General features: G+C 69.4%; 45 protein-coding genes and 1 pseudogene (2 of these 46 running past the window's edge). 12 read left to right on the forward strand and 34 right to left on the reverse strand.

Annotation, left to right across the window (positions count from 1 at the left end; translation table 11 throughout):
• From dinG to OCJ37_RS01835, 5 genes are all read left to right on the forward strand, one after another.
• A protein-coding gene (dinG, locus tag OCJ37_RS01815; RefSeq protein WP_263111991.1) for an ATP-dependent DNA helicase DinG crosses the window boundary here: on the forward strand, window positions 1–1,007 show its 3' portion. The gene continues 1,123 nt to the left of window position 1, outside the view; the window shows 1,007 of its 2,130 coding nt (coding positions 1,124–2,130); its start codon lies off the left edge, out of view; the stop codon is at window positions 1,005–1,007.
• A gap of 476 nt (window positions 1,008–1,483) precedes the next feature.
• Window positions 1,484–3,007, forward strand: coding sequence for a catalase KatB (gene katB, locus OCJ37_RS01820; RefSeq protein ID WP_263111993.1), 1,524 nt, complete (start codon window positions 1,484–1,486; stop codon window positions 3,005–3,007).
• Window positions 3,008–3,073: 66 nt separating this feature from the next.
• Complete coding sequence (locus tag OCJ37_RS01825) at window positions 3,074–3,628, forward strand: ankyrin repeat domain-containing protein (RefSeq protein WP_263111994.1); 555 nt, start codon at window positions 3,074–3,076, stop codon at window positions 3,626–3,628.
• Window positions 3,629–3,690: 62 nt separating this feature from the next.
• Window positions 3,691–3,918 (forward strand): hypothetical protein, encoded by a 228-nt coding sequence (locus tag OCJ37_RS01830; protein ID WP_263111995.1) that lies wholly within the window; start codon window positions 3,691–3,693, stop codon window positions 3,916–3,918.
• Window positions 3,919–4,063: 145 nt separating this feature from the next.
• Window positions 4,064–4,441, forward strand: a complete 378-nt coding sequence (locus OCJ37_RS01835) for a hypothetical protein (protein WP_263111996.1) — start codon at window positions 4,064–4,066, stop codon at window positions 4,439–4,441.
• Between the two features lie 172 nt (window positions 4,442–4,613).
• On the opposite strand, the gene OCJ37_RS01840 is transcribed toward OCJ37_RS01835, so the two are convergent.
• The gene (locus tag OCJ37_RS01840; RefSeq protein WP_263111997.1) at window positions 4,614–5,828 is read right to left on the reverse strand and encodes an MFS transporter; all 1,215 of its coding nucleotides are present in this window, start codon (window positions 5,826–5,828) and stop codon (window positions 4,614–4,616) included.
• A gap of 104 nt (window positions 5,829–5,932) precedes the next feature.
• Between OCJ37_RS01840 and OCJ37_RS01845 the strand changes: the two genes are divergently transcribed.
• Window positions 5,933–6,397, forward strand: coding sequence for a winged helix-turn-helix transcriptional regulator (locus OCJ37_RS01845; RefSeq protein ID WP_263111998.1), 465 nt, complete (start codon window positions 5,933–5,935; stop codon window positions 6,395–6,397).
• 270 nt (window positions 6,398–6,667) lie between these two features.
• On the forward strand, window positions 6,668–8,248 hold the full coding sequence (locus OCJ37_RS01850; protein ID WP_263111999.1) for an SDR family NAD(P)-dependent oxidoreductase: 1,581 nt from the start codon (window positions 6,668–6,670) through the stop codon (window positions 8,246–8,248).
• Window positions 8,249–8,296: 48 nt separating this feature from the next.
• On the opposite strand, the gene OCJ37_RS01855 is transcribed toward OCJ37_RS01850, so the two are convergent.
• The 13 genes from OCJ37_RS01855 to OCJ37_RS01915 form a co-directional block, all read right to left on the reverse strand.
• A complete protein-coding gene (locus OCJ37_RS01855) occupies window positions 8,297–8,593 on the reverse strand; it encodes a hypothetical protein (protein ID WP_263112000.1) in 297 nt (98 codons plus the stop codon).
• A gap of 8 nt (window positions 8,594–8,601) precedes the next feature.
• Window positions 8,602–9,027 (reverse strand): hypothetical protein, encoded by a 426-nt coding sequence (locus tag OCJ37_RS01860; RefSeq protein WP_263112002.1) that lies wholly within the window; start codon window positions 9,025–9,027, stop codon window positions 8,602–8,604.
• 466 nt (window positions 9,028–9,493) lie between these two features.
• Window positions 9,494–9,961: a metallophosphoesterase family protein gene (locus tag OCJ37_RS01865; RefSeq protein ID WP_263112003.1), complete on the reverse strand. Its 468-nt coding sequence runs from the start codon at window positions 9,959–9,961 to the stop codon at window positions 9,494–9,496.
• A 171-nt stretch (window positions 9,962–10,132) separates the two neighbouring features.
• Window positions 10,133–10,573 carry a DUF3592 domain-containing protein gene (locus OCJ37_RS01870; RefSeq protein ID WP_263112004.1) on the reverse strand — a complete coding sequence of 147 codons (441 nt, stop codon included), beginning with the start codon at window positions 10,571–10,573 and terminating at the stop codon, window positions 10,133–10,135.
• 243 nt (window positions 10,574–10,816) lie between these two features.
• The gene (locus tag OCJ37_RS01875; RefSeq protein ID WP_263112005.1) at window positions 10,817–11,215 is read right to left on the reverse strand and encodes a VOC family protein; all 399 of its coding nucleotides are present in this window, start codon (window positions 11,213–11,215) and stop codon (window positions 10,817–10,819) included.
• 99 nt (window positions 11,216–11,314) lie between these two features.
• Entirely contained in the window at window positions 11,315–11,956 is a 642-nt protein-coding gene (locus tag OCJ37_RS01880) for a DUF2625 domain-containing protein (protein ID WP_263112006.1), read from the reverse strand.
• 207 nt (window positions 11,957–12,163) lie between these two features.
• Window positions 12,164–12,511: a nuclear transport factor 2 family protein gene (locus tag OCJ37_RS01885; protein ID WP_263112008.1), complete on the reverse strand. Its 348-nt coding sequence runs from the start codon at window positions 12,509–12,511 to the stop codon at window positions 12,164–12,166.
• A gap of 212 nt (window positions 12,512–12,723) precedes the next feature.
• Window positions 12,724–12,945, reverse strand: coding sequence for a hypothetical protein (locus OCJ37_RS01890; RefSeq protein WP_263112009.1), 222 nt, complete (start codon window positions 12,943–12,945; stop codon window positions 12,724–12,726).
• A gap of 351 nt (window positions 12,946–13,296) precedes the next feature.
• Window positions 13,297–13,788 carry a hypothetical protein gene (locus OCJ37_RS01895; RefSeq protein ID WP_263112010.1) on the reverse strand — a complete coding sequence of 164 codons (492 nt, stop codon included), beginning with the start codon at window positions 13,786–13,788 and terminating at the stop codon, window positions 13,297–13,299.
• 17 nt (window positions 13,789–13,805) lie between these two features.
• Window positions 13,806–14,300 (reverse strand): hypothetical protein, encoded by a 495-nt coding sequence (locus tag OCJ37_RS01900; protein WP_263112011.1) that lies wholly within the window; start codon window positions 14,298–14,300, stop codon window positions 13,806–13,808.
• 70 nt (window positions 14,301–14,370) lie between these two features.
• A complete protein-coding gene (locus OCJ37_RS01905; RefSeq protein ID WP_263112012.1) occupies window positions 14,371–14,826 on the reverse strand; it encodes a hypothetical protein in 456 nt (151 codons plus the stop codon).
• Between the two features lie 905 nt (window positions 14,827–15,731).
• Entirely contained in the window at window positions 15,732–16,043 is a 312-nt protein-coding gene (locus tag OCJ37_RS01910) for a DUF5076 domain-containing protein (RefSeq protein ID WP_263112013.1), read from the reverse strand.
• Window positions 16,044–16,905: 862 nt separating this feature from the next.
• Window positions 16,906–17,139 carry a hypothetical protein gene (locus OCJ37_RS01915; RefSeq protein WP_184578063.1) on the reverse strand — a complete coding sequence of 78 codons (234 nt, stop codon included), beginning with the start codon at window positions 17,137–17,139 and terminating at the stop codon, window positions 16,906–16,908.
• A gap of 969 nt (window positions 17,140–18,108) precedes the next feature.
• Here OCJ37_RS01915 and OCJ37_RS01920 point away from each other — a divergent pair.
• Window positions 18,109–18,621, forward strand: a pseudogene (locus OCJ37_RS01920) (phage integrase N-terminal SAM-like domain-containing protein); the annotation flags it as partial.
• Window positions 18,622–18,678: 57 nt separating this feature from the next.
• Here OCJ37_RS01920 and ilvD read toward each other — a convergent pair.
• Window positions 18,679–20,517: a dihydroxy-acid dehydratase gene (gene ilvD / locus OCJ37_RS01925; protein ID WP_263112016.1), complete on the reverse strand. Its 1,839-nt coding sequence runs from the start codon at window positions 20,515–20,517 to the stop codon at window positions 18,679–18,681.
• Between the two features lie 292 nt (window positions 20,518–20,809).
• Here ilvD and OCJ37_RS01930 point away from each other — a divergent pair, with 292 nt between their 5' ends.
• The gene (locus tag OCJ37_RS01930) at window positions 20,810–21,355 is read left to right on the forward strand and encodes a DUF1190 domain-containing protein (RefSeq protein ID WP_263112017.1); all 546 of its coding nucleotides are present in this window, start codon (window positions 20,810–20,812) and stop codon (window positions 21,353–21,355) included.
• 34 nt (window positions 21,356–21,389) lie between these two features.
• Window positions 21,390–22,571, forward strand: coding sequence for a glutathionylspermidine synthase family protein (locus OCJ37_RS01935; protein WP_263112018.1), 1,182 nt, complete (start codon window positions 21,390–21,392; stop codon window positions 22,569–22,571).
• Window positions 22,572–23,132: 561 nt separating this feature from the next.
• Here the strand turns inward: OCJ37_RS01935 and OCJ37_RS01940 are convergent.
• The 17 genes from OCJ37_RS01940 to OCJ37_RS02020 all read right to left on the reverse strand — a co-directional run bounded on the left by OCJ37_RS01940 (window position 23,133) and on the right by OCJ37_RS02020 (window position 53,191).
• The gene (locus OCJ37_RS01940) at window positions 23,133–24,440 is read right to left on the reverse strand and encodes a PstS family phosphate ABC transporter substrate-binding protein (protein WP_263112020.1); all 1,308 of its coding nucleotides are present in this window, start codon (window positions 24,438–24,440) and stop codon (window positions 23,133–23,135) included.
• 321 nt (window positions 24,441–24,761) lie between these two features.
• The gene (locus tag OCJ37_RS01945; protein WP_263112021.1) at window positions 24,762–36,821 is read right to left on the reverse strand and encodes a filamentous hemagglutinin family protein; all 12,060 of its coding nucleotides are present in this window, start codon (window positions 36,819–36,821) and stop codon (window positions 24,762–24,764) included.
• Between the two features lie 24 nt (window positions 36,822–36,845).
• Complete coding sequence (locus tag OCJ37_RS01950) at window positions 36,846–37,205, reverse strand: hypothetical protein (RefSeq protein WP_263112023.1); 360 nt, start codon at window positions 37,203–37,205, stop codon at window positions 36,846–36,848.
• A complete protein-coding gene (locus OCJ37_RS01955) occupies window positions 37,202–37,864 on the reverse strand; it encodes a hypothetical protein (protein WP_263112024.1) in 663 nt (220 codons plus the stop codon). The genes OCJ37_RS01950 and OCJ37_RS01955 overlap by 4 nt, the downstream gene beginning before the upstream one ends.
• A 2-nt stretch (window positions 37,865–37,866) precedes the next feature.
• Window positions 37,867–39,588 (reverse strand): putative porin, encoded by a 1,722-nt coding sequence (locus OCJ37_RS01960; RefSeq protein WP_263112026.1) that lies wholly within the window; start codon window positions 39,586–39,588, stop codon window positions 37,867–37,869.
• Window positions 39,589–39,616: 28 nt separating this feature from the next.
• Window positions 39,617–40,294: a TonB family protein gene (locus OCJ37_RS01965; protein ID WP_263112027.1), complete on the reverse strand. Its 678-nt coding sequence runs from the start codon at window positions 40,292–40,294 to the stop codon at window positions 39,617–39,619.
• Between the two features lie 9 nt (window positions 40,295–40,303).
• Entirely contained in the window at window positions 40,304–40,708 is a 405-nt protein-coding gene (locus OCJ37_RS01970; protein ID WP_263112029.1) for an ExbD/TolR family protein, read from the reverse strand.
• A gap of 4 nt (window positions 40,709–40,712) precedes the next feature.
• The gene (locus tag OCJ37_RS01975) at window positions 40,713–42,467 is read right to left on the reverse strand and encodes a DUF2341 domain-containing protein (RefSeq protein ID WP_263112030.1); all 1,755 of its coding nucleotides are present in this window, start codon (window positions 42,465–42,467) and stop codon (window positions 40,713–40,715) included.
• A 56-nt stretch (window positions 42,468–42,523) separates the two neighbouring features.
• Window positions 42,524–43,993, reverse strand: coding sequence for a ShlB/FhaC/HecB family hemolysin secretion/activation protein (locus OCJ37_RS01980; protein ID WP_263112032.1), 1,470 nt, complete (start codon window positions 43,991–43,993; stop codon window positions 42,524–42,526).
• Between the two features lie 417 nt (window positions 43,994–44,410).
• Window positions 44,411–45,709: a DUF58 domain-containing protein gene (locus OCJ37_RS01985; protein ID WP_263112033.1), complete on the reverse strand. Its 1,299-nt coding sequence runs from the start codon at window positions 45,707–45,709 to the stop codon at window positions 44,411–44,413.
• Window positions 45,710–45,881: 172 nt separating this feature from the next.
• A complete protein-coding gene (locus OCJ37_RS01990; protein ID WP_263112035.1) occupies window positions 45,882–46,874 on the reverse strand; it encodes an AAA family ATPase in 993 nt (330 codons plus the stop codon).
• Entirely contained in the window at window positions 46,871–48,052 is a 1,182-nt protein-coding gene (locus OCJ37_RS01995) for a DUF4350 domain-containing protein (protein WP_263112037.1), read from the reverse strand. Before OCJ37_RS01995 ends, OCJ37_RS01990 begins: the two co-directional genes overlap by 4 nt.
• Entirely contained in the window at window positions 48,049–49,746 is a 1,698-nt protein-coding gene (locus OCJ37_RS02000; protein WP_263112038.1) for a DUF4129 domain-containing protein, read from the reverse strand. The genes OCJ37_RS01995 and OCJ37_RS02000 overlap by 4 nt, the downstream gene beginning before the upstream one ends.
• Complete coding sequence (locus OCJ37_RS02005; protein ID WP_263112040.1) at window positions 49,736–50,749, reverse strand: stage II sporulation protein M; 1,014 nt, start codon at window positions 50,747–50,749, stop codon at window positions 49,736–49,738. The genes OCJ37_RS02000 and OCJ37_RS02005 overlap by 11 nt, the downstream gene beginning before the upstream one ends.
• On the reverse strand, window positions 50,746–51,423 hold the full coding sequence (locus tag OCJ37_RS02010; RefSeq protein WP_263113548.1) for an RDD family protein: 678 nt from the start codon (window positions 51,421–51,423) through the stop codon (window positions 50,746–50,748). The genes OCJ37_RS02005 and OCJ37_RS02010 overlap by 4 nt, the downstream gene beginning before the upstream one ends.
• A gap of 208 nt (window positions 51,424–51,631) precedes the next feature.
• Complete coding sequence (locus OCJ37_RS02015; protein ID WP_263112042.1) at window positions 51,632–52,546, reverse strand: DUF2167 domain-containing protein; 915 nt, start codon at window positions 52,544–52,546, stop codon at window positions 51,632–51,634.
• Between the two features lie 84 nt (window positions 52,547–52,630).
• A complete protein-coding gene (locus OCJ37_RS02020; RefSeq protein ID WP_263112043.1) occupies window positions 52,631–53,191 on the reverse strand; it encodes an RBBP9/YdeN family alpha/beta hydrolase in 561 nt (186 codons plus the stop codon).
• A gap of 125 nt (window positions 53,192–53,316) precedes the next feature.
• Here OCJ37_RS02020 and OCJ37_RS02025 point away from each other — a divergent pair, with 125 nt between their 5' ends.
• Window positions 53,317–53,790, forward strand: a complete 474-nt coding sequence (locus OCJ37_RS02025) for an Lrp/AsnC family transcriptional regulator (RefSeq protein WP_179570962.1) — start codon at window positions 53,317–53,319, stop codon at window positions 53,788–53,790.
• A gap of 27 nt (window positions 53,791–53,817) precedes the next feature.
• Here OCJ37_RS02025 and OCJ37_RS02030 read toward each other — a convergent pair whose 3' ends face one another.
• Window positions 53,818–54,369, reverse strand: coding sequence for a gamma carbonic anhydrase family protein (locus tag OCJ37_RS02030; RefSeq protein WP_263112046.1), 552 nt, complete (start codon window positions 54,367–54,369; stop codon window positions 53,818–53,820).
• Between the two features lie 370 nt (window positions 54,370–54,739).
• Between OCJ37_RS02030 and OCJ37_RS02035 the strand changes: the two genes are divergently transcribed.
• On the forward strand, window positions 54,740–55,597 hold the full coding sequence (locus OCJ37_RS02035) for a PA4780 family RIO1-like protein kinase (RefSeq protein WP_263112047.1): 858 nt from the start codon (window positions 54,740–54,742) through the stop codon (window positions 55,595–55,597).
• 389 nt (window positions 55,598–55,986) lie between these two features.
• Here OCJ37_RS02035 and mnmG read toward each other — a convergent pair whose 3' ends face one another.
• Window positions 55,987–57,671, reverse strand: the 3' portion of a protein-coding gene (gene mnmG / locus OCJ37_RS02040; RefSeq protein ID WP_263112049.1) for a tRNA uridine-5-carboxymethylaminomethyl(34) synthesis enzyme MnmG. 205 nt of this gene lie beyond the right edge of the window; only the last 1,685 of its 1,890 coding nucleotides appear in the window; the start codon falls outside the window, past its right edge — the gene reads right to left on this strand; its stop codon occupies window positions 55,987–55,989.

Raw genomic sequence — 57,671 nt, forward strand, 5'->3', positions numbered from 1 at the left:
AGGCGCAGGACACCGCCGCGCTGCTCAACTGGGTGCAGGCCGCGCACCAGTTGGTGGCCAAGTCCAAGCAGGAGGACGCGGCCAAGGAGCGCCTGCAGCGCAGCCTGGGCATGGCCCTGGAGATGGTCGAGCAGCAGTACGCGCTGTGGCTGGGCTGGCGCCGCGAGGACCAGGACGGGCAGGCGCCGATGGCGCGCTGGATCACCGCCTCGCGCGATGCCGACCTGGTCTGCCACTGTTCGCCGGTGTCGGCCGCGCAGGTGCTGCGCGCGCTGCTGTGGAGCGAGGTGGACTCGGCGGTGCTGACCTCGGCCACGCTGACCGGCGGCGGCGATTTCCAGGCGCTGGCGATCGACAACGGGCTGCCCGCGCATGCGGAGATGGTGTCGCTGTCCTCGCCGTTCGACCTGCCCAACCAGGCCGAGCTGATCGTGCCGAAGTTCCCGGTGGCGCCGGACGACCGCGAAGGCCACCCGCGCGAGGTCGCGCGCTACTTGGTCAGGGAACTGGACTGGGGCAAGGGCTCGATCGTGCTGTTCACCTCGCGCTGGAAGATGCTCAAGGTCGCCGACCTGCTGCCGGTCGCGCAGCGCAACCGCGTGCTGGTGCAGGGCGAAGGCTCCAAGTCGCAGATGATCGGCGAACACATGCGCCGCATCGCCGCCGGCGAAGGCTCGGTGCTGTTCGGCTTGAATTCGTTCGGCGAGGGCCTGGATCTGCCCGGCGAGGCCTGCACCACCGTGGTCATCACCCAGGTGCCGTTCGCGGTGCCGACCGACCCGCAGACCGCCACGCTCGGCGAGTGGCTCGAAAGCCGCGGCCTCAACGCCTTCAACCTGATCGCGGTGCCGCACGCGCTGCGCACGCTGACCCAGTTCGCCGGGCGCCTGATCCGCAGTTCCAGCGACCACGGCCGGGTCATCATCCTCGACTCGCGCCTGCTGACCAAGCGCTACGGCAAGCGCATCATCGACGCGCTGCCGCCGTTCAAGCGGGTGATCGGCTAGCCGGCGAAGGTGCGCTGGCCATGGCGTCTGCCGCAGGCTGTACGGCAAGGTGCCGTAGCCCGGTTGATCGTAGCCGCCGCTGTTGGGGCCATAGTCGCCGCCGCCTTCGGCGCGGACCCTGGCGGCGAATCTGCTCAGGTACGGCGCATTTCTGCAGGCACGGCCGTCGGGTCGTGCATCGGAATCTCTCCCGAGCTGGGGGTGGTGCGCGATGCGCGCAGTGCAGCTGCGCTCGGCGCGAACCGCACGGCAGCTTCGCCGGCATCGTCTACATTTTGATGTCGGTTTTTTTCAGTCGCCGGATTGCGCCTGCGGCCTGCGCTGTCGAACCTGCAATGCATCGCCCACGGCGTCGGAGACCGCAGTCACATCGTGGAGGCTGCATCTGCGGCGCCTATCGGAGTCATAGCAACTAACGAATTTCCAACGCATGGCGGCGCGGCGATGATTCAGCTCCCTCAACACGAGCTGACGCCATGCGCCCTGCAATACTGTTGGTGCTCGCCCTGCTGTCGCAGACCCTGATCGTCCCCGCCGGGTTCGCCCAGTCCACGCTCACCCGCGACAACGGCGCGCCGGTCGGCGACAACCAGAACTCGCAGACCGCCGGTGCCGCCGGCCCGACCCTGCTGCAGGACGTGCAGCTGATCCAGAAGCTGCAGCGATTCGACCGCGAACGCATTCCCGAGCGCGTGGTGCATGCGCGCGGCACCGGCGTGCATGGCGAATTCATCGCCAGCGCCGACATCTCCGACCTGACCAAGGCCAAGGTGTTCATCGTCGGCGAGAAGACCCCGGTGTTCGTGCGCTTTTCCTCGGTCGTGCACGGCAACCACTCGCCGGAGACGCTGCGCGACCCGCATGGCTTCGCCACAAAGTTCTATACCAGCGAAGGCAACTGGGACCTGGTCGGCAACAACTTCCCCACCTTCTTCATCCGCGATGCGATCAAGTTCCCGGACATGGTGCATGCGTTCAAGCCGGATCCGCGCACCAACCTGGACGACGACTCGCGCCGCTTCGACTTCTTCTCGCACGTGCCCGAAGCCACCCGCACGCTGACCTTGCTGTACTCCAACGAGGGCACGCCGGCCGGCTACCGCTTCATGGACGGCAACGGCGTGCACGCCTACAAGCTGGTCAACGCGCAGGGCGGGGTGCACTACGTCAAGTTCCACTGGAAGTCGCTGCAAGGCCTGAAGAACCTGGATCCGCAGCAGGTGGCGCAGGTGCAGGGCAAGGACTACAGCCACCTGACCAACGACCTGGTCGGTGCGATCAAGCGGGGCGACTATCCGAAGTGGGACCTGTACATCCAGGTGCTCAAGCCGGAAGACCTGGCCAAGTTCGACTTCGATCCGCTGGACGCGACCAAGATCTGGCCGGACGTGCCCGAGCGCAAGATCGGGCAGATGGTGTTGAACAAGAACGTGGACAACTTCTTCCAGGAGACCGAGCAGGTGGCGATGGCGCCGGCCAACCTGGTGCCGGGCATCGAGCCCTCGGAAGACCGCCTGCTGCAGGGGCGCATCTTCTCCTATGCCGATACCCAGCTGTACCGCGTCGGCACCAACGGCCTGAGCCTGCCGGTGAACCGGCCGCGGGTGACGGTGAACAACGGCAACCAGGACGGGGCGATGAACGACGGCGCCACCACCAGCGGCGTCAACTACGAGCCGAGCCGGCTCAGCCCGCGTCCGCAGGATCCGAACGCGCGCTACAGCCGGCTGCCGCTGTCGGGCGCCACCCAGCAGGCCAAGATCGTGCGTGAACAGAACTTCAAGCAGGCCGGCGAACTGTTCCGCAGCTACAGCAAGAAGGAGCAGCAGGACCTGATCCAGAGCTTCGGCGAATCGTTGGCCGGCACCGACGACGCCAGCAAGCACATCATGCTGTCGTTCCTGTACAAGGCCGATCCGGCCTACGGCAGCGGCGTCGCCCGCATCGCCAAGGGCGACCTGGCGCGGGTCAAGCAACTGGCCGCGCAGTTGCAGGACTGAGCGCCACTGCGCAGCGTGACGGCGCCTCCCCACGCCGCGCTGCGCATTCCTTCCCGGAGACCGAACATGCGTCGCTTCCTCTTCCTCGCGTTGAGCCTGGTGGCCGCATCGGCCGCCACCGCTGCGCCCGCGTCTGCGCCGGCCGATCCGGCCAAGGTCCAGGCGCAACTGCGCGACTACTTCTTCGATGCCGCGCGCGAAGGCCGCCAGGACATGCTGGCCGAGTTCATCCGCGCGCGCTACGACCTCAATACCCGCGACGACAAAGGCTATACCGCGTTGATCCTGGCCGCCTACCACGGCCAGCAGCCGGCGGTGGAGCAATTGCTGCGTGCCGGCGCCGATCCGTGCGCGCAGGACAAGCGCGGCAACACCGCGCTGATGGGCGCGATCTTCAAGGGCGAGCTGGCCATCGCCAAGCGGCTGATGCAGGCCGATTGCGCGCCCGACCAGCGCAACAACGCCGGGCAGACCGCGGCGATGTACGCGGCGCTGTTCCAGCGCACCGAGGTGCTCAAGGAGCTTGCCGCCAAGGGCGCCGATCTGCAGGCGAGGGACGCGCAGGGCAACGACGTGGCCAAGCTGCAGCGCGGCGAGTTCGCGCAGGCGCCGTTGCGCTGAGCGCGCAGCGCGCCACTGCTGCGATAGGCGTTGCTCAGTCCACCGGCCACAGCGCCGCGAAGATGCACGCGTTCATCGCCAGGTTGAAGCTGGCATGCGCGGCCATTGCCGGGAACAACGAACCGCTGCGATGGCGCAGCCACGCGAACAGCCGCGCCGGACATCAATGCGACCCAGAGCGCGCCGGACAGCGGCAGCAGGCGGATGCCGGCCGCGGTCGCCAGCAGTCCGTGATGGCAAAGATGCACCAGGCCGAACAGCAGCGCTTCGGTACAGGTGCTTGCGCGTAGCGAGAACCGCTCCTCCAGCGCGCGTTGCAGCAGGCCGCGGAAGAAGATCTCCTCGCCGATCGGGCTGAACAGCAGCACGGGCACGGTGGCGACCAGAAACAGCTGCAGCGTGGTGAAACCCTGGTGGAGAATCGTGTCGCGGTAGTTGCGTGAAATGCTGGCGAACCGGTTGTCCTCGCCGCTGCCGAAGGCGATCGCGCCGAGCGCGAAGCAGGCGAGGGCCGCCAGCGCCCCCAACGCGATCGACGGTGCGAACCAGGCGAGCCGTATCGGCCGCACCAATCCGATCTGCTGGCGCCCCGCACGCGACAGCAGCAGCCACGGACTGGCTGCCATGCACACGAAGCCGAGCGGCAGCAGCCAACGCCAGTGCGCCGGCGCCAGCGTGCCTGCCGCACGCATGGCGGCGAAGGCGAGCGCCAGGGCCACGGCAACAGGCAACTCACGCGCGCTGCTGGACTTCCACGAAACACGCGAGGTCAGGGACATGGGCCGATCTCGCGCGCTCGATGGGATGCGCTGACGCGCGCAGCGCAGGCCACTGTGCGGGCGCTCGGCCACGCAAGCGTGCGATCGGAGCGTCTGCAACAGACGCGCGAAAACGCTATCGGTGCCGCTCATGGCAACGGATGGCCGAGGCCACCCGGTGTCGTTCCCCACTCGTCGCCAACGGCGGATACACGCGACGACGATGGCTAGCGAGCGGATTCCGCCGGCATCCAGCGCAACGTCGCCGCCCAGAACAGCAGCGCCGCCGCGCTGGTCGCCGCGCCCAGCATGCACACGCCCGTCCACCCCGCATGCGCATAGGTAGCGGTAGCGGCGATCGCGCCGAGGCCGCTGCCGAGCGCGTAGAACAGCATGTAGCCGGCCACGCGCCGGCTGTGCGCCTGCGCGTCGCCGCGGAAGACCAGGCTCTGGTTGATCACGTGGATCGCCTGGCCGGCCATGTCCAGCGCGACGATGCCGGCGATCAGCGCTGCCAGCGAGCGCATGCCCAGCGCCAGCGGCAGCCACGACGCCAGCAGCAAGGCCAGCATCAGGCCGCTGCAACGCTGCGCCCAGCCGCGGTCCGCCCAGTGCCCGGCGCGCGCCGCGGCCAACGCGCCGATCGCCCCGACCAGGCCGAACGCGCCGATCGCGGCATGCGAGTACGCATGCGGCGGCGCGCTCAGCGGCAGCACCAGCGCGGTCCAGAAGATCGAGAAGCTGGCGAACATCAGCAGCGCGATGCCGCCGCGGATCTGCAGCACGCGCTCGTGCGCCAGCATGCGCAGCATCGAGCGCAGCAGGGCCGCGTAGCCGGGCGGCCGCTGCGGCGCGGGCAGGGCGGGCAACCCGCGGCGCAGCCACAGCAGCAGTGCCAGGGTCAGCGCCGCGGACGCCGCATAGACGCCGCGCCAGCCGGCCAGGTCGGCGACGACGCCGGCCAGCACGCGCGCCAGCAACAGGCCGATCACCACGCCGGCCTGGGCGGCGCCGACCACCCGGCCGCGTTCGGACGCTGCGGCGCTGGCCGCGGCATAGGCGATCAGGCCCTGGGTCATCGCCGTGCCCAGCAGGCCCACGGCGAGCATGCCGGCCAGCAGCGCCGGCAGCGTCGGCGCCGCAGCCACCGCCAGCAGCGCGGCCAGCAGTGCGCCGGCTTGCCACAGCATCAGCGGGCGCCGCGCATGGCGATCGCCCAGCGGCACCACCAGCAGCAGCGCCAGTGCGCAGCCGGCCTGGGTCGCACCGATCACGCCGCCGGCAGCGCCCTGGCCGATGCCGAATTCCGCCGCCAGCGCGTCGAGCAGCGGCTGCGCGAAGTACACGTTGGCCACGCTGGCGCCGCTGGCGCAGGCGAACAACGCCACCTGCGCGCGGCGCAGCCTGGGCGGCTCGGGATCGGGGCTGGAGATGGTCGGCATGGGCGTACGCGTCGCAAAGTGGTTGCAATTAAAAACCAGTAACAGCCTGTCGCCTTTGGTTTTAAAATGCAACCAGGTGCCGCACTCGGCGAAGAGGAGCCAGCATGGCCAGACGCAGCAAGGACCACGCCCAGCCGTGTCCGGTGGCGCGTTCGGTGGACCTGATCGGCGAGCGCTGGGCGTTGCTGATCCTGCGCGACGCCTTCGACGGGGTCCGCCGGTTCGGCGATTTCCAGCGCAGCCTGGGCATGGCGCGCAACATCCTGGCCGATCGCCTGCGCCTGCTGGTCGAGGCGCAGATCCTGGCGCTGCGGCCGGCCGCCGATGGCAGCGCCTACCAGGAGTACGCGCTCACCGAAAAAGGCGAGCAGCTGTTCCCGCTGCTGCTGGCGTTGCGGCAATGGGGCGAGCGGCACCTGTTCGCGCCGGGCGAGGCGCATTCGCGCCTGCTCGATCGGCGCACCGGCAAGCCGGTGCCGGCGATGCTGCCGCGCGACGCCGCCGGGCGCGCGCTCAAGCCGCGGCAGACGGTGGTACGCAAGGTCGACACGCCTGCCGACGGCGCATGAGCGATGGCGTCATCGCCAGCGCACGCAGCCTGAAGCGGGCCGTATCGGGGCGGATCGGGACGCGCTCCGCGGCCGGCATGGCGCCGGCACCCCCGGATCGGCGAAAATGTCGCCTGGCCGGCCCGTCCCGGCCCATCGCAACGTTCCTGGCGCTGCCGCTGTCCGCTCGCTGCAAGCGCCGGGCGCGCCGCGTCGCTGCCTCTACCGCTGTCTTCGTCGGCGTTCTGCCGCGCCTTTCCACGGCTCGCCGCCGCTCATCCCGGATCCGTCTTGAACACCACCGCCTCGCCCTCCGCCACCGACGACCTGCCCCTGACCGAGCGCCTGCGCGTCGCCCTGGACCTGCTCGAAGCCATCGACGCCGACCGCAGCGTGCTCGATGCGCTGCCCGAGGCCGACCGCGTGCGCCTGCACCAGGTGGTGGCCAAGGTCTACCACCCCGAGCCCAAGGCGCGCCGGCAGCTGCTCAAGCAGCAGGCGCGCGAACGCCACCAGGAGAAGGTGCGCAAGGCCGAGGCGCTGCTCGAGCAGACCGGCATCCGCGCGCTGCGGCGCAAGCCGGTGTTCAGCACGCCGAACTATTTCCCGCCGCACGCTGCAGGCCTGCACGACGCCCGCAATGCCGCGACCGAAGAACCCGCGCCGGCGCATTCGCCCGAACTGCGCCACTGCTACGTGTGCAAGCAGAAGTTCACCCGGCTGCACCATTTCTACGACCAGATGTGCCCGGCCTGCGCCGAGCTGAACTACTTCAAGCGCACCGAGACCGCCGACCTGCGCGGCCGCGTGGCGCTGCTGACCGGCGGCCGGGTCAAGATCGGCTACCAGGCCGGGTTGAAGCTGCTGCGCGCCGGCGCCGAGCTGATCGTGACCACGCGCTTCCCGCGCGATTCGGCCGCGCGCTACGCGCAGGAGCCGGACTTCGCCGAATGGGGCCACCGCCTGCAGGTGTTCGGCCTGGACCTCCGCCACACGCCCAGCGTCGAAGCGTTCTGCAGCCAGTTGCTGGCCACGCGCGAGCGGCTGGACTTCATCGTCAACAACGCCTGCCAGACCGTGCGCCGGCCGCCGCAGTTCTACGCGCACATGATGGCCGGCGAGACCGCCGCGCTGCACGAACTGCCCGAGCACGTGCGCCGCCTGGTCGGCCACTACGAAGGCCTGCGCAGCCCGGAACTGCTGCCGGCCGCGTCGGCGACCACACTGCCGGCGGGCCAGGGCCACGGCCTCAGCGGCGCCGACGGCCTGACCCGCGCCGCCGAGCTGTCGCAGGTGCCGCTGCTGGCCGACGAGCTGCTCGGCCAGCAGCACCTGTTCCCGGAAGGGCGTCTGGACCAGGATCTGCAACAGGTGGACCTGCGCGGGCGAAATTCGTGGCGCCTGCTGATGGCCGAAGTGCCGTCGGTGGAGCTGCTGGAGACCCAGCTGGTCAACGCGATCGCACCGTTCATCATCAACGCGCGGCTCAAGCCGCTGATGCTGCGCACGCCCGAGCGCGACAAGCACATCGTCAACGTGTCGGCGATGGAAGGGCAGTTCTACCGCAACTTCAAGACCACCCGGCATCCGCACACCAACATGGCCAAGGCCGCGTTGAACATGATGACCCGCACCTCGGCCGCCGATTACCAGAACGACGGCATCCACATGAACAGCGTGGACACCGGCTGGGTGACCGACGAGGATCCGGCCGAGATCGCCGCGCGCAAGGTGCAGGAAGAGCGCTTCCATCCGCCACTGGACATCGTCGACGGCGCCGCGCGCATCGTCGATCCGATCATCCACGGCTTCAACACCGGCGAGCACGTGTGGGGACAGTTCCTGAAGGACTACGCGCCGACGGACTGGTGAGCATGCGCGGAGGCCATGTGCCGCCGGCCCCTGGAACCACTGCGCGAATCAGCCCGGCCGGCGCAGCCGGTTCGCCTTGAACAGGGTTCCAAGCCAGATGCCCAGCCGGCCGGCCATCCAGCGCAGGCCGAGAAACCAGAGGCAGGCGGGCCACACCAGCGCGGCGATGGCGAACATCAACAGCTCGAGGTCGAATGCCGTCATCGTGCCGGCCACGTAGCAATCCCCGCGAGGTGGGCAGCCCAGTTCCGCGTACAAGCGCTCGATCCGGTCGGAGAGCGCCAGCGGCACGTAGGCCAGTGCAAGCCACCACAAGGACTGGACGATGCGTTTGAGGATGGCCATCGTCGCCCTCAGCCGGACTGGTCGGCGCCGGCCGCGGAAGCGGACTGGTCGCTTTCGCGGCCCCAGAACTCCACCATGATGGTCATGGCGGTCCACACGATCAGCGTGGGCTGGACCTTGCCGGGGATGACATCGCGCCCCTTGAGGATGAGGTCGACCATGCCCGGGAACGTCAGCACCAGCACCACCGTATAGATCGCATAGACGACCCTGTGCCGGCTGCTGGAAATGAAGAGGATGGAAACGACGATGCCGGCGAGCATGGCCAGCACGACGCCGAACTGCCAGTCCTGAAGCCTCTCGGTACCGGCGAGGACCAGCCCCAGCACGGCCCCGAAGAACATGTTCATGCCGTTGAGGTTCGCCTGGTATTCGTCCTTGGACATTTTTCCGAGGCCGAGCTTGCCGAAGGTGCCGCCGAGCTTTTTCCACATAAGACATCCCCCTTTCCGTTGCGCAACGCAGATCGTCCATTCGCGGCTGCACCGGGTACCCGGCATGCGTGCGCCCCCGCGCGACATCTGCCTCTCCCGTCCCCGTGCCGATCAGCCTCCCGGCTCGCGGCCAACTCTAGCGGAGATTGGCGATGGCGGCAGCAGCGATCGCCGCGGTGCACTCGGGCGGCATGCCGCCATGCATCGGCGGGCGGGCGCCAGTGTGCCGGTGGAGCGAGGCGTCGGGCGTGGCTGGAGCCGCGGTCGCCAACGCCGCGAACGACTGCCGCGCGTGCGGATCGCGCAATTGCCGGTGAGCGCTCGATCCGGACGCCTGGCATCCGCACGGGCGATTGCGCTACCCACCGTTACGGTCGCGCCTGTGCCGTGTCCGCAGCGAGCGTGGCGCAGACCCGCGCTCCCGGGTCATGCATGGTTCCATGCTTGCGTACGGCCTGCCGCCGTCTCACACCAGATCGAACAGCTCGCCGCGGACGCCTTCGGCATCCAGATGCAGATAGCCGACGCTGATCGGCAGGCTGAAACGCCGCGGACCGGCGCTGCCGGGATTGACGTACAGCACGCCACCGCGGGTCCGCAGCAACGGCTTGTGCGAATGCCCGCTGACCACCACGTCCACCGACGCCGGTTCCCGTGCCAAGGTCTTCGGGTCGTGCAGCACGTGCAGGCGCACGCCCGCGATCTCGATGTCCATGATCTCGGGCAGCGGCTGCGCCCATGGCGCGGTATCGATGTTGCCGCGGATCGCATGCAGTGGCGCGATCGCGCGCAAGGCGTCGAGGATTTCCGGCTTGCCGACGTCGCCGGCATGCACGATCGCGTCGCAGCCCTGCATCGCCGCCAGCGCCTTCGGCCGTAGCAGGCCGTGGGTGTCGGAGATCAGGCCGATCCGCAAGGGCCGGGTTGGACGCATCGGTGCCATTCGCAACGGTGAGGTGCGTTAGCCTAACCGCGCAGGGCATAAAGGCATGTCGTCAGATGATCGCCTTCGGCTGCCGCCGCTCACGCGTGCGCGAACGGTCGAACCGTGCACAACCACCGCCATGGAGTTACCTCGATCGGCATCGGATGGCGTGGCGTGCGTTCAACGCCGTTGCTGCGGCTGGCCCGCGCCGCGGCTGCGGCGGACAACTCTTGCCACGCCGCCGATGCCGAATATCAGGCCCATCCCTCCCATGACCACGGGCACGCCCCATAGCGCGCCCGGATCATCGACGACGGCGCTGCCCGACGGCCACTCGGGCAGGTAACGCACCCGCACCGTCTGTCCCGGCCGATAGCCGGAGATGAAGCCGCCCTGGGGATAGGAGATTTTTTCGCCAGCCACCGTGGTGAAGGCGATCTCAGGATGCGCGCCGCCGGCGTTCAAGCGGCTGACGATGCCATCGGCGGTCTGTGCGCGAGCGAGGAATTCGCGCCGGTCAAGCGCGAGACCGACCGCAATACCCAGCAGGACGAGCCCGATCAGCGCGAACAGCAGGCCCAGCAATATGTTCCCGATACGGGACGCGGCGTCGTCGGACATGGTGGCTCGGTTCGTCCATGAAAGAAGGGGAGCAGGATAACAAGAAGCCTCGCTGGCGCATTTACGACGCCAACTCGAGCCGTTCCTTCGACCAGGCAGGCCGGAAGCGCCATCGCGTCGACCGTCGTTGCGCAACGAATGGCGCCCGATTGGTGGAGCGAACGAATCCGGGAAGCTGCCCGACCACTCGGTCGATGCACCGATTCTCGCGCTCGCTACAGGCCCCTGAGCGGCATCCCAGCATCAGGGTGTCGGGTTGAGGACAGCCTCGAGACGATGGCCGTCGGGATCGACGACGAACGCGGCGTAGTAGCTGTCCCCGTAGTCCGGACGCGGCCCGGGAGCGCCATTGTCCTGGCCGCCGTTGCGCAGCGCCGCCGCATGGAACGCGTCGACGGCAGCACGGCTAGCGGCAGCGAAGGCGAGATGGAATCCGGGGCCGGGCGCGCATGCATTCGCGCCGCGGAGCTTGATGGCCAAGCGGTCGCCATCGCCGGGCGGGCCATAGCCCACAGCCTGATCGTCGTCGCCCGGGGTCAGGTCTTCCCACACACGCACGTAGCCGAGCGGCAGAAGCGCGGCGTCGTAGAAGCGCGCCGAACGCTCGATGTCGGAAACGCCAAGGGAGATGTGGTGGAGCATAGGGTTGTGATGTCTCAAGGAGTAGGCGATCGGGAGAGCCGGCCGGACTGCCCGACCTTTCGCCGACGCTATCGCCTGCGAAGCTGCTACGGATCCAGCTCATTGCGCATGGCCGACCAGCTCCGTATTGAATGCGAATTGCTCCGCGACGTCCACCAGCTTGCGGGAACTGGAGGCAACGGAGCCCTCCTCGGTCGAAAGAAACGGAAAGAAGCTGAAGCATCGGTCGCCACCGGCCTGTTTCACGTCGGTTTCCCAGCCGTGCCAGCGCAAGCCTTCGTAGAACACGTCCAGTCGGTCGCTGAGCGTCCAGCACAGGAAATCTGAGTAGCCGATATCCAGGGCTTCCCACCGCAGCGTATCGGGCGCGAGGTAGTACATCGCGCCCAGATCGCTTCCCAGGCTGCCGCCGTTCAACGAGAAGAAGCCGCCCACCACGTCGTCCGCGACCAGCAGGTGGCCCGAAGACCGGCCGGCATTCCACCCGACGATGTCGCGCGGCAGTGCCGGATGTCCCGAGCCGAGGATGCGCAGCCAACCGTGATCGATCAACAGCCCGCCGGTCTCGTACGCGATGGCGCCCATCGGCGACCGTGTGGTGACCTGCAGGCCGACCAGGACGTCGCCGCGCCGCGGCGAAGGCGGGAGGAGCTCGAACGGACGGCTGGCCTCCGAAAGCCATTGCCTGACCAGCGGCATCGCCGGGTCGTCGCCGTCGAGCAGTTCTTGAAGCGTTCGCATGAATGTCCGACCTGTACGGAGCCGGCCCGCGAAGCGGGGACCGGCCTGGATGAGCTGTTGATCGCGAGCAAGGCGGCGATGGTCAACGCGTTGCGGCCGGCTAAGGATCCATCCGATCGTAACGTTCCCAGGACCGAAGAGTCCCCGTCGCCTGGTCGGCGGCTGGCTGCAATCTCGCGCTGCGCGGCGAACCTGATCCAGGATCGATCAGGGCTCGACCACGTAGGCATTCAACTCGGCCATCAGCCCGCCCTCGAAGCGCCACACGTCGCAATACGCATGCTCGGCTTCCTGCCCGTCCGATCCCTTCAGGGTGATGACGCCGATCGCGGCAAGGAATTGGCCTTCCGCGATCATCTGATGCACCCGGAACACAGGCGGTTCCTGGTATGCCTCCGCCATCCACTGGCGCACGGCATCCTTGCCCCTGAGCGTCCGGTCGCCTATGAAATTCCATACGGTGTCTTCCGTGCAGTGGCGCAGGAAGCCTTCGAAATCGCCGTTGGAGATGGCTTCATTGGCCTTTTCCAGGGTCTGCTTGTGCAAGTCCGACATCGCAATTCTCCGTCTGCCAAGTTACTTGCACAGTAGCTGTCCGGGCGTTGCGAGTTCGTCACGAGGCCCGCCATGTGAAGCATGTCGTGAACGGCGTCGGCCTGGCGAAGCCGAATGGCAGGTACAGGTCTTGGGCAGCCAAACCTGCTCGGCACGTTCTCGGTCGCGGGCTCAGGTTGAACGACGTGTCAGGGAGGATGCCGAGCACGCCGCTAATCCGGTAGAAGCGCGCCATTGCGCGCGATCTTTGCACCACAAGACGGACAAGACCAGCCCCCGAGCATCGCTTCCCGGCCGCTTGAAGGCTTGCGGAAGCGAGGCAACGCCGTGTTGCATCTAGGGCAGAACTTGCGGGGTAGCAGCAAGCCAAGCAGCAATACGGCCAGCCCACCAGCCAGGCCGGCAACAATCACTACCGCGATCAAGACTTCCATGAATCCTCCTGGCGCCAAGGCCGAATTGGCTGCACCGCGAAGCGGCGCCAGCTGAAACGAGCTCCTGGCCGCGCCACCAATATACGAAGCAGCAGATAACCACGACAACACACAAAGCAATTGCCCCCAACCAGCGTGGGGGAAAGGACAAGGTCGTGGTAGCGGATGCAGGAAGGAAGCCTGACTCAAGCTCCTAGCAACGATCTCATCCGCACCCTCGGCTATGTGGAGCATGGGTGGCGAGAAAGTTGACTCGTATTCCTCTTGGCTGAGCAACCTTGATGGTTGCGCCATGACGCCTAATACCTGAGTTAAGCCGCGCCGCGAAGCGGCGTCGGCTTGGACGAATTGTTAGCTGGCACCAGCGACCTCCCGCAGGGCCAGCGTGAGCGCTCGCAACTCTTCAGGATGGTAGCGGAAGTCCGCCTCCGCGTTGCTGGCGCCACGAGCAATCCAGTCTTCTCCAACCCGCTGGTACTGCTCCTTGGGAAGAGAGCTGTACTTTTCGTAGGGGTAGCGCAACTTCACGAAATTTCCACCGAGATCGGTAAAGACGCCTTCGTGGCGATCGGCGAGAGTGGACGAACCCACCCATTCTCCGGCGAGCCGCAGCACGGTGGCTTGGATTTCCTGCGGGAGTTGATTGAACAGCGGCAAGTAATGATGGCCGTGAGCCTTTTCGGCCGTGGCGCGCTCTACGACAACCTTGAGTAGCAACTCGAAGCCGACAAGCTGTAGTAGGTACGCTGAATCTGATTCGTCGCCTGCCGCCCGCAGCAGTTCAGCCGACGCGAAGCGCTTCTCGCTTTCCCGAAGCATCAACGAGTGCCGAACTGTCTCCATGCCAGCTAACGCCTGAATTATGCCGAGCCGCGAAGGGGCTTCGGCTTGAATGAATTGTTAGTGCCCGTCCCGGATAGGTAGACCGGCGCTCCTAGGGCGGAAGCGTACTGTCCCTGTGATTTGAAAGGCCAGTACGACATGTCTCCGGAAGAGCAGAGGTGGTGGAAGTAGATGCGGCCGGCTACGCCGAGCGTCAGGAGATTGGCAACGGCGAGAAGCGCGGATTGTGCGCGAGAAAGGACGGGCCATGAATATGGGAGTCCTGACTTGAGAAAGAGAACGCAGCGTGCGGCCACGTCTCTTTGAGCTTGCGGCAGTTCGTCCTTGCCGGTCAGGCGATGCTCCCGGAGGTCGCAGTAAAGCAGCCAGAGGAACTGGTTGTAGATCTCTCGGATCGCCGGATCTTTTGATCGCGGCACCGAATCGGCGAACTGGAAATTGGTGATGCGACCGCCAACAAGCCAGCGGGTTGACTCAGCCAAAGTTGCTCGAGCTTGCAGATCAACTGTCATAGGGTGCTGGCGCCCGAATTAAGCCGATCCGCGATGCGGGTTCGGCTTGAATGAATTGTTGGGAACTCACTCAGATGGCCCCACTGCTCAAGACAAATACTTGAGACGGTTGAAAATCCAGACAGGCGAGGAGAGCCGAGCGATGCTCGCCGGACGACGCGCCTAGTGAAGCGTGACCAACCCATAACGACGAATCAACTTGCTGGAGATGATAGCCACCAGTGCCACCATTGCTATAGACCGCGCGAACGAGATACGGGCTTGTTGCTCTGGGGCAAGAGAAATGCCAACGGCTAAATGAATCTACGTCATAGCTCTGCAGAGGCACGATGGGCTTAGCACGCAATTCTTCCATGGCCATGTCAAAAAGGGAAACCGGTACCTCAAATATATAATCGCGCGGTACCGGCTTAACGATTTTGGCGGTGTTTATGTTGGTCGCTGGAGCTCGCAGCCAAGACTCCGGCTGCTCGGCAGAAACCTGACTAACGACCAATGCGAGTGTCGCCGCTGCGAGAAGCTTCATGTGAGCCCTAACGCCTGAATTAAGCCGAGCCTCGAGGTGGCTTCGGTTTGAATGAATTGTTGGGCATGCTGCCAGCCGTAAGCAATCCTTCAAATGACCTGATTGCTGGAAGCACGTCCGGATGCAGGCGCACCCAACTCCTGCCCAGATAACCCATTACGGACCTACCGTCCAGTTCGTGGGCGAGATCATCAACAGTCTTTGCTGCCTGGAGAAGAGCGTGACAGTTGTGCATTACCTCCTCACTAACCTCGGCACCCGGCTCGCCCACTACGTCACCCCATTCTTTCTGGACAGCGGAAATTAGCTGGCCTGCAGCCTTTTCAAGATCCGTTCGATGCTTTGGCATGCCTAACGCCTGAGCTAAGCCGTGCCGCGAAGCGGCATCGGCTTGAATGAATTGTTAGGAAGCGCTTCTGCGCGACCTGCGATACCGCCCACCGGGAATGCCCGCGTACTGGTCGACCGATCGACGCCCATCCGAAGCCTCCACCGTAACCAAGAAGTGGGGGCCGGCGACCAGATCAGTGCCGAACCTAGCCGACAGAACTTTGATCTCTGCAGCGTCCAGATCGTGTCTCGTAGCAAGTTCCGGAAGCATATCCGCGTACTTTGGAATCGCGCGCCTCAGCTCAGCTGAAACCGGACTGCCGAAAGTCGTGCCGGTTAGAAAGTCCACGTCTATGTGGCCTTCTGGCGAGGCCGCAGCCTCTCCAAGGATGTCTGTGGAATAGATGCCCACCATGAAGCAGATCCCACTTGCCAGAGAGTCGGCAATGTTGTGTCCGAATGATACTAGCTCGCCAATCTTCATAGTCTCACCGCCAAGATTCCATCTGCGCTGCCTAACGCCTGAATTAAGCCGACCCGCGAAGCGGGTTCGGCTTGAATGAATTGTTAGCCTGCTATCCGTGACCATGACTAAAAGCGCCTTTGACATCAGACGTAGGGACGTCCAACTCGTTATGGAGTGACTTCAGGATGGCTGCAATGGTATCGGGTGCAGATTGACCGTGCTCCTCTTGGAGCGCATTGGCGATGTGACGAATGGTGTCTGCAAGGAAGATGCCCCAGGCAGGAGCCTCCTCACGGCCGTTGTCCCGCCACAGGCCGATCTTGATCGTACAGTGTTGTCCGCGCTCAGCGATCCAAGCGCTGAGCATTTGGATGGCATTGTCATCGCGTTGTGCGGCGGGCGGGATTACGAGAGATTTCATGGCAGGTCCAACACCTGAGTTAAGCCGCGCCGCGAAGCGGCGTCGGCCTGAATGAATTGTTAGGCCCCGCCCCCAGTGAGCGATGCCTCATATTGCGTCAAATAGTAATCGGTTGGATGGGCTGTGCCGGTTAGCACTACCTCTCCCGTAAAGCGATTGACGATGAGTGGGGCATTGCCGGCTAGGCGATGCACAAGCTCTCCTGTCTCGAGGTAGAGGCGCGATTCATAGAAGAACGCCCAGCCAAAGGACCGTTCAATTGTTGCCGAGTCAACGACAACAACATCACAAGCAGCCTCGTCCGCCGCAGTGGAAAGCCGAGCTTCAACCAGTGCTTGGGCTTGAGTACGAGTGAGCATCATGTGGGGCCTAACGCCTGAATTAAGCCGATCCGCGAAGCGGGTTCGGCTTGAATGAATTGTTAGGCCTCATCGCGGCCATCGCTAGTCTCCTCCACAAGCCGAGACTCCAAGAAGGCAGATTCGAGCGAAGAGTACCAGCAATAGTCGACGCCGAAGTTGGTGTGGGACGAGAAGACGAGCCCCCACGGATTGTCTGGCCCAAATCCATTGTCCGAATAGACAATTCCATAGTCATATCGCTGGCTTTCCGCAACAACCCAGGTTGGTAGTTGGAGGTAGTCATTGCTCCAATCCCAAGTTCGAAGCTCCATTCGCGGGGGAACTAGGAAGGAGCGAATGGCATCAGCTAATGCTGGATCAGAAATTCGCTCTATCTCAATCGAAACGAGAACCTGAACCTCTGTGGGCGATCGGGAAGACTTTGGCGAGAGATCAACTTTCATGAGGTCTAACGCCTGAATTAAGCCGCGCCCCGAAGGGGCGTCGGCTTGAATGAATTGTTAGGCCGCTGTTGCGCGATAGACAAAGTAGCCACCGACGCCAACAACCACCCAAAAAAGCAAGCCTACAACAGTGCAAATAGTGTCATCTGGCTCTGCCTCTGGTCTGACAGTGCGGACAAGAATGTAGCCGGTGCCTTGAATGGTGAGTTCAAAGAAGACCTCGAAAAGAATACGACCGACGACGCGGACAATTCCTCCAAGAGCTTCACCAGCGATTTCTCCGAGTGGCATGGTTGTCTCGTAAGCGGCCTAACGCTTGAATTAAGCCGCGTTGCGAAGCAACATCGGCTTGAATGAGTTGTTAGGCAGTGAGTGGCCGAAACGGTTGAGACCGCAACCGTGCTCCCCAGCACTGCCCGCCTGAGCCGAGTGTGCCACAGCTTGCGGGGTGAAGCTTGCACCGCAATGCCACGGGGCCTGTTGGCTCCGAAGCTAGGCGCAATGAGTGCCGCGCGGCAGTGACACGAAATGACGAAGCGACGGACTGTCCGATGCCAGTTACGGTGAGAACCCCTGTCCGGAGCCAACCGCGTGCGCGCCAGTGAACTGGTCGAAGATGCGAGCACCGATGCTGTTGCTCCACCACGGCCTAACGCCTGAATTAAGCCGAACCGCGAAGCGGTTTCGGCTTGAATGAATTGTTAGGTGCCATTGCTACGACCCGCGAATGCGAGGGCCACAGGCACCACCGACTCTTGAATGGAGTCTGCCCCAGCAATAGCAGCAGAGCAAATGCCGTGCAGTTCGGCCAGCTGGTGCACCGGTAGCGCAGAACGGTCTGCAGCATGTAGAAGACTGACCAAGAGATCACCGGGGTAAAGCTCTGCCGCGACCAATGGCTGGTTAGCCAATGCCTCAAGAGCGATGGGTACAGTGTGGGAAAGCGCAACAGTTTGACGAAGGCAAAATGCAATCTCACCCAAGCTCAACGACGAGAGCGACCTTTCCCGAAGCGAAAGGACTCGGTCACTAACGCCAGAACCGAAGTCAGGGCGCTCATCTAATGTTGGATCTGCCTCAATCAATCTCATGGCACCTAACTACTATTTGACCGCCTAAAAGCGGTGATGCGCCAAGTATCCGCCAACGCCAGGCGTCTGCAAAGAGGGGAATTCCTACGCTGCATCAATGACTTGCCGGATGGTGGCCGCGGCTCCGTACGTCAATGCTGGCTGCGTTATCCGACTTTCGAGCTGGCGTATGAGTTACACCCGTGAAGATGAAGGCGTAACGGCGCATCCACCGCCGAGGTTGCCGGAGCAGGTGCGTGGCCGGTTGCGGCTTCGGCATTACAGCCTGCGCACCGAGCAGGCGTATGTTGGCTGGATACGGCGCTTCATCCTGGCCAACGGCAAGCGGCATGCAGCGCGGATGGGCCAGGCCGAGGTCGAAGCGTTCCTGACCAGTCTGGCGACCCAGCGGCAGGTCTCGGCCGGAACGCAGAATCAGGCGCTGGCGGCGCTGTTGTTCCTTTATCGTGATGTTCTGGGTGTGGAACTGCCCTGGATGGAGAATCTGGTGCGAGCCAAGCGACCGCGGCGGATTCCGGTGGTGCTCTCGGTCGAGGAGGTCGCGCGCTTGCTGGTCGCCATGGAGGGGCCTTGCTGGCTGATGGCCGGGTTGCTCTACGGCAGCGGCATGCGGCTGCTGGAATGCCTGCGATTGCGGATCAAGGATGTGGACATGGTTCGCGGCGAGATCGTGGTGCGCGACGTGCGATGCCGGAATGCCATGAAGACCGCGGGAACCCACGGTCTTCATGGCAATGCCTCAACCGTCCAACATCGCCTTGTCGCGCACCGCGCCCTTGTCCGCGCTGGTCGCCAGCAGCGCGTACGCCTTCAGTGCGGTGGTGACCTTGCGCGGGCGCACTTCGACCGGCTTCCAGCCTTGCGCGTCCTGCGCGGCGCGGCGGGCGGCCAGTTCGGCGTCGTCGACCAGCAGGTTGATGCTGCGGTTGGGGATGTCGATCAGGATCCTGTCGCCGTCGCGGACCAGGCCGATGGCGCCGCCGGCGGCGGCTTCCGGCGAGGCATGGCCGATCGACAGGCCGGAGGTGCCGCCGGAGAAACGGCCGTCGGTGAGCAGGGCGCATTGCTTGCCCAGGCCCTTGGATTTCAGATACGAGGTCGGGTACAGCATCTCCTGCATGCCGGGGCCGCCCTTGGGGCCTTCGTAGCGGATCACCACCACGTCGCCGGCCTTCACTTCGTCGGCCAGGATGCCTTTGACCGCCGCATCCTGGCTCTCGAACACCTTGGCGTTGCCTTCGAACACGTGGATCGATTCGTCCACGCCGGCGGTCTTGACCACGCAGCCGTCGAGGGCGATGTTGCCGTACAGCACCGCCAACCCGCCTTCCTGAGAATAGGCATGGGCGACATCGCGGATGCAGCCGGCGGCGCGGTCGGCGTCCAGCGTCGGCCAGCGCGTGGCCTGGCTGAAGGCGACCTGGGTGGGGATGCCGGCCGGGCCGGCCTTGTAGAACGTGTGCACGGCGTCGTCGTCGGTCTGGGTGACGTCCCATTGCGCGATGGCGTCGGCGAGGGTGCGGCTGTGCACGGTGGGCTGGTCGGTATGCAGCAGGCCGCCGCGCGCCAGTTCGCCGAGGATGGAGACGATGCCGCCGGCGCGGTGCACGTCCTCGATGTGATACTTCTGCACGTTGGGCGCGACCTTGCACAGCTGCGGCACGCGCCGCGACAGGCGGTCGATGTCGCGCAAGGTGAACGGCACTTCGCCTTCCTGCGCGGCGGCGAGCAGGTGCAGGATGGTGTTGGTGGAGCCGCCCATCGCGATGTCCAGGGTCATCGCGTTCTCGAATGCTTCGAAGGTGGCGATGCCGCGCGGCAGCGCGGTCGGGTCCTCGGCGCCGTACCAGCGGTGGCACAGTTCCACCGCGGTGCGCCCGGCCTTCAGGAACAGCTGCTCGCGGTCGGCGTGGGTGGCCAGCACGGTGCCGTTGCCCGGCAGCGCCAGGCCCAGCGCCTCGGTCAGGCAGTTCATCGAGTTGGCGGTGAACATGCCCGAGCACGAGCCGCAGGTGGGGCAGGCGCTGCGTTCGAACGCGGCGACCTTCTCGTCGGAGGCGCTGTCGTCGGCGGCGATCACCATCGCGTCGATCAGGTCCAGGTTGTGGTCGGCGAGCTTGGTCTTGCCCGCTTCCATCGGCCCGCCGGACACGAACACGGTGGGGATGTTGAGGCGCAGCGCGGCCATCAGCATGCCGGGGGTGATCTTGTCGCAGTTGGAGATGCATACCAGCGCGTCGGCGCAGTGCGCGTTGACCATGTACTCCACCGAGTCGGCGATGATCTCGCGGCTGGGCAGCGAGTACAGCATGCCGTCGTGGCCCATGGCGATGCCGTCGTCCACGGCGATGGTGTCGAACTCCTTGGCCACGCCGCCGACGCGCTCGATCTCGCGCGCGACCAGCTGGCCGAGATCCTTCAGGTGCACGTGGCCGGGCACGAACTGGGTGAAGGAGTTGGCGATGGCGATGATCGGCTTGTGGAAGTCCGCGTCCTGCATGCCGGTGGCGCGCCACAGCGCGCGCGCGCCGGCCATGTTGCGGCCGTGGGTGGAGGTCTTGGAGCGATAGTCGGGCATGGGGGGCGTCGTGCGGTCGAAGGCGGGCGGAGTGCTGGCGGAAGCGGTCGGCCGGGCGGGGCGCAAAGGGTTGCAGTCGCAACCTTTTTCGCCTCGTGCGGGGCCATTCGTCACGTTATCACGCGGCCTGCGCGGCTGCCTTGCCGGCGATGAACCGGCAAGGCGCGCGGGCCGCGCAGAGGGCGCCGCGGCGATGGGGCGGTGCGGACGACCGCGCAATGCGCGGCGCTGGCGATTTCCGTCGCCGGCCGGAACCAGGCATCATGCCGGTCTGTCGTCCGGGAGGGCACCGATGAAGCGATCCAAGAAGGCCGCGCTGCTGCTGATGGGCACCGCGCCGCTGCTGTTCACCGCCTGCGAGCGCGAGGCCAAGACCCAGACCCAGGAGGGGCTGTACACCTCGGTGGAGGCCTGCGCGGAGCAGACCCACGACATCACCACCTGCCGCGAGGCGTTCAAGCAGGCGCAGCAGCAGTCGGCCGAGCAGGGTCCCAAGTACGCCAGCCGCGAGCAGTGCGCGCAGGAGTATTCCGCCGAGCGCTGCGTGGAGCAGCGCGACAGCCAGGGGCATTCGTTCATCGGCCCGCTGATGACCGGTTTCTTCCTGTCGCAGATGCTCAACGGCAACCGCATGGCCGGCTTCAACGCCGCGCCCGCCTACCAGGACCGGCAGAGCCAGTGGCAGCGCCCGGCCAGCGGCGCCGGCGCCGGCGCGGCCACCAGCCTGCGCGGCAACCAGACCATGACCCATATCGGCGCCACGCCGAACCGCGCGGTCACCGTCAGCCGCGGCGGCTTCGGCAGCTCCAGCGGCGCGCGCGGCAGTTTCGGCGGCTGATCGCCGCAGAGCAATTCCGAATCAAGGCAAGCACATGCAACGCATCGCGATCGTCGAACGCGGCGACTGGCGCGCGCAGGCCGCCGAGTGCGGTTTCCGTTTCCATACCATCGACGGCGAGCGCTACTGGGACGAACGCGCCTACTACGCGTTCACCTTGCGCCAGATCGAGCGCGACCTGGAGGATCCCAGCGCCGAGCTGCACCAGATGGCGATGGGGCTGGTCGAGGAGATCGTCGCCAGCGAGGCGCTGATGCAGCGGCTGGCGATCCCGCCGGCGTTCCGCGACTGGATCGCCGAGAGCTGGCGTCGCCGCGATCCGCACCTGTACGGGCGCCTGGACCTGGCCTACGACGGCACCGGCCCGGCCAAGCTGTACGAGCTGAACTACGACACGCCGACGTCGCTGTTCGAGTCGGCGTTCTTCCAGTGGCAGTGGCTGGAAGACCAGCGCGCGCAGGGCCGCCTGGCGCGCGACGCCGACCAGTTCAATTCGGTCCACGAAACGCTGGTGGCGCGCTTCGCCGAACTGGCGGCGCAGTTGCCGCCGCCGCTGTACTTTGCCGCGGTGCGCGATTCAGAGGAAGACCAGGGCACGGTCGCCTACCTGCGCGACTGCGCGGCGCAGGCCGGCCTGTTCGGCGAGGCGATCGCGATCGAGGACATCGGCCTGTCCGAGGACGGGCGCTATACCGACCTGGACGACGTGGTGATCGGCGCGCTGTTCAAGCTGTATCCGCTGGAGGACCTGTTCGCCGAGCGCTTCGGCCAGGCGCTGCCGGGCTCGGGCCTGCGCCTGCTGGAGCCGCCGTGGAAGGCGCTGCTGAGCAACAAGGGCATCCTGCCGCTGCTGTGGGAGCGCCATCGCGGCCATCCCAACCTGCTGCCGGCCGCGTTCGACGACGGCGCCGCGCTGGCGCCGGGCTGGGTGCGCAAGCCGCTGCATTCGCGCGAGGGCGCCAACATCGCCCTGCATCTGGCCGACGGCCGCATGCTGGAGAGCGATGGTCCCTACCAGGGGCCATGCATCGTGCAGCAGGCGCATCCGCTGCCGGCGTTCGATGGCCGCTATCCGATGGTCGGCAGCTGGATCGTCGGCGACACCGCGTGCGGCATCGGCATCCGCGAAGACGACGGCCCGATCACCCGCGACAGCGCGCGCTTCGTGCCGCATGCGATCGTGGAGGAAGGGCGGCCGGGCGTGTTGTATGCCTGAGGGGCGAGAGGCCGCGTAGCCGCGCGCCGGCCGACGGATCGTCAGCTGTCGCCGAAACGGCCCAGGCACGGTGATGGCGATCGTGATCGCGAACGGTTGCGGCTGCCGCACAGCAGCACAGCGCGCTGGTTTACTGTAGCGGTCCAATCCATGCAGGGCCATGCCATGGAACGCCAGTCGATCGCGCACCGGTTGCAGGAGCTCAGGGACGAGCGCCGCGCCGGCGATACGCAGCTGCGGCAACTGGATGCGCGCAGGAGCGAACTGCAGTAAACGCTGCTGCGGATCGATGGCGCGATCCAGGTGCTGGAGGAGCTTCTGCGCGACCAGGAGGATCCGCCGGCTACGGCGTAGCGGCCTTCGGCGCGTTGCGGGTGGTGCCGATCTCGCCCGGCGAGGCCTGCAGCGATGTGCGCATGCAAGCGATGGCGATGGCGATCCGAGATGCGGATCGCATCGTGCCGTGTCGATCGCTGCGCCGGATGCAGCGTCCAGACAATGAAAAACCGGCGGGCATCGCTGCCCGCCGGTCGAATGCTATCCTGGCTTGAAGCGTTGCGGTTACTGCACGCAGGTGTTGACCGTGTTCTGCGCCGAAGCGGTGATGCCGCCCAGGTAGGCGAAACCTTGCGGCAGCGCCGGACGGGTGCTGGTGTTGTAGAAGATGTTGAACAGGTCCTTGACCGCCTGCACGTGCGCGGCGCTGCCGTTGCCGCTGGTGAAGCCGGCCAGGTAGGTGATCGCGGCGATCGGGTAGGCGTTGGTGATGGCGGCGGTCGGGTTCACCAGGCGCACGCAGTTCTTCACCGCCGTGGTGCCGCTGCCCGGCACGGTGTTGACGGTCGCGCCGTCGAGCACGCGGCCGCTCAGCAGCGCAGCGGCGGCCAGGGTCACCGGAACCGGATTGCCGCTGGAATCGCGGCCGAAGTTCTTCGGGTCGAAGCCGGCCACGGTCGCGTACTTCGCCGACTGCAGCAGCACTTCGCCGACGTCGGCGTAGCCCAGCGCGTTGCTGTTGGTGACGCGCACCGAGGTGACCACGCCGTTGTTGCCGCTGGCGCCGATCGCGCGCGAGCCGTACACGGTGCTGACGCCGCCCGGCAGCGCGGAGTCGAAGGTCTGGTTCGGGGCGAAGACGAAGCCGGACGGCACGTTGCTGGTGCCGTTGCAGGTGCGCGCCAGGTAGCTGGTGAAAGCGAACGTGGTGCCGCTGCCGTCGGTGCGGTAGACGATCTTGATCGGACCGGTGGTGCCGCTGCCGGACACGCTGCTCCAGTCGCTGACCAGGCCGGAATAGACCTGGCAGACCTGGGCGGCGGTCAGGTTGAAGCTGGTGGCCGGGGTGCTCTGCGCCAGCGCGATCGCGCCGGCCAGGGTCGGAACCTGCACGACGCCGACGCGGCTGGCGGCGTTGCCGCCGCTCAGGAACGCGTTGTAGTCGGCGGTGCTGTACGGCGCGTCGGTGGCGATGAAGTCCGGGGCGGCAGCGGCGGCGCTGAAGCCCAGCGGCGAGACGCTGAAGTCCCGGCAGGGCTGGTTGGCGGCGGGGTTGCCGGCCAGGACATTCTTGCCGAAGCCGCTGCCGGTCTGGCAATACGACACCTTGTTGGTGCTGGCGTTGCTGTAGGTCAGGAACACCGAGCCGGTGCCCAGGGTCGCGGTGGTGAAGCCGGTGCCGGCGGTGTTGCCGGCATTGGTCGACAGGCGCGCGTTCGGGGTCACGCCGGTGTAGGTGTTGCCGACATACGGCTGCGCCGGGAAGGTGGCGCCGCCGCCGTAGAGGTTCTCGGCCGCCATGGCCGAACCGGTGGACAGGGCCGCGGCCGCAATGGCGATCGCGCTGATACGGGAAATATGAAGGTTAAGCACTTGCCTCTCTCCTTGGTGAGAAAACGACGGAATGAATCCGGGGGAATTCTTTACCTGTAGCGTGCTGGCGCCATCGACTGGCGCCGAGAAAGGTTGCGCTTGGCAGATGATGTTGCGGCGACATTCGTTGGAACGTTTTTTTACCTGTGATGCGCAGTCCGGATCGGGCCGTTATTAATGTCGCTGACATAATAAAACGACCGAAAAATAACGATTAACTCAGGGATTTTCCCGCGGGCGTAAGCGTGTCTACGAGATGCGCCATTTTCCGCATGCCGCGGCAGCGCGGAGGCGCTGGCCGCGGCCTGCGTCGCCGCAGTGTCATGGGCCGGGTTGGCAGCGCGGATCGTCCACCTTGCAGTCGCCGAATCCGACCACCTGCACGGTGATGACCGACGGCGCTTCGCGTGGCGTGGCGTTGCCGCGCGAGGCCAGGTCGCCGACCGCATCGGACACCGCCGCCGCGGCGTTGGACGCGGCGCTCAATGCGCCGCCATCGACGTTGCGCGCGGTCCCGACGCCGACCGTATCGCCCTGCACCTGGATGTTGTCGGCATTGGCGACGAACTGCGCAGCTACGATCAGATTGCCGGCGGCGCGGATGCCGGCATCGCCGGCGTCGACGGTGCCGCGCGGGGCGACCAGCACCGCGTTGCCGCGCGGATCGTCCGCATTCAGGCGCAGCGTGGCGATGCCGGCACCGCTGACCTGGCCGCTGGCGTCGAGCACGCAGTACTGGTCCTGGTCGCACAGGTAGCGCGCCCGCGCGCGCTCGGCGCTGGTCTTGCTGCCCTTGCCGGCATTGATGTCGCCATTGGAGCTCCACAGCGTCAGGTCGCCGCCGCGCTGGGTGAAGATGCGGCTCTGCGCCAGCAGCACGCTGGCATCGGTGAAGACGCCGATGTCGCCTTGCCCCACCGCCAGGATGCCCTGCTGCGCCGGGCCGATCAGCACGTTGCCCTGGGAATCGGTCACCACCGGCGGCGCCAGCACGCTGCCGACCTGCAGTGCGCCGCCCGGACCGAGGATGCGGATATCGCCGCCGGCCTGGGTCTGAAGGGTGGAGCCGCGCATGTCCAGGGTGCCGGTGAGACTACGCGTCGCTGCGCCGTTGGCGCCGCCTTCCAGGTTGTTGCGGGTGTAGCCCAGGCGAGCCGGGAACAGCGCCTCGATCGCGGCGTAGCCGCGTGTGTATTTCTGGAAGTCCGGGCTGGCGGGATTCGCGTAGCCTTCGCCGACCTGCTTGAGCACGTCAAGGAAGACGCGTTCGCTCAGCAGGCGCCGGGTGGCGGTCGGCAGTTGGGCGAACTGACGCCAGGCCTCGGCGGGCGTCAGCGTGTCCTGCATGGCCACGGCTGACTGTGCAAGCGGCATTGAGGCCGGTGCAGAGGTGTCCGGCGCATGTTGGAGCACGAATTCGACCAGCCAGCGCTGGTAGGTGTCGGTGTTCTGCTGGCTGCCCGGATCCAGATACAGCGCGGCCAGCGCATCGGCATCCTCGCCGTTGGCCACGCCGTAGCGCACGACAAGATCCGCGCCGGAAGTGGTGCGGATACCGCCCGCATTCCGGTCGACAAGGCCAATCCGCAGGCCCTTCATGGCCTCTTCGGCCGAGGTCAGCGGACCGAGATTGCGCCCGGCCTCCACCTCGAACGTTCCGGGACCGTCGAGTGACATCCAGCCCCAGCGAACGGACTCGTCGCCAACGGGGCCTCCCAGGATCGGGGTGTAGTAGATGTCGCGCCCTGCCTGAACCCGGGTCACGTCCGAGGCCCGGTAGTTCTGCGCTCTCAGATCCAGATTGACGACGTCGCGGCCGGCACGAATGTCCGCCGGTTTCGGCAATTGCAAGGTCAGCGGATTGAGCATGAAGCCGTCGGCCGCATAACCGCTCACCACGTCGCCGTCGCGGCTGTAGATGCGCACAGGTTGCGCATCGTTCCGATGCAGGTCGAGTTGCGCATTGCTGCCAGCAGAAGCGTCGTTGCCGTCGTAATTGCCGGTTTCGTCGAGCATCGCCAGTTGGAACTTGTTCTTGCCGGCGACCAGCGTGTCGTTGAACAGGCGAATGTCGCCCTGCGCCATCGCTTCGAGCTGCCCTTGCGCCGACGGATACAGGCGCCCGCCGGTCTCGAACTGCAGGCTGCCGCTGTGGGCGACTGCGTCCACGCGGGCCGGAAGCACGTCGTCGAACACACCGTTGGTCAGGATGAGATCGTTCGTGCCGCGGCTCGTATCGCGCGCGCCGTTGCCGAACAGCACCGCCGGCAGCTTGAGCGTGCCGAGGCGGACATCGCCGTTCAACGTGTCGATGGCGATCGCCGAGGCGCTGCCGTAGTCGGTGGTGGCGCGGGTGGTGTCGCTCATCAATGCGGCGACGCCGCCGGAGGACAGCACGTAGCTGGGATTGACGATGGCGCCGAGCGACGCGTCGCCGCCGGCATGGATCGCCCATTGCCCGTCCTGCAGTGCGAATACCGGGTCGACCGCACTGCTCACCTGCAGCAGTGTCCCGGCTTCGTTGTAGCCCTGGCCGCGCAGCGTGAACGCGCTGCCCAGGTTGCCGCCGGCATTCAGGCTGCCTTGCCCGTGCGCGACGAAATAGTCGCCGCCGAGCACGTCGCGTCCTGCGTCCACCTGCAGGTCGCCGCCGCCATAGGTCTGGCGGCCCTGCGCGGTCAGCCGGTAGCTGGTCGGCAGCGAGACCGACAACTCGCGGATGTCGCGCCCGGCCTGCACCGCGACGTCGCCGCCGCTGCTGAGCACGCCCTGGGCGAAGCCGCCGTAGTTGATCAGCCCGGCGCTGGGCGTGACGCCGTCGGCGCCGACCGGATTGCCCACCTGCAGCCACGGCCACCAGTACTGGCCGACGTAGTTGCCGGCCACGCCGGTGCGGCTGCCGTCGCGATCGAACACCTGGCGGTTGCCGAGGATGTCGCGCCCGGCCTGCAGCAGCAGGTCGCCTGCGGCTTCGGCGTTGGCCTGCGCGCTGACCACCTGGTCGGCGGTGCCGCTGGCGTTGTCGCTGCGCACGATGCGGATGTCGCTGTCGGCATCGCTGCCGGCGGCGGGCTGGCCGGCGCTGTAGACGCTGGCCGGCGCGTCGGCGTCGGCGAAGCGCAGGTCGCGCGCGGCGGCGATCTGGATGCTGCCGGTGCCGGTGCGCACCACGGTCGGCAGCAGCACGTCCTTCTTGCCGCTTTCCTGGTAGCGCTGGTGGCCGTCGAGCACCACGTCGGCCTCGCTGCCGGCGCGCAGCGCGTCGGGGCGGATGCTGGCGAAATCGGCGCCGGCGACGATGCGGTAGCGGCTGCTGTCGCCGCCGATCAGGCTGGTGGTGGCGAGCGGCAGCGGATTGTCGGCGCGGGCCTGCAGCGATGGCGTGTTGTGGGTGGCGGCCGGCAGCAACGGCCCGAGCACCGGGGCGGCGGGCAGCGCCAGGGTGGCCAGGCCGAACACGCCGGCGTTGGACAGCTCGGTGTTGTACGCGAACATGTCGAGCAGATAGCTCTGGTAGCTGGCGAGGTAGGTGGAATAGTCGGCCGGCGAGGTCGGCCCGCTCGGTGCCTGCGGCTGGTCGGGGTAGTCCTGGATCGGGTAGCCGTTGTCCGGCGAATAGCTGTAGATCACCCCTTCCAGCAGGCTCATCGGCAGGCCGCCCAGGTCGTGCGGCTGCTGCAGCATGTCCAGCAATTGCAGGTATTGCCCGTAGTACTGCGCGGCCTGGTCGGGGTCGCCGAGGTCGGACGGCGGCGCCGGGAGCAGGCCGTCGATGCTGATGAAGGCGTTGTTGAAGGCGTTGTCGAGCAGGGTCTGGTAGGCATTCGCCGCGCTGGTGTAGGTCCCCTGCGGCCCGCCGCCGCCGAACGGATTGCGCAGCTGGTAGAACCCGTCGCTGAGGCTGGCCTTGATGGTCACGCCGCCCTCGGCGCGCAGGGTCAGCACCGGCGCGTTGCCGTTGTAGCGGAAGTCCAGCTGGTCGCGGTTGGCGCCCGAGCCGAGGTTCCAGTTGCTCATCACCCGGATCTCGCCGCCGTTGATGGTCGGATCCGGATTGCGCAGCTCGATGCCGGGACGCGCGCGCAGGTTGGGCAGGTTGCTCAGGCGCGCCTCGAACGCGAAGCCGGGACGTTGCACGAAGCCCATCAGCGTGCCGGGCGTGCCGGCCGCATCGTCGGCATAGCCGTAGAACTGGCGATGCGCGGCGTTGGCGCTGTCCGGGGTGAACGCGTAGCGGGTGAGGTAGTCGGCGACCTGCGCCGGCGTGGTCGGCGCCGCCACCGCGTTGCCGGTCAGATCCGTCCAGCTGCCGGCCAGCAGCGCGCCCTGGGCGTCGTACCAGCCGGCCGGATCGATGATGCCGTCGAAGTGCTTGTTCGGATCGACACTGGCGTCGGTGGTGCTCCACACCGCGTAGGCTTCCAGGCCCACCTCGCGCGCGCCGCGCACGCTGGCGCCGTTGGCGACGGTCACGTTGACCTCGCCATCGGCGAGCAAGGGCGTGCGGATCTCGACGTTGCCGCCGGCCAGGCCGCCGGCGCTGCCGCCGGAGACATCCAGCACCGCATTGGCGCCGATCGCGATGGTGCCGGCGGCGCCGGCCTGCACGTTCTGGTAGCCGTAGTCGGTATTGAGGGTGCCGTCGTCGCGGCCGCTGCTGCCCAGCGCGATGCTGCCGCCGCGCTTGTCGGCGGCGCTGCCGCGCGCCAGCAGCTGGCCGTCGATCGCCACGCCGTGGCGGCCCCATAGCGCGATGCTGCCGCCCTGGGTGCCGGAGGCGTCGATGCTGCCGGCGATGCCGATGTTGCCGTTGGCCGCATCGCGGGCGGTGGCGTCGGCGCCACCGTCGGCGGTCAGGGTCACCGCGTCGGCGCGCAGCGTGTTGCCGGCCGACAGCAGCAGGTTGCCGCTGCGCGCATGCAGGTCGATGGCGCCGTCGAAGCCGCTGCCGGCCAGCTGCACCGCCAGCGGATCAAGCGCGATCGCGCTGCCCGAGTCGAGCACGAAGCGGCCGCCGCGGCCTTGTGCGGCGTGGCCATCGAGGCGGCCGGGCAGGGCCACGCGGCCTTGCGCCGCCGACAGGTTCACGCTGCCGGCGTCGGCGCTGCCCACGGCCGACACGTCGATGCGGGTGGAAGCGTCGGCAAGCACGTCGCCGGTCGCGGCCTGCAGGGTGACCATCCCGCCCTGGGTCGGCCGCGTGGCGCCGAAGAAGGCGCTGGCGACGCCGGACGCATCCAGGGCGGCGCCATCGTGCAGGCGCACCGCACCCTCGGTGCTGCGCAGCACGATGCCGCCGGAATTGGCGCGGATCAGCCCGCTGCTGTCGATGCTGGCGCCGACCAGGCTGACCCGCCCGCCCAGCGGCTGCGCCGCGCCGGCGCTGCCGCCGCTGCGTTGCAGGCGCAACGCGCCGCCGGTGCGCAGGGTCTGGTCGGCGCCGGCGTCGGCCAGCAGCAGCGGCGTGCGCAGGTCCACGTCGCGGGTGCCGAAATCGAACTGGCCGCGGTCGCGCACGTACAGCGTCTGCGCCGCATCCACCGCGACCGCGCCGAAACCGGTCAGTTGCTTGTCGCCGCCGGCGAAGGCGACTTCGCGCCCCTGCAGGTGCAGCAGGCCGCCGCCGGCCACGCTGTCGGCCGGCGCCGCGCTGCTGCCCTGGTTGGAGAAGGTCAGCTGGTCCGCGCTCAGGCTGACGTCGCCGCCATCGCCGACGAAGCGGCCGGCGCTGAGGGTGAGCGCGTTGCTCACGCGCAGGTCCAGGCCGCTGGCGAACTCCATGTCGCCATAGCTGTGCAGGCCGACCTGTCTGGCCTGCGCGAACTGCGCCAGGCTGCCGGCACCGAGCACCAGGCCGTCGGCCTCGCCGCTGGCGGCCTGCGCGTCCAGGCGCACGTGGCTGGCGCTGGCGTCGATGCGCTGGCCGCGCAGCAGCGCGCCGGCATCGATCGCGCTGTCGCCGGTGGAATCCAGGCTCAGCGCCGCACCGCCATCCAGCAGCGCACCGGCGCCGATCTGCAGGCGTGCGCGCGCCTGCGCCGCATCGGGCACGTTGGCGCGCACGATCCCGGCCGTGCCGAGGCTGGACAGGCGCAGCAGCGCGCTGTCGCCGCTGTCGCCGCCGTCCTCGCCGACCAACAGCGTCGCGGCAGCGCGGGCGCCCGTGCCGCCCTGGGCCTGCAGCACGCTGCCGGCGTCCACGCGCACGCCGCTGTCGGCATCGCTGTCGTCGCCGCTGGCGGCCGCCAGCAGCAGTTCCGGCGCGCGCAATGCGCTGCCGGCGTCGTTGCTGACCCGCAGCCGCTCCGCGGTCACGTGCAGGCGCGTGCCGTCGCTGGTCTGTTCGCGGGTGCCGCCGAGCAGCAGGCTGCCGGCGTTCATCGCGTTGAGCGCGGTCGCCTCCACGCCGACGTAGCCGGCCGCGGCGGTCTGCCCGGCACCGAGCACCTGCAGCGCGCGCGCGGCGATATCGACCTGGGCGGCGTTGCCGCCGCTGGCGGCGGCGGTGGACAGGCCGGCGCCCAGGCCGAGCGCGCTGCCGGCGTCCAGGATCAGCTGCCCGCCGTCGCGCGGCAGCTGCGGCACCGCATTGCCGCGGCCGGCCGCCTGCGCGGCGAAGAACGCATTGGCGCCGGTGCGGGTGTATTCCGAGTACTGGCCCCAGGTCGCCGCCGACTGCACTTCGAACAGCTGGCTGCGCGCGCTGCGCGTACCGCTCAGGGTATCGACCAGGTAGCCGGCGACCACGGCGGTGCCGTCGGGCGCGATCAGGTTCTGCGCGGCCGTGGCGTCATCGCTGCCGCTGCGCGCGACCACCCGGTAGGCACCTGGCAGCGTGGCGTACTTGGCCGGCAGCAGCGTGTAGTCGCCGTCCGCCAAGCCGGGCACGCCGCTCAGATGCACGGCGCTGCCGAGCGCGGGCGTGCCGCCGTTGCGCTCGAACGCCGCGTCGCTGGCGGCAACCGGCGTCTGCACGCCGGGCACGATCGCGTAGACCGTGCGGCCGTCCGGATACAGCGGCACCTGGGCGGCGCTGCCGCTGGCATAGCTGGTGTTGGTGGAGGACAGCAGGTCGCGGCTGCCGCCGGTGCCGGGCACCCACTCGCTGGCCTGCAGGTCGCCGCCGCCGGACAGGTCCACGCGCGCGCCGGGCGCCAGCGCGATGCTGTCGGCGTCCAGCCGAATCTGCTTCTGCGGCGGCGCGCCCAACGCGGTGTTGCTGCCCTGCGCGCTGCCGTCGTAGCGCCACTGCGCGCCGTCCACGGTGCTGCCGTACGGCAGGGTCGCGCCTTCCAGCGACACCGAGGTGAGGCTGCCGGCGCCGAGGCTGACCTCGCGGGTCGGGGTCAAGGCGCGGTTGCCGAACACCGCGCGCGCGGCCGCGTCGTCGGACGCACCCACGCCGAGCAGCAACCGCCCGCTCGGCGCGCGCAGGCGGCCGTCCTGCGCGATGCGGGTCGCGTCCAGCGCCAGCGTGCCGCCGGCCGACAGCGGCAGCGCCGGCGTGTCGCCCTGGGCCTGGATGTGGATGCTGGTGTCGGCACGCGTACCGTCGGCACCGAGCGCGCCGAGCGCGCGCACCAGGAAGGTCTCGCCGCTGGCCGGGTACAGCTGCGCGGCGCTGAAGGTCAGGTTGCCGGCGGTCAGCAGTTCGCCTGCGCGCGGCGTGGCGATGCCGTTGGCGTCGAGCAGGTAGGCATAGGCGGCGGGCGTGTGGAAGCGCAGCGCGCCGCTGCTGGACAGGCGCGCCTCGCCGACGCCATCCAGCGCGAACTGGCCGCCGAGATCGATCTGTGCGGCGTTCACCGTCAGCGTGGTCGCGCCGGGCGCCTGCGGTTCGGCCAGGACCGCGGCCGCGCTGTTCGGCGATTGCCAGCCGTTGAGGCCGACGTAGGCGGCGCTCAGTGTGACCTGGCCGCTGTCGGCCAGGTCGCCGAAACCGGTCGCCCCGTCCGCCAGCAGCGCATAGCGCGGCGCATTGAACACCAGCGCGCGCGCCAGCGACAGATCGACGTCGCCGGCGAAGCCGACCGGCACCTGCGGGCGCAAGGTGCTGGTCGGCGACTGGTCGCCGACCAGCAGCGTATCGATGCCGCTGGCGTGCAGGCGATCGGCGGCGAAGTACAGCGGGCCGGGCGTTGCGGTGGCGTTGGGCAACGGCGCGCCGGGCTGCGCGCCCTGCGGCAGGCGGCTGTCGTGCTGGGTGAAGATCACCCCGCTCGGACCGGGCAGCACCTGGTTGCTGCCGTCCACCAGCTTCAGCGGCAGCAAGGCCAGGGTGCCGCCGCGGTCCTGCGCGCTGCCGCCGCCGGCGCGGATGCTGCCGTCGAAGTACAGGCCGGTGCTGGCGGCCAGGTCCAGGCGCCCGCCGGCGCTGCCCACGGTCTGCGCCTGCAGCGTGTCGCCAGCGCCGATGACGGCGTTGCCGGTGGGCAGGTCCAGCACCGCGGTGGTGCCGGCCAGGTCCAGCTGCGCGCCGTCGGCGACCACGATCGCGCCGCTGTCGTTGCTCAGGGTGATGTGGCCGCCGCCGAGCACGCGCCCGCTGCGCGGCCGCACCAGGCCGCTGGCGCCGGGTTGCAGCGCGGCCTGCGGATCGAGCAGGGCGATGCCGGAGACGTCCAGGCGGCTGTCCGCGCCCAGCCATACCGCCTTGCCTGGCGCCGCATAGGCCGGGCCGCGGTCCACGTCGGGCGCGGCGGACAGGCCCGAGTCGCGCGAGGTGTCGCCGGACACGACGATGCTGCCGCCCTGCGCCTGGATGCCGCCCAGCACCTCGACCTGGCCGCGCCCGCCGATGCGCACGCTCGCGCCCGGATCCAGCAGCAGCTGCGCGCCTTCGTCGAGCAGCACGCGCCCCGTGGCGCCGCTCAGGCTGGGATTGCCGGCGACGCGGCCGAGGAAGTCGCCGCCGCGCAGCGCGAAATCGGTGGCGGGGCGATAGAACGGATCGAGCTGGCCGAGCGTGGCGTAGCCGTTGCCGCCGGCCTGCGCCGCGCCGGCGACCACCGCGCTGCCGCTGGCGGCGCCGCGCAGCGCCTGCAGGTTCGGGAGCAGGTTGCGCTGGCCGACCCGCAGCTGGGTGCCGGCGGCGATGGTGGCGTCCTGTTCGGCGGCCAGGTCGTAGCTGCCGAAGCTGTTGTCGGCGAAGAAGCCGGCGTCCAGGTGCAGCACGCGCGCGTCGCTCGGCGCGGCGCCGCCGATCTGCACGCCGAAGGCGCGCAGGCTCAGCGTGCCGCCGCCGGCGAAGTTGTCCGCGCGCAGGCTGGCCGGATCGAACTGCAGCCGCCCGGCGCCGTCGGCGACGGGGGCGTCGGCGGTGTAGGTGGGCGAGCCGGCACTCTCGTTGGACGGGCGCACGTAGGTGTGCAGGGCGATGTCGCCGCCATGGCCGAGCGGCCGCCCGTCGCGCATGGCCAGCGCGCCGTTCTCGTCGACATAGCCGCCGCTGGAGGCGTCGAGCACCGCGCCGGGCGCGATCAGCAGCGATGCGCTCTGGTCGCTGTTCTGGCCGGTCGTCGTGTCGGTAAGCCGTGCCTGCAGCGCGTCGAGGGCGATGCTGCCGCCATCGACGAAGGCGCTGCCCTGCGCTTCGGCGCCGAACCGGCGGTCGTCGTTGGTCCAGCGCCCGCTCACGTCCAGCCGCGCGCCGGCGCCGAGCAGCAGGTCGCCACGGCCGAGCAACTGCTGGCCGTCGTCGGCTTGCCGCGGATCCTGCGCGTAGGCGAAGCCGCCGCTGCTCTGCAGCGCGATCTTGCCGGCATGCGCGGTCAGCGCGCCGTCGATCTCCAGGCGCCGCGCCTGCAGCGAGATCGTGCCGCCGTCGGCGACCTGCATCTCTGCGCCGGCCGCCACTTCGATCACCGGCGCATTGCCGATCGCGACCGTCTGCAATCCGCTGCCATTCACCATGCGCGTGGACAGCCGCGACCAGAACAGCGGGTTGTCGCGCTCCTGCGCCGACGCGGCGCTGTCCGGGACCGCATCGGCCGGCGTGTCCACTGCCAGTCCCTGCGGCAACGCGGCAGCGGCGTCGACGATCGTCCAGCTGCGCTGTTCGCGGTCGATGTCGCCATTCACGGACAGGCCGATGGTGGCGTTGTAAAGACCGATGTCGCTGTCGATGCGCAGCGCACCACCTTGCGGCAAGGTGCCGCGCGCACGCTGGTAGCGTCCGGCGAGGGCTTGCGCGGAGAGATCGCCCTCCAGCAGCGCCAGACCCGGTTCCTGTCCGTTGTTGCCGGCATGCCGCCCGAGTTCGATGTTCAGCGCGCCGGCGTCGCCACCGTGCAGATAGTCGCTCTCGTAATAACGGCGGCTGCCCAGCAATGGGTTACGGAATTGTTCGCTCACGCCCCAGCGCGTGTGCGCGACGGTCTGCGTGCCGGCCACGCCCAGGTAGCGCAGGGACGGGTCGGCGCTGGCCAAGTCGTACAGGCGCCCGTCGGCGCCGAGCAGGCGCGGTGTCTCGACCATGCCGCCGAGCATGTGCACGTAGCCGCCGTCCATGTTCAACTGCGCGCCAGGCGCGATCACCAGGTCGCGCGCGCCGATGTTGATGGTGCCGCCGTCGAGCAGCATCTCGTCGATGCTGCGCGGCACCTGGTCGACATAGCCCTGCGCATTGAGCAACGGGCTGCCGACCCAGGCCTGGCCGTCCTCGCGTACGCCGCTGGCGCGGCGATCGAACTGCAGCGCCTGGCGGAACAGCGCGCCGTCGCGTTGCAGCGGCGCATCGGCCAGTTCGTTCTGGCCCACGCGCGGGATCTGCACCAGGTTGCTGCTCATCGCCTGCTGCACATCGGCGATGCCGGACACGTCGAGCTGCGCGCCGCTGTCGATCATCAGCCGGTTGTTGAGTTGGGGACGCCCCTGCGGCCGGGTGGCCTCGCTTCCCAGGCCGATCAGGTTCACGGTTCCGCCCGGAGCGAAGGTGAGCGACTGTTCGCGCAACTGCACCTGCGCGCCAGCCAGGATCATCCGCGGGCCGAGGAAGGCCAGATCGGCGGCGCTGCTGGAGGTGGTGGTCTCGCCATCGTGCTCGGGCAACGTGGCGGTGACCGAGCCCGGCGCCAGTTCCAGGGCGCCACCCTTGTAGTTGGCCAGCGCATCGCCGCCGGCGGTGCTTTCCTGGTTGATCGCCAGCAGCATCGCGCTGCCCGGGCGGCTGATGCTGGTGGTGGCCTGGACCAGGCCGCGCTGCTGCACGCTGTAGCCGGCCAGTGTCGCGTTGCCGCGGGTGACGGCGACGATGCCGCTGTTGTCCAGCGTACCGACTGCGGAGCGGTCGCCGGTCGGCGAGAAGAAGCCGCTGAAGCCCAACGGCATGCTGTTGCCGCTGCTGGTTCCGAGCAGCGTCTGCAGTTCCTGCGACTTCCGCAACCCCAGCACCGCCGCCAGCATCGCCTGCCCGTCCTGCGCGGTCACCGTGCCGGCGTTGCTGACGTTCGGCGCGGCGATCAGGGTGTAGCCCTGGCTGCCGCTGGCGATGCGCGCGCCGCTGTCGATCCGGATGTCGCCCGGGGTCTGCCCGGCGGCCACGCTGTCCAGGCCGGTCAGCACCACGCCGGTCTGGCCGGCGACGCCGAACAGGCCGCGGTTGAGGAAGGTCTGGTCGCTGAGCAGCCGGTTGGCGTCGAACAGGTCCAGCGAGGACACCAGCAGCGAATGCGCGTTGACCTGGCTGGCGCCGCCGAACAGCACGCCGTTGCGGTTGAGCAGGTACACCTGGCCCGGCGCCTGGATGCTGCCCAGGATCTTGCTCGGCGCTGCGCTCGGGTCGTTGACCCGGTTCAGCGCGATCCACTGCGCCGCGTCGCTGCCGCCGGCGGACTGGTCGAACTGCAGGCGGGTGCGGCTGCCGACGTTGAACGTCTCCCAGTTGAGGATCGCCTTCTTCTGGGTCTGCTGGATGGTGACCTGGGTGTCGCCGCCGACCACCTGCTGGGTCGGCGCGCGCGCGCCCAGCCAGACGTTGCGCTGGCCCAGGCGCGGATCGTCGTTGCGCACCGCGCCCGGATCGATGATCGCGCCGTCGGGCAGCTGCAGGCCGCCCTTGCCCAGGCCGTCCGGCACCACGCCGGCCTGCGATGCCTGCGCCGCGGCGCGCGCGGCGGCCTGCACCGCGTCCAGGCTCTGCCGGGCCTGCGCGGCGCGCTGGAACGCCTGCAGCGACTTCTGCGCCAGCTTGCTGGCCGCCGCCGACTGCAGGCCCTGCTGCTGCGCGGCCGCTGCCGCCTGCGCGCCAGGATCGGCACCGCGGCGCACGAACGGGCTGGTCTGCGCCTGGCTGCGGCCGACCAGGACGGCCGAGATCGCCATGCTCAGGACCAGCAGGCGAAGGGGGCGGCGGGAGCGGTTGCGGCGGCGGTTGCGGGGCATGGCGGCGATCTCGGTAGCGGCGCGTCAGCGCGCCGGAGCGAACGGAGTGGGGAGGTAGTGCGGCTGCGGCCGCTGCGGGGTCAGCGAACGGCCGTAGGCGTTGCCGTAGCGCTGGCGCAGCGCGGCCGGCGTGGGTTGCCCGCGTTGCAGCGGGTCCAGCGCGGTCGCGGCCGCCGCCAGCGGCGATGCGCTGGGGCGGGCGTTGGCGGCGGCGGCGCGCAGCGTCTGGTTGAGGCAGTGCAGGTGGCCGGCGACGTCCTCGCCGATCCGCACCTGCACGCACGGCGCGTTCGCCGGTGGCGGTGGCGCTGCGCGCGCGGGGCCGGTGCTCGTGGCCAGTGCGGCCAGCGCCAGCCACGCCGGCACGGCGCCGGCGCGGTTCACGGCGTGGCGCCCTGCATCGCCGTGGCCGCGGTGGCGCTGGCGCAGGACTGGGTCTGCGCGTGCTGCTCGGCCAGGCGGTCCTCCAGGGCGCGCACACGGTTCTCGCGGGTCACCCTGGCCATGCCGAACATCTCGCGGCCATGGCTGCGCACGAAGCGCACGAACGCCGGGTCGCGGTACAGCGCGGCCAGTTCGCGCGCGGTGGCGTACAGCGCGTCGCTGCCGGCGGCGCATTGCGCCATCCGCGCGCGCTGGCGCTGCAGTTCCGCGTCCAGCGCCGCCCGGCTCTGCGCCTGCTGGGTCGCGGCCTGCGCGGCCTTTGCCTGCGCCTGCTGCTGTTCGCGTTGTTGCGCGAGCGCCGCGTCGCGTTCGCGCCGCGCCTGCTCGAGCTGGCGCTGCAACGCGGCCTCGCGGCCAGGATCGGCGGTTGCCGCGCGCGGCGCTGGCGCGGCCCGCAGCGCGTCGCGCTCGCGTTCGGCGGCGGCGGTGGCCAATTGCTGCTGGACCAGCGCGGCCTCGGCCTGGCGCAGCCGCGCGCCGGTGTCGCGCAGCGCTTCGCGCAGCCGCGTCTCGGTGCTGTCCTGTGCGTGCAGCGGGGCGACGGCGAGCAGCGCCGCCGCAAGCACGCCGCAGGCCAGGCGGGAGGGAAGGCGGCGCATGCTCAGAACTCCGTGCCGAGGTCGAGCTGCAGCAGGTCCACCGCGAACGGCGCGCCGGAGATCTCGTTGGCGCTGAGCCAGCGCAGGCCGACCCAGGTGCTGCGCGCCAGCGCGTAGTTGCCGCCGACGATGAAGCCGCGCGCATTGGTGCCGCCGAGATGGAAATCCGAATCGGTGAACCCGTCCGGCACCGCGTCCGACTCCAGGTACTTGTAGCCGACGCTGACGTTCCAATCGCCCGGCTGCACCGGCTTGGGCTGGCCGACGGTGAAGTTGAGGTAGTAGCCCATGTCGCCGCCGTCGAACACGCCCTGGTCGCCGAGGTTGTTGACCGGGCCCAGCGAGCGCACGCGCGTGGCGTTGTAGCGGGTGTTCTTGACCACGTCGGCCTCGAGCAGCATCGCGACCGGCGCGAACTGGTCCATCTGCAGCTGCGCGTGCAGGTCGGCGACGCCGAACTTGCTGGCGTAGCCGTAGTACTGCAGTTGCGGGCCATTGGGATTGGCCGGATCGGCGACGATGTCGCGCAACGCGAACAGGGTGTTGCCGAACTGCTGGAACTGCGGCCGCGAGCCATCGGTGTCGCAGCTGTCGGCCGAGGTCGGCGCCAGGCATGGCGACGAACGCTTGCCCTCGAACTGGTCGTACTGGAAGTAGCCCAGGCCCACGCGCAGCGCCATGTCGTCGGCGAAGCGCCAGCGCGCGCCCAGCTGCGCGCCGTACATCCACTTGTCGCGGCTGCGGGTCTTGCTGGTGCTGGTGGAGCCGAAATCGAACTCGGTGTTGTAGACCGGGAACAGGCCGGCGCTGATCCACGGCGCGAACGCGGCGTCGTCGTCGGCGGCGGCCAGGTCGTAGCGCGCGGCCACGCCGTCGAAGTTGAGGTCGTTGTCGAACACCAGTTCGCTGCTCCAGAACGGATTGGCGAACCGGCCGAAGGTCAGGGTCAACGCGTCGGTCGGGGTCAGCTGCAGCGCGGCGCGGTCCAGCCACAGCGAGTACTTGGACAGGTTGCCGCCGCCGCCCAGGGTCTGGTTGGTGGACACCGGGCTGCGGTCGCTGCCGGTGGCCAGGCGCAGGTCGGCCTGCACCCAGTCGGCGATCTGCGCGCTCACGCCGAGCCGCGCCCGCACGCGCATGCGGCTGCGGTTGCGCGTGGTGTTGACGAACGGCGCGTTGTTGGCGCCGACCACGTCGAAGCCGGAGCCGGCGTTGATGTCGCCGAAGTCGGGGAAGAACGCATAGTTGTCGTCGGCGTTGAACACGCCTTCGCCGCGCACGCGCAGGTCGCCGTACACGCGCACGCGCTGGGTCCATTCCGGCAGCGCGCCGGGCGTGGCCCAGCCTTCGGACTTGGCCTGCGCGGTGACTTCGGCGCGCAGTTCGTCCTTGATCTGCTGGCGCACCGGTTCGGGCACGTACTGCACCACCACCGCGCCGGGCTGGGTCTGGTACGGCGCCGCGCCGGACGCCGCCGGCGCCGGCGCGGCGGCCGCCGTGGCGGAGGCTTCGCGGATCAGGTCGTCGGCCTGGACGCGGGTCATCACGCCCTTGGCGACCAGCAGGTCGATCAGGCGCAGGGTGACCTGCGGATTGATCTGCGCCGGATCGATCGCGGCCGTGGTCGCGGCGGCCTGCGCCATGGCCGCGGCCGGCGCCAGCAAGAGCGCCAGCAGGGCCAGGCGCAGCCGGGACGGACGGTGGAGAGGAGACGGAATGGTCATGCTGGGGTCCTTGGTGCGAAACGCGGCGTCAGCCCGGCGCCAGCGCGCCGATGCGCAACTGGATGGGCTGGGGAAGGGAAGCGGGCGGCGGTTGCGGCAGCGGCTGGTCCTGCAGCGCACGCACGATCGCCGCGTCCAGTTCCGGCTTGCCGGCCGAGCTCAGGATCTGCAGGCGGCCGATGCTGCCGTCCGGGTTCAGCCACAGCGCCACGGTGGCGCTGTAGCGGCCCTTGCGGGTGCGCTCGTTGCGCTGCAGCAGCTGCTGCACCGCGCGCTGCACGCTGGCCGCATAGCTGCCGAACGGACTGCCGCCGCCGCCGCCCTTGCCGCCGATGCGGGTGCCGCCGCCGTCGCCGGCCTGCAGGCCGAAGGCGTTGTCGCCGGGGCCGGCCGGCGCGGTCAGCGGATCGCCCGGCGGCGTCGGCTCGGTATCCGGCTTCGGTTGCGGCATCGGTTCGGCGGCCTGCAACGGCTGCGGCCGTTCCTGCGGCTTGGGCGGTTCCGGCTCGGGCTTGGGCGGTGGCGGCGGAGGCGGCGGTGGCGGCAGCATCACCTGGGTGATGCGCGGCGGCTGCGCGCGCGCCGGCATCGCCTGCTGCGGGCGCAGCAGCAGCGCGACCAGCCAGCCGAGCAGCAGCAACGCCAGCGCCGCGGCGCCGAGCTTGAGCCAGCGCCGCGACGGCTCGGCGTACTGCAGCGTGTCCATCGCGTCCACTCAGCCGGCCGCCTGGCGTTGCGTGGCCAGGCCGATCGAGGCGATGCCGAGCCGGCTGCACAGGTCCAGCACCGCCATCACCTTCTCGTACTGCACGGTGCGATCGCCGCGCAGCATCACCGGCAGCTCGGCGTCGTTGGCCAGCGCGTTGCGCAGCTGCTGCTCCAGCTCGCTCATGCTCACCGGCACCGCGTCCAGGCTGACCTGGCCGTTGTTGTCGATCGCGATGACCTTGGTCTTGGGTTCGGACAACGGCTTGGCCGCGCTGGCCTTGGGCAGCTCGACCTTGATGCCCTGCACCGCGGCGGTGGTCATGATGATGAAGATCACCAGCAGCACGTACGCCAGGTCCAGCATCGGCGTGATGTTGATGTCGTCGTAGGGCTTCTTGCCTTGGACCTTCATCGGCTCAGCCTCCCGCACGCGCCGGCGCGTCGCCGGCATAGTCTTCGGCGATGCGCTTTTCCAGTTCGTCGACGAACACCTGCATGTCCGCCGAGACCGCTTCGGCCTGGCTGAGCAGGTAGTTGTAGCCGAACAGCGCCGGGATCGCGACGGCCAGGCCGGCCACCGTGGCCAGCAGCGCGGCGGCGATGCCGGGCGCGATCGCGTTGATGTTGACGTCGCCGGCCGCGGCCACCGCGGCGAAGGTGATCATCACCCCGACCACGGTGCCGAGCAGGCCCAGGAACGGGCCGCCGGAGATGGCGATGGTCAGCAGCACCATGCCCTTGTGGATGCGCTGGCCTTCGCGCACCGCGGCCGCGTCCAGCGCCGAGCGGATCGCCGCGATCGACTGCGTGCGTACCACGTTGGTGCCGCTGGCCTGCAGGCGTTCGCGCAGTTCCTGCTGGCCGACCTGCAGCAGCCGCGCCAGGTTGGAGCGGGCCCCGGCGGCCGTGCCGAGCTGCTGCCACTGCGGCGCGTGCAGCGGATGCGCCGCCACCTGCTGGCGGTACGCGTCGAGGAAGCGCGCGTTGGCGCCAGCGGTAGAGTTGAGGTACAGGCCCTTCCTGACCATCACGAACCAGCTGATCAGCGCCATCACCGCCAGGATCCCGATCACCGCCCACGCATCGGGAGTCAGCGCGGCGATCAGGATGCCGAAGTAGCCGTGGCCGCCATCGCCCGAATGCTGCTCGACCGGATCGAAGCGCAGCAGCCGCGCGTCCACGCCCTGGCTGCGCGCCGCCGCTTCGATCGCGCCGACCGGGCGCGCGCTCTTGGACACCTCGATCTCGTCGAGCTGGCCGATGAAGTTCGGTCGCGCCGCGCCGGGCTCGCCGCCCAGCAGCAGGCCGCCGTTGCTGGCCGGCAGCGCCGCGGCGGTCTCGCCGACCGGCTGGCCGTTGACGAACAAGGTGGCGGTCTTGCCGTCGCTGCGCAGCGCCACGTGCGCCCAGGCATCGGCCGGCAGCGCGGTGGTGGCGGCGATCTGCGCCGCCGGCGCCGCCGCGCCGACCTCGGCCAGCACGCGGCCTTCCTCCAGGCGCAGGACCAGCGCGCCGGGCAGCGCCAGCAGCACGCCGGAGGCGTTGGCGCTGGCCGGCTTGGCCCACAGCGACACGGTCGCCGGCTGCGCCGCCGGCCAGTTCAGCGAGGCCGAGGCCGGCACCGTCACCGGCGCGCGTCCGTCCAGGCGCAGGCCGGCGCCGATCAGCGCGGCGTCGGCCAGGGTCAGCGGCGGCGTGGCGTTGTTGGCGTAGGCGGTGCTGTCGGCGGCGGCCTGCTGCGCGTTGGCGAAGTGGTAGACCGCGACGGTATCGGCGTCGTAGCTGCCCTTGGCGTCGCTGCCGCCGCTGGCCTCGGGATTGCCGAAGTAGACGTACAGCGGCGTGCTCGCGTTGGCCGGCAGCTCGGGCAGGTCGACCCAGGCCAGCGCCACCTGGTCGACCAGGCCGTCGTACTTCTCGAAGTGGTACTTCAGCGGCGTGCGGTCGTCGCCGGCGACGAAACGCACGTCGCTGCCGTCGGCCTTGGCGTCGGCGAAATTGAAGTTGCCCGAATGCAGGCGCACCAGCACCTGCGCGCGCCCGGACGGCTGGCTCAGCGCCGCACCGGTGGACGTGGTGTCCAGGGTGAGCTTGGCCCGGTAGTTCCACTTGCCGTCCCACCACGTCGCGGCCATCGCCGGCAACGCAAGCAGCCACAATCCCAGGAGCACGAAAATACGCAGTCTGATCACGATCTACCCCAATTGATGTTTGAACGACGCCGGCGTCAGAACTCGCTCCACAGCCGGAACAGCACGTTGATGTCCTTCTGCTTGCGACCGCCGGGGCTGGAGAGCGGCGCGGCCACTTCCAGCGCCCCGTTGAGATGCTCGAACGCCTTGAACGTCGCGCCGAGTCCGGTCGCGACCAGGGTCTCGCTGACCGACTGCTCGGGTAGCGGATCGTGGATGCGCGCATAGCCGGCATCGACAAACGCATGCATGCGCGCTTCCTGCACCGCGCGTCCGGCGGCGGAGGTGAACGAGGGACTGCGCAGCTCGAACTGGCCGGCCGCGCCGTAGTCGCCCAATGCCTGGCTCTCGGCGTAGCCGCGCACGCTGTCCATGCCGCCGATGCTGAATTGCTCGTTGCTGATCAACGGCTCGGACGCCAGCTGGGTCTGCAGCCGCGCATACCACTGGTAGTCGCCGCCGAAGCTGCGCGTGCGCGAGACGTCGCCGCGCAGGTGGAAGAAATTGGAGCGTGCCTTGTAGCGCTTGACGTCGAACTGCGCGCTGTCGTCGCCGACGCCGCGTACGTTGAGCGTCGCGGTCAGTTCCAGCGTATCGGTGCCCCGCGGCTGGATCCAGGTGGCGCTGTAGGTGGCGCTGAGCGGCAGGTAGCGGATCGGCGCGGAGCTGCGGTCGCCGCCGAACAAGGTGTCTTCCTTGAAGTCCTTGTAGTCGGCGCCGATGCTCAGGGTGTGGAAGAGGCCCGCATCGGCCGGCAGCGTCCGCAGCAGGCGCAGGCCGGAGAGGCTGCCGTTGCCGATCACGTTGAAGCCGCCGATCGCGGCGACCTCGCTGTCGCTGCGCACCGTGTAGCCGAGCAGCGACCACGGCGAAGCGCCGAAGCGCGCCAGGTACGAGGCGGAAAAGACCCGCGCGTCGGACGGCCGCTGCGGCGCGGTCTGCGCCGACAAGGTGATGCTGTGGCCGCGTTGCCACAGATTGTCGTAGCGCACCGAGCCGCCGAGGCGCAGTTCCGACGTGTTGGCGCTGTTGCGGTTGTTGAGTTCCAGGCTGCCGTGCAACGGCAGCGTGTCCTCCACGTTCAAGTCCACGTCCACGGTGTTGGGCTGCGCGCCGGGCTTGACGTCGGGCGTGACGCGGCGGTCGGGCAACTGGTTGAGCGCGACGATGTCGCGTTGCACCGCGTTGAAGTCGGGCACCGAGCCCTCCTTCAGCGACGGCGCGCCGCGCTCCACCGCGTCGGGAGAAAAATAGGTGGCGCCGTTCACGCGCAGCCGGCCGATGCGCTGTTCGCTCACCTGCAGGGTGACCAGGCCGTTGCCGGCGTCCTGTTCGGGCACGCTCACCGCCACCGTGGCCAGGCCCTTGTTCGCGTACAGCGTCTGCAACGCGGCGCGCGCCGCTTCCACGTCGGCCTCGCTGCGCTGCGGGCCGAGGAACGGATACACCGCGCGTTCGATGTCCGCGGCGCTCAATGCGGTGTTGCCGACGACCTGGTAGGCCATCACGTCGAAACGCGCCGTCGGCGCGTCTGCGGCGAAGGCGCACGGTACGCCGCACACGGCCAAGCCGAGCGCTGCGAAGATTCGCAACTCCATCTGGAAATGTCCCCTGAACTTCGGCGCGCGGCGCGGTGCCGCTGTGAAGACCGCTGCAATGCGGCGAGGACCTTAGGAGCGATAAATGACTATCCGCGAACGCTTTTATGACGGCGGCTGTAAAATTTCTGCCACAACGCCAGGGCAAATGGCGATGCCTGAAACATAAATGCGCAATGCATCAACGCGCCGGCCCCGCAGCGCGAAGCGCCGCGTGATGCGACGCCGTTTCAGTCGGTCATGAACGGCGCAGGCGACCGCGTGGGCAGCGCTGCGGCGCCACCCGGACTTGTCTACGGAATCGTCCGCGCGGCGGACGCCGAACTACAGCAATCCGTCGCGTTTGACCGCGAGATAGCGCTCCACCAGCGCCCCCGGCAGTTCCTCGGCGGTGACGTCGAGCACCATCACCCCGTGGCTGCGCAGCGCCTCGTGGGCGTCGCCACGTTGCTGCAGGTAGCGCGCCACCGCGCCGGCCTGCACCGCCTGCTGCAGGTCGTCCACCGGCTGCGCCAGCGCCTGGTCCAACTCACGCTCGCGCAGGCTGGCCACGCATACCAGATGGCGGCGCTGCAGCATCCGCACCGCGGCGAGCAGGTCCTCGATGTCCTCGTCGCGCACGTTGCTGACCAGCATCACCAGCGAACGGCGACGCTGGCGCAGCGACAGTTCGGTCGCCGCGGCCAGGTAGTCGGTGGCCACCGCCTGCGGCTGCAGGTCGTAGCTGGCGCGCAGCAGCGCATCCACGGTGCCCATGCCGCGCTGCGGCGCGACCCAGCGCGCGTCGCCGCCGCTAGCCATCAGCCCGACCGCATCGCCCTGGCGCAGCGCCAGGTACGACACCACCAGCGCGGCGTTGAGCACGTGGTCGAAATGCGACAGGCCGCTTTCGCTGGCCATCATCCGCCGCCCGGTATCGATCAGCATCAGCAGCTGCTGGTTCTTCTCGTCCTGGTATTCGCGCGAGATCAGCTTGCGCGCGCGCGAGGTGGCCTTCCAGTCGATCTGGCGCAGGCTGTCGCCGACGCGGTATTCGCGCATCTGGTGGAAGTCGGTGCCTTCGCCGCGGCGCCGCTTCAGGTGCGCGCCGACCAGCCGCGAGGCCTGTTCGGCGCTGAACAGCGCGAAGCGGGTCAGCGGCGCGAAGTTCGGGTACACGCGCACCGTCTGCACCGCGCCGGCCACGCGCCGCTGCCGCCACAGGCGCCAGGCCGAATGCAGGCGCAGGTGGGTGCCGGCGAAGTCGAAGCGGCCGCGCGCGGTGGGGCGCAGCCGGTAGGTCAGATGGGTTTCGCTGGCGGCGGGCACGGTCACCCGCCGCGGCAGGCCGCGCATCCACCAGCCACTGGGCACCAGGTCGAACACGTCCAGGGTCTGTCGCTGCGCGCTGTCGATGCGCAGCCCGGCCTCGCGCTCCACGCCCAGCGGCAGGGCCTCGGGCAGCTCGCGGCGCAACTGCGGCGTCGGCCGGCGCCACAGCCGCCACGCATCGATCGCCGCGCCGATGCCGATCGCCGCGCCCAGCGCCTGCCACGGCCACAGCGGCAGCCACTGCAGCGCCGTGGCCAGGCCGCACAGCGCCCACAGGCCGAGCAGGGCGAGCAGTAGCGGGGCGGGTCTCATGGGTTGAGGGCCGGGATTCGGGATTGGGGATTGGGGATTCGGAACAGCGCGGCGTGCGGCGCGGCATTGCCGCAGCGCACGCCGAGCGCTGTCGCGCTGTGATCGGGCAATGCCGGCATCGCCGCAGGCTCGGGCTTTTGCGAATCCCGAATCCCCAATCCCGAATCCCGGCTCATTTGCGCGGCGCCTCCACCTTCGCCAGCAGCGCGCCCAGCGCGTCGTCGGCGCTCTGGCCTTCGATCTGCAGTTCCGGGGCCAGGGCGATGCGGTGGCGCAGCGCGGGCTTGGCGATGTCGCGGATGTCGTCGGGGGTGACGAAGTCGCGGCCGGACAGCACCGCCTGCGCGCGCGCGGCGCGGACCAGGGCGATGCTGCCGCGCGGGCCGGCGCCCAGCGCGATGCCCGGCCAGCTGCGGGTGGCGGCGACGATGCGCACCGCGTAGTCGATCACCTGCGGGTCCACCGCGATCGCCGCGGTACCGCGCTGCATCGCCACCACGTCGTCGGCGCTGAGCACGCGCGGCACCTGCGACAGGTCGAAGTCGCCGGCGCTGCGCCCGGTGGTGACCGCTTCCACCATCCGCTTCTCGTCCTCCAGCTGCGGATAGTCGATCAGGACCTTCAGCAGGAAGCGGTCCAGCTGCGCTTCGGGCAGCGGGTAGGTGCCTTCCTGCTCGACCGGGTTCTGCGTGGCCAGGGCCAGGAACGGCGGCGCCAGCGGGAACGCTTTGCCCTCGATGGTGACCTGGCCTTCCTGCATCACCTCCAGCAGCGCCGACTGGGTCTTGGCCGGAGCGCGGTTGATCTCGTCGGCGAGCAGCAGGTGGGTGAACACCGGGCCGCGGCGGATCTTGAAGCTCTCGGTCTTGGGGTCGTACACGGCGTGGCCGCTGACGTCGCTGGGCATCAGGTCGGGGGTGAACTGCACGCGCGCGTAGTTCAGCTCCAGCGCCTGCGCCAGTGCGCGCACCAGCAGGGTCTTGCCCAGCCCGGGCACGCCTTCGATCAGCACGTGGCCGCCGGCCAGCAGCGCGATCAGGATTTGCTCGAGCACCTCCGGCTGGCCGATGAAGGCCTGGCCGACCGCGTCGCGGATCGCCTCGACGCGTTCGATCAGGGCAGGGCCGGCGAGCGGCGCGATGGAATCGGCGGGTGCGGTGGTCATAACTGGTTTCTCATCTGGACGAGGAGGCGAATGCGATCGCGGAAGGCGGCGTGTTGCTTGGGCGCGGGCGGCTGCAGCGCCTGTTCGATCTGGGCCGCGGGCAGGTTCAGGCGCTCGGCGATGGCGGCGGCCTGGGCCGCGCCCTCCAGCGCCGCGGCCAGCGGCGCGCGCCGCCGCAGCCGGGCCAGGAACGCCTGGCGCATCGCCGCGTACAGCAGCGCCGCCTTGCCGTAGCGGAACAGGTGCTCGCCGCTGGCGCGCACGTGCTCCAGCAGCGAGCGGCGGTCGGCGGCGGGCGCGGCGAGCAGCGGGCCGAAACGCTGCGTGCGCGACCACAGCCAGGCCAGCAGCATCAGCAGCGCCGGCAGCCAGGCCGGCCAGCCGCGGGTGAACAGGCTGGCCCACAGCGACGGCAGTTGCGCGGCGTAGACCAGATGCACGGTACCCAGGCCGTAGTTGGGCGCCAGGATCTGCCGCGCCAGCAGCCGGTGCGGCACGTCGCGCAGGCCGCCGCGCGGCGGCGTCGGCTTCGCGTCCGGCGCGTCGTCGTCCAGGCGGTTGTCGCCGTTGCTGCCATTCTGCAGGAAATCCATCTCCGCCAGCACGTCCACGTTGCCGTCGCCGTGCGGCAGGCGCGCGTAGGCGTAGTCCTCGCTGCCGCCCCACCAGTTGCTCGCCGCGTCCTCGTCGATCTGGAAGCGGCGGCCGTTGCAGAACTCGTCGTGCTGCGGCTGGTCGGGGATGGCCAGGTGCAGGCAATCGCCCGGCCTGCCGTCCTCGAGGCCGACGCCCAGCGCGTCGAAGATCGGCAGCTTGGCCGCCTCGCCATCGGCCGATGGCGTGCGCAGGATCAGGTGCCCGCCGCGGGCGACCCAGGCCAGCAGCGCGTCGCTGTCGGCCTGGCTCAAGGTGCGCGGGTCGCCGAGCAGCAGCACGCTGTCATGCGGCTGCAGGCGCATCGCCTCGACGTCCAGGCGCTGCCGCGACTCGGCGCGCACGCCGTCCGCGCGCAAGGTCTGGCGCAAGGCGTACAACGGGTTGTAGGCGGCCTCGCCGCGCGGCGGCAGCGCCAGCTGGCGCTCGGCGCGTTCGTAGCGGCCCAGGAACCAGGCCGCGAGCACGCCGACCACGACGACGCCGAGCAGGAAGATCAGCGCATTGCGGGTGCCGCTGTTCATGCGCGCCACCCGTATTGCCGCTGCAATTCGTCCAGCAGCGCGTCGAACGCGTCGTCGTCGGGCAGGCGGCCGGCGTAGGCCGCGTACTGCCAGGTGCGCACCATGCGCGCGAACAGGCTGCGGTCCGTCTCCTCGGGCAGGCGCCTGGAGGCGCGCAGGCATTGCGCTTCGGTGGCGCCCGGCGGCAGCACCAGGTTGGCGCGTTCGCAGACGGTCTGCACGCTGGCGCGGTACAGCAGCGCCAGCGCGTTGCGGTGCTGGCCCTCGCGCCACAGGCGGCGCGCGCGGGTGGGCACGTCGTCGGGCAGCGGCTCCGGCGCCAGCACCGGCGCATGCGCCACCGGCGCGGCGGCCGGCGCCCGGCGCCGCACGCTGCCGCGCATCCACGGCAGCCAGTGCCTGACGGTCAGCAGCAGCACCAGCACCAGCAGGCCGGCCAGCAGCCACATGCCCCATTCGGCGACGAACGCGAACACCCGCCCGACGCTGGCGAACAGGGCCGCGCCCATGCCGGTGTCGGTCTTCTTGGCGTCGGGCTTCTTTTCCTTCTGCTCCTCGTCGCGGTCGCGCTTCTTCCAGTAGCCGATGCTGCGCTTGCCCGACAGCAACGGATCCTCGTAGGCGCGGTCGGCGGCGCGGTCGAAGCGCGCGTCGGCGGCGGGGTCGGGATCGAAGACGTCGTCGAGCGCGACCGGTTCGGCGGCATCGTCGTCCTCGTCCTCGCCATCGTCCTGCGCCTTGTCCGGATCGCCCATCGCGGCGCCGTCGCCCGCGGCGTTGGCGGTATCGTGCGGCGGTTCCGTCGCCGGCTCGGGCGGCAGCGCATGCGGATCGGCCGCGACCGGGCCGTCGCTGCCCGGCGCCGCGGTTTGCGCGCGCAGCGCGGCGGCGGGCGCGCCGAGCAGGACCAGGGCCAGCAGGAGCAGCGGCGCGGCGCCGCTCAGCCGCTCGCGCAGCCGGCGCAGCGCCATCTCCACGTCCCAGGCCTCGAGCTCGGTCCGGCGGTTGAGATACAGGCCGAAGCCGGCGCCGACGAAGAACGGTTCGATCGCGGTCATCGCCAGCCAGCCGAAGAAGTTCAGGCCGATGTCGGCCCAGGCCGGGTTCTCCTCGCCGATCAGCGCCCACGCCGCGCGCAGCGTCTCCGGCAGCAGGTCCACCGGCACGAACATCAGGATCGCGGCGATGCAGGCCAGGCACAGCATCAGCTCGAAGTGCCAGCACACGCTGGCCAGCAGCAGCGCATGTCCGTACACCGCCCCGCCCAGGGTGCGGCGGCGCTGCCGCTGCTGCTCGGCGCTGGCCCCTTCGAGCAGTTCCAGCGGCAGGAACACGGTGCGCGCCGGGCTCAGCCGGCGCCAGGTCAGGTAGCCGAACATCGGGCCCCAGCCCCAGCGCCATTGCGCGCGCAGCGTGTCGCGCACGCGCGGCACGTCGCCGAACACGCCGCGCGAGATCACGAACAGCGGGATCCGGTCCAGCACCGGTTTGAGCCACCACAGCAGCAGCCCGGCCAGCCAGATCTGGTCGATCGCCCAGGCGCCGAGGTTGAGCAGCGCGAACAGCGGCAGGGTGAACAGCAGCCACGGCTTCCAGATCGCGCCGGCATGGCGGCGCACCAGCGCGCTGCCCAGCTCCATCGCCTCCCAGGCCGAGCGCGCGCGCAGCACCACGTCCAGGCGCTCAATCCGCATCGCCGGCCTCCGCCGCGCCGCGCCCGCCGCGCCACAGCCACACCAGCACCAGCGTCCACAGCGCGCCGGACACGCTGTACTTCACCCAGGCCGGCAGCGAGCCGATCGAGGACCAGAACGCCTCGATGAAAGCCGCGACCAGCAGCATGAACGCCACGCCCAGGCACAGCCTGGCGCCGATCACGCCGCCTTCGACCAGCGCGTCGATGCGCCGGCGCCGGCCCGGCGCCAGCAGCTTCAGGCCCAGCTGCAGGCCGGCGCCGCCGGCGATCACGATCGCGGTCAGCTCGAACGGCGCGTGCCCGGCGACGAAGCGCCAGAACGTGACCCCGTAGCCGATCTGGTGCAGGTGCCCGGCCACCGCACCGATGGTGATGCCGTTGAACAGCAGCACCAGCACCGTGCCGAGCCCGGCCAGCAGGCCGCTGGCGAAGGTGCGCAGGCCGATGCTGATGTTGTTCATGATGTAGTGGCCGAACATCTGCCAGTCGTCGCCGCTGTCGCGGCCGAGCTTGTGCGCGGTCGCGGCCGGGTCGTACATCCGCTCCACCTCCGCGACCTGCAGCGGATCCATCAGCCCGTGGATCAGTTCCGGCCGGAACTGCAGCAGCACGAAGATGGTGACCAGCGGCACCACGAACAGCGCGGTGGCCGCGGCCATGCAGCCGGCCTGGCTGCGCACCAGCTGCGGGAAATCGGCGAACAGGAATTCGGCCGCGCGCCGCCAGCGCGGCCGCGGCGGCCGGTACAGCGCGGTGTGGCCCTGCTGCATCAGCTGCTGCAGGCGCGCGGTGACCAGCGGGCTGTAGCCGCGCCTGCGCGCCAGCGCCAGCTGCTGGCACAGCCGCCTATAGCGCGCCGGCACGTCCTCGTCGGCCAGGCGCGCGGCGTCGGCCGCGGCATCGGGCGCGTCCGCGGCGCGCTTGCGTCCGTGCGTCTGCAGCCAGCTCTCGAAGGCCTGCCACTCGTGCTGGTGGCGGGCGATGAACTGCTCCTGCCTCATCGCCGCCCCAGCAGCCAGTTGGCCATCGCGTACAGCCGCAGCACCCCGGCCTGGCCGGACGCCTCGGTCAGCGGCAGCGCCAGCGCCGCCAGTTCCAGCTGCCGCGCCGGGGCCAGCCGCGGCGCGCGCTCGGCGAAGGCGATCAACGCCGCCTGCTCGGCCGGCAGCAGGCTGCGCGGCGGCGCGACCGCGCTGGCGATCGGCGGCAATGCCGTCTCGTGGCGCGGCGCCTGGTGGATCACCAGGGTGCCGGCGACCATGTCGCCCAGGCGCCGCGCATGCACGTCGAACAGGCAGGCGACCAGGCCGATGGCGTAGCCGAACGGCAGCATGTCCACGGTGCGCAGCAGGTTGCGGGTGATCGCCGCCATCCACCCGGCCGGGGCGCCGTCGCGCGAGACCACGCGCAGGCCCAGCACCTTCTTGCCCAGGGTCTGCCCCAGCCAGCCTTCGAGCACGATCGGGTAGGCCCAGAACACCAGGAACATCGCCACCAGGTACAGGCCCTGGCCGAAGCCGCCGAGCATGCCGAGCAGCAGGCCCATCAGGGTCAGCACGCCGAACCGCACCGCCAGGTCGATCAGCCAGGCCAGCGCGCGCGGCACCGCGCCGGCGGCCGGCAGGTGCAGCGGCACGCCTTCGGGCGTGATCACTTCACGGTAGGTGTCGAGCATGCTCATCGCCGGGTCGCGGCGCGGCGCGCCTGTGCGCCTGCGATGTGGGGGCGCCGTTCTTCCGTCCGGCCGGCTGCCTGTGGCGGCATGCGTGTTCTCGACTGCGTCCTGCTCCGAACCGCGACTTTAGCCGGCGCGGCGCCAATTGCCCAGCCGTCGCGGCGGACGCGACGGTGCCGCAGGGCGCGGCGCCGGGCGCGCGGCCGGCTCAGCGCACCGTGCCGCCGTCGCGCTTGCGCCCGGAGAACAGCTTGCCGATCCCGCCGACCAGCGCCATCAACGCCAGCGCCACCAGCTTCCAGGCCTTGGCCAGCACCAGGCCGAGCTTGGCGAACAGCCCGGCCTTGGCCGCCAGGCCGCCGCCGATCAGGGTGGCCAGGCCGTAGCTGGCGATCTTGTCGGTGGAGGGGTTGTGGTCGGCGTAGCGCGCGCCGCTGTCGAACTCGGCCATCGGCAGCAGCCGCTGCATGCCGTCGCGCACCTGCGGCAATTCGTCCATGCCGGCGATCGCGTTGAGGCTCAGGTAGCCGTGGCGGCCGAGCACACGGATGTCGTAGTTGAGGGTGTGGCCCTCGTTGCCCTGGAACGCCAGCTCGCGCGCCCAGTACAGCTTCTTGTTGGCCGCGTCGTAGCGCGGCGGCACCGCCCAGCCGACCAGGTCCACGCTCTCGTAGCCGGCTTCCTTGCGCTGCGCATTCTCCTCGCGGGTCTCCTTCTGCATGTCCGCGAGCATGTCCTGGTAGTCGATCTTGCTGGCGTCTTCGTCGGACACGTAGCCGTCGTCGGCATAGGTGACCACCACCGCCCAGCTGCCCTTCTCGTCGAGCGCGGGCTGGCGCGGCACGATCAGGCCCAGCACGGTGTCGTCGGGCGGATTGCCCCAGTACGACTCCAGCACCCGCCGCGCGTCGTCCTTGCCGAGATAGCGGAAGTCGTGGCTCAGGTCGAAATGGACCTTGGCCTGCGGCACTTCGATGTGGCCGTCCTGGAACTGCAGCGAGGCGACGAACTGCTCGGCGGTCATGCCGTCCTCGCCGTCCTCGGCCATGGCCGGTCCGGCGCCGGCGCCGAGCGCAAGCAGGAAAGCGGCCAGCAGGCCGCGCAGCGAAAGCGTCTTGGTCATCTTCGAGTCCGTTCGGTGGCGTCCCCACGCCAGAGATTGGCAGTGTCGCGCAAAGCGCCACGCCGCGCCAGTCGTCCGCGCCGATCAGGCGCGCGCTGCGGACGCGTGGCCGATGCCGGCGTCGAAGGCGGCCAGCAGCTGCGCGCCGGCTGGCCACTCGCCCAGGCCGCTGGCCGCATTGAGATGTCCCAGGCCGTCGAGTTCGACCAGTCCGCTGCCCCAGTCGCGTGCGCGGCGGCGGCTGTAGGGCGGTGTCGCATACGGATCGTCGCTGCTGGCCACGATCAGGCTGCGGAAGGGCAGTGGCGCCGTCGGCACCGGGACGAAGCTGGCGGCCTGCGCATGCGGAAACGCCGCGCTGTCCGGATCGGGGACCGCGACCAGCAAGGCGCCGCGCGGCAACCGTTGCGCGCGCGCCGCCCAGTGCGCGACCAGCAGGCAGCCCAGGCTGTGCGCGACCAGCAGCGGTGGTGTGGCGCAGTCCTGCACGCAACGGTCGAGCGCGTGCAGCCAATCGTGCAGCTGCGGTTGCGCGAATGAACTGGGCTGCAGCCGCCGCATGTGCGCGTTGCGCCGTTGCCAATGCGTTTGCCAGTGCCCCGGCCCCGAGTCGCCGATGCCCGGCACGATCACCACCGCTTGCATGCGCTACGCTCCGTTCGAGAGAGCGGCCAGTGTCGCGATGCGTGCGTCGCCGCGCCATGGCGATTCATCGCCGTACGCGGCGTTTTGCCGATGAATCCAAGGTGGACCAAGAGAGGACGAGCGGCGTGGCAGCGAAACCCTGGCAGGGCGATGCCCTGGATCACGCGATTCTGGAGGCGTTGCAGTGCGACGGGCGCATCGCGTTGGCGGAGCTGGGCCGGCGCATCGGCCTGTCGCAGCCGGCGATGTCCGAGCGCGTGCGCCGGCTCGAGGAGCAGGGCGTGATCACCGGTTACGCGGCCCGGGTCGATCCGCGGGTGGTGGGCCTGGCGACCGCGGCCATCGTCCGCCTGCGCACCACGCATGCGCAGATCGGCGCGTGCCTGGAGCAGTTCGCGCAGATGCCGCAGGTGCTGGAAGTGCATCGGGTCACCGGCGAGGATTGCTTCGTGCTGCGGGTGCTGGTGCCCGCGCCGGCGCAGCTGGAACCGATCATCGATGCGTTGGCGCGGTTCGGCGCGGTGACCACCAGCGTGGTGTTGCGCAGCGAGGCGCCGCGCCCGATCGGCCGTGCCTTGCTGGCGTTGGCGGCAGAGTAGCTACGGCGCCACGCGCGACGTCTGCGCTTACTGCGGCGCCTGCGCGGCCGCGTCCAGGTAACGGTCTTTCAGGCGCACGTAGTGCTGGGCGGAGTAGTGCAGGCTCTCGACCTCCTTGTCGCTGAGCGTGCGCGCCAGCCGCGCCGGATTGCCCAGCCACAGTTCGCGCTCGCCGACGGTCTTGCCCGGCCCGACCACCGCGCCGGCGCCGACGAAGCCGTATTTCTTCACCGTGGCGCCGTCGAGGATGCACGCGCCCATGCCGATCAGGCACAGGTCCTCGATGGTGCAGGCATGGATGATGGTGCCGTGGCCCACGGTCACGTCGGCGCCGATCAGGGTCGGATAGCCGCCCTTGTTGAACGGGCTGTGGTGGCTGACGTGGATGATGGTGCCGTCCTGGATGTTGCTGCGCGCGCCGATGCGCACGTGGTTGACGTCGCCGCGGATCACCGTGCCCGGCCACACCGACACGTCCTCGTCCAGCACCACGTCGCCGATGATGGTGCAGGCCGGATCCACGTAGACGCGGGCGCCGAGCTGCGGCGTCTTGTCCAGGAACGGACGCAAGGGATTCACGGAGGCCTCCAGACGAAAAAGCGACGGCGATGTCGCGCGCGCCGATGATAGCGTGCGCGGCCTCGCCGCCGCCGCGGGTGCTGCGCGGCCGCCCGCAGGCGGCCGTGTTACTTCTTCTTTTCCTTCTTGGCCGCCCGCTTTTCCTTCAGCGTCTTGGTCGGCTGCTTCTTGTCGCTCTTCTTCTGGTCCAGGCCCTTGCTCATGACACCCTCTGCCGTGTTGATACGTGGAATACGGCCGCGGCTGCCGCCATCGGCGGGCGCGGCGCCGCTACTTTACTCCGCCAGCGTAGACAGCGGCGGTGCGGCAGCCGGGCGCGCAGGCCCGGTTGCGCCATAATCGGGCTTTCCCTCAAGGTGCCCCGCGTCCGATGAAAACCCCCCAGGGCCTGCAGCCGCTGATCGAGGATGGCGTCATCGACAGCGTGCTGCGCCCGCTCAAGAGTGGCAAGGAGGCCGCCGTGTACGTGGTCCAGGCCGGCGACGAGGTGCTGTGCGCCAAGGTCTACAAGGACATGGCGCAGCGCAGCTTCCAGGCGCGCGTGCAGTACCAGGAAGGGCGCAAGGTGCGCGGCAGCCGCCAGGCGCGGGCGATGGGCAAGGCCACCAAGTTCGGCCGCCGCGAGCAGGAGGCCGCGTGGAAGGACACCGAGGCCAACACCCTGTACCAGCTGGTGGACGCCGGCGTGCACGTGCCGCAGCCGCGCGGCTACTTCCACGGCGTGCTGCTGATGGACCTGGTCACCGATGCCGACGGACAGAGCGCGCCGCGGCTGGGCGAGGTGGAGCTGGAACCGGAGCAGGCGCGCGCGTTCCATGCGCAGCTGATCGGCGACGTGGTGAAGATGCTGTGCCTGGGCCTGGTGCACGGCGACCTGTCCGAATACAACGTGCTGGTCGCCGCCGATGGCCCGATCGTGATCGATTTCCCGCAGGTGGTCAGCGCCGCCGGTAACAACGCCGCGCGCGACATGCTGCTGCGCGACGTGCACAACCTGCGCGACTGCCTGGGCCGTTTCGCCCCCGAGCTCAACGAAACCCATTACGGCGAGGAGATGTGGGCGCTGTACGAGAAGGGCGAGCTGCGCCCGGACAGCGCGCTCACCGGCCGCTTCGTGTTCGACACCCGCCGCGCCGACGTGCGCGCGGTGCGCGATTCGATCGAGGACGCGCGCCAGGAAGCGATCATCCGACAGCAGGGCCGCGAGGCCGCGGCGGACGAGGACTGATCGCGCGCGGCGCGTCGCGACGGGCGCGCTGCAGAACCGCCGGAAAGCCCGATCTTTTTTCAATCCAACCTCATCGCCTTGCGCCTGCAGGACGACAGCAACCGGTTCGCGCCGTACACCGCGCTGGGCGGCGGCGCGGGCGCGGCGGCGGATCGCTGAGCGCAGTCCCTCGCGCCGATGGCCCCCTGTAGGAGCGGCTTCAGCCGCGACCGGTGTCACCGGCAATGCCTGTCGCGCTGAAGCCGCTGCTACGAAGAGTGGATGCGCGATGCGCTTGCGGAGTCAGTGCCGCCGATCGGTAGTGGAACATTCCATCCAGCGCCTTCGCGGCCGGTCGGCCGCCCAGGGCGGTCCTTCCGCTGCAGGCGGCAACGCCGCCACGCCGCCGCTCACGCCACCCGGCTGCGCCGCGCGCGCTCCAGGTGCACCAGCAGCAGCGAGATCGCCGCCGGGGTCATGCCGGGGATGCGCTGCGCCTGGCCCACGCTCTGCGGGCGCACGCGCTGCAGCTTCTGCTGCACCTCGGCCGACAGCCCGCGCACCTGCGCGTAGTCGAACGCCTCGGGAATCGGCGTGTCCTCGTGGCGCTGCTGGCGCGCGATCTCCTCGCGCTGGCGGTCCAGGTAGCCGGCGTACTTGATGCCGATCTCGACCTGCTCGGCGACCTGCGCGTCGTCCACGCCCGGTCCCAGCGACGGCACCCGCATCAGCGCGGCGTAGTCCAGCTCCGGGCGCTTGATCAGGTCCAGCACGGTGGTCTCGCGGCTGACCGCCACGCCCAGCGTGGCGGCGACCTCGCGGCCCAGCGCGTTGCCCGGCGTGGCCCACAGCGCGCGCAGCCGTTCGTTCTCGCGCGCCACCGCCTCCTGCTTGGCCTGGAAGCGCGCCCAGCGCGCCTCGCCGACCAGGCCCAGCTCGCGGCCGATGCCGGTCAGGCGCGCGTCGGCGTTGTCCTCGCGCAGCTGCAGCCGGTATTCGGCGCGGCTGGTGAACATGCGGTACGGCTCGGTGGTGCCGTGGGTGATCAGGTCGTCGATCAGCACGCCGATGTAGGCCTGGTCGCGGCGCGGCGACCACGGCTCCAGCCCGCGCACCTGGCGCGCGGCGTTGAGCCCGGCGATCAGGCCCTGCGCGGCGGCCTCCTCGTAGCCGGTGGTGCCATTGATCTGGCCGGCGAAGAACAGCCCGGGCATCGCCTTGGTCTCCAGCGAGGCCTTCAGCCCGCGCGGGTCGAAGAAGTCGTATTCGATCGCATAGCCGGGACGGGTGATGTGGGCGCGCTCGAAGCCGCGGATCGAGCGCACCAGCTCCAGCTGCACGTCGAACGGCAGCGAGGTGGAGATGCCGTTGGGGTAGATCTCGGCCACGTCCAGGCCTTCGGGCTCGACGAAGATCTGGTGGCTGGCCTTCTCGGCGAAGCGCACCACCTTGTCCTCGATCGATGGGCAGTAGCGCGGGCCGATGCCCTCGATCTGCCCGGTGTACAGCGGCGAGCGGTCCAGCGCGCCGCGGATGATGTCATGGGTGCGCTCGGTGGTATGGGTGATCCAGCACGAGACCTGGCGCGGATGCTGGGCGATCTCGCCCATGAACGACATCACCGGCAGCGGAGCGTCGCCGGGCTGCTCCTCCATCGCCGCATAGTCCAGGCTGCGCCCGTCGATGCGCGGCGGGGTGCCGGTCTTGAGCCGGTCCACGCCGAAACGGCCGTCGCGCAGCGCCTGCGCCAGCGCGGTGGCCGGCGGGTCGCCGGCGCGGCCGCCGGCGTACTGGGTCTGGCCGATGTGGATCTTGCCGGCCAGGAAGGTGCCGGCGGTCAGCACCACCGCCGCCGCCTCGAAGCGCAGGCCGGTCTGGGTGACCACGCCGCACACGCGCTCGCCGGCCACGATCAGCCCGTCGACCGCGGCCTGGAACAGGGTCAGGTCCGGCTGCGCCTCGACCAGGCGCCGGATCGCGCCGCGGTACAGGTTGCGATCGGCCTGGCAGCGGGTGGCGCGCACCGCCGGGCCCTTGGAAGCATTGAGCGTGCGCCACTGGATCCCGGCCAGGTCGGCGGCATGCGCCATCGCCC

Origin of the sequence: Xanthomonas sp. AM6 (assembly GCF_025665335.1) — a bacterium.
In the GTDB taxonomy this organism is placed as follows: domain Bacteria; phylum Pseudomonadota; class Gammaproteobacteria; order Xanthomonadales; family Xanthomonadaceae; genus Xanthomonas_A.

Coding starts and splice junctions, on each gene's coding strand:
- katB (WP_263111993.1), top strand. CDS start 1,484: ATGCGCCCTGCAATACTGTTGGTGCTCGCCCTGCTGTCGCAGACCCTG.
- OCJ37_RS01825 (WP_263111994.1), top strand. CDS start 3,074: ATGCGTCGCTTCCTCTTCCTCGCGTTGAGCCTGGTGGCCGCATCGGCC.
- OCJ37_RS01830 (WP_263111995.1), top strand. CDS start 3,691: ATGCACGCGTTCATCGCCAGGTTGAAGCTGGCATGCGCGGCCATTGCC.
- OCJ37_RS01840 (WP_263111997.1), bottom strand. CDS start 5,828: ATGCCGACCATCTCCAGCCCCGATCCCGAGCCGCCCAGGCTGCGCCGC.
- OCJ37_RS01845 (WP_263111998.1), top strand. CDS start 5,933: ATGGCCAGACGCAGCAAGGACCACGCCCAGCCGTGTCCGGTGGCGCGT.
- OCJ37_RS01855 (WP_263112000.1), bottom strand. CDS start 8,593: ATGGCCATCCTCAAACGCATCGTCCAGTCCTTGTGGTGGCTTGCACTG.
- OCJ37_RS01860 (WP_263112002.1), bottom strand. CDS start 9,027: ATGTGGAAAAAGCTCGGCGGCACCTTCGGCAAGCTCGGCCTCGGAAAA.
- OCJ37_RS01865 (WP_263112003.1), bottom strand. CDS start 9,961: ATGCGTCCAACCCGGCCCTTGCGGATCGGCCTGATCTCCGACACCCAC.
- OCJ37_RS01870 (WP_263112004.1), bottom strand. CDS start 10,573: ATGTCCGACGACGCCGCGTCCCGTATCGGGAACATATTGCTGGGCCTG.
- OCJ37_RS01875 (WP_263112005.1), bottom strand. CDS start 11,215: ATGCTCCACCACATCTCCCTTGGCGTTTCCGACATCGAGCGTTCGGCG.
- OCJ37_RS01880 (WP_263112006.1), bottom strand. CDS start 11,956: ATGCGAACGCTTCAAGAACTGCTCGACGGCGACGACCCGGCGATGCCG.
- OCJ37_RS01885 (WP_263112008.1), bottom strand. CDS start 12,511: ATGTCGGACTTGCACAAGCAGACCCTGGAAAAGGCCAATGAAGCCATC.
- OCJ37_RS01890 (WP_263112009.1), bottom strand. CDS start 12,945: ATGGAAGTCTTGATCGCGGTAGTGATTGTTGCCGGCCTGGCTGGTGGG.
- OCJ37_RS01895 (WP_263112010.1), bottom strand. CDS start 13,788: ATGGAGACAGTTCGGCACTCGTTGATGCTTCGGGAAAGCGAGAAGCGC.
- OCJ37_RS01900 (WP_263112011.1), bottom strand. CDS start 14,300: ATGACAGTTGATCTGCAAGCTCGAGCAACTTTGGCTGAGTCAACCCGC.
- OCJ37_RS01905 (WP_263112012.1), bottom strand. CDS start 14,826: ATGAAGCTTCTCGCAGCGGCGACACTCGCATTGGTCGTTAGTCAGGTT.
- OCJ37_RS01910 (WP_263112013.1), bottom strand. CDS start 16,043: ATGAAATCTCTCGTAATCCCGCCCGCCGCACAACGCGATGACAATGCC.
- OCJ37_RS01915 (WP_184578063.1), bottom strand. CDS start 17,139: ATGCCACTCGGAGAAATCGCTGGTGAAGCTCTTGGAGGAATTGTCCGC.
- ilvD (WP_263112016.1), bottom strand. CDS start 20,517: ATGCCCGACTATCGCTCCAAGACCTCCACCCACGGCCGCAACATGGCC.
- OCJ37_RS01930 (WP_263112017.1), top strand. CDS start 20,810: ATGAAGCGATCCAAGAAGGCCGCGCTGCTGCTGATGGGCACCGCGCCG.
- OCJ37_RS01935 (WP_263112018.1), top strand. CDS start 21,390: ATGCAACGCATCGCGATCGTCGAACGCGGCGACTGGCGCGCGCAGGCC.
- OCJ37_RS01945 (WP_263112021.1), bottom strand. CDS start 36,821: ATGCCCCGCAACCGCCGCCGCAACCGCTCCCGCCGCCCCCTTCGCCTG.
- OCJ37_RS01955 (WP_263112024.1), bottom strand. CDS start 37,864: ATGCGCCGCCTTCCCTCCCGCCTGGCCTGCGGCGTGCTTGCGGCGGCG.
- OCJ37_RS01960 (WP_263112026.1), bottom strand. CDS start 39,588: ATGACCATTCCGTCTCCTCTCCACCGTCCGTCCCGGCTGCGCCTGGCC.
- OCJ37_RS01965 (WP_263112027.1), bottom strand. CDS start 40,294: ATGGACACGCTGCAGTACGCCGAGCCGTCGCGGCGCTGGCTCAAGCTC.
- OCJ37_RS01970 (WP_263112029.1), bottom strand. CDS start 40,708: ATGAAGGTCCAAGGCAAGAAGCCCTACGACGACATCAACATCACGCCG.
- OCJ37_RS01980 (WP_263112032.1), bottom strand. CDS start 43,993: ATGGCCTACCAGGTCGTCGGCAACACCGCATTGAGCGCCGCGGACATC.
- OCJ37_RS01985 (WP_263112033.1), bottom strand. CDS start 45,709: ATGAGACCCGCCCCGCTACTGCTCGCCCTGCTCGGCCTGTGGGCGCTG.
- OCJ37_RS01990 (WP_263112035.1), bottom strand. CDS start 46,874: ATGACCACCGCACCCGCCGATTCCATCGCGCCGCTCGCCGGCCCTGCC.
- OCJ37_RS01995 (WP_263112037.1), bottom strand. CDS start 48,052: ATGAACAGCGGCACCCGCAATGCGCTGATCTTCCTGCTCGGCGTCGTC.
- OCJ37_RS02000 (WP_263112038.1), bottom strand. CDS start 49,746: ATGCGGATTGAGCGCCTGGACGTGGTGCTGCGCGCGCGCTCGGCCTGG.
- OCJ37_RS02005 (WP_263112040.1), bottom strand. CDS start 50,749: ATGAGGCAGGAGCAGTTCATCGCCCGCCACCAGCACGAGTGGCAGGCC.
- OCJ37_RS02010 (WP_263113548.1), bottom strand. CDS start 51,423: ATGCTCGACACCTACCGTGAAGTGATCACGCCCGAAGGCGTGCCGCTG.
- OCJ37_RS02015 (WP_263112042.1), bottom strand. CDS start 52,546: ATGACCAAGACGCTTTCGCTGCGCGGCCTGCTGGCCGCTTTCCTGCTT.
- OCJ37_RS02020 (WP_263112043.1), bottom strand. CDS start 53,191: ATGCAAGCGGTGGTGATCGTGCCGGGCATCGGCGACTCGGGGCCGGGG.
- OCJ37_RS02035 (WP_263112047.1), top strand. CDS start 54,740: ATGAAAACCCCCCAGGGCCTGCAGCCGCTGATCGAGGATGGCGTCATC.